We start from the raw sequence: 43,419 nt of genomic DNA, 5'->3' as shown, positions 1-43,419 counted from the left end.
CAGAACTCTCAAAGCAGAACTCTCAAAGCAGAACTCTCAAAGCAGAACTCTCAAAGCAGAACTCTCAAAGCAGAACTTCCAAAGCAGAACTTCCAAATCAGAACTTCCAAATCAGAACTTCCAAATCAGAACTTCCAAATCAGAACTTCCAAAGCAGAACTTCCAAAGCAGAACTTCCAAATCAGAACTTCCAAAGCAGAACTTCCAAAGCAGAACTTCCAAAGCAGAACTTCCAAAGCAGAACTTCCAAAGCAGAACTTCTAAAGCAGAACTTCCAAAGCAGAACTTTCAAAGCAGAACTTCTAAAGCAGAACTTTCAAAGCAGAACTTTCAAAGCAGAACTTTCAAAGCAGAACTTTCAAAGCAGAACTTCCAAACAGAACTTCCAAACAGAACTTCCAAACAGAACTTCCAAACAGAACTTCCAAAGCAGAACTTCCAAACAGAACTTCCAAACAGAACTTCCAAACAAAACTTCCAAACAAAACTTCCAAACAGAACTTCCAAACAGAACTTCCAAACAGAACTTCCAAACAGAACTTTCAAAGCAGAACTTTCAAAGCAGAACTTCTGAAAGAAATGTTTCACGTGAAACATTTCTAAACTTCCATTCTAAACTTCCATTCTAAACTTCCATTCTAAACTTCCAAAGAATATTTTTTAACCATGTTCCACGTGAAACATCTTCTTTATTCTCTTTAAAATTCAAACCTAAAAATCGTTCCACGTGGAACGATTTAATCTTTTATTCAACTTCTTTGCTTTAACGTTCCACGTGGAACGTTGTAAAATTCTTCTATTCTTCTTAAAATATGTTTCACGTGGAACGTTTTAAAAATCAAAAACCAAGAAAGTTCCACGTGAAACATATATATGAAAAGAGATTTAATTACTGTTCCACGTGAAACATCTTTATCTTCTCTTCCTCCTTTTGTCTCATTAATTGAGCTTCTTCCTCCAACTTATCTTTATATCCACAGTAGTGTAGTATACCATGAGATAGCACTCTTTTAAGTTCTTCAGCAAATGAAACATTGAAGTCTTTTGCATTATCTGCAACACGTTCTACAGAAACAAAAATATCTCCATTTAACTCGTTACCAACAGAATAATCAAAACTAATAATATCTGTAAGCGTGTCGTGATCTAGATATTCAACATTGATCTTATGTAGATATTCGTCATCACAAAATATATAGTTGATCTCTCCTTCATTCTTATTCTCAGAAACAATTACAGCGCTTAGCCAGTCACTAAAAGCCTGCTCGTCTCCTAAAGTAAAATCTGTTTCGTAATTAAAATTTATCATTTTGTATTAAAGTATTCTTGAACTTTTTGATTAAAATTCGAGCGCAAAGGTAGTGATTGTCTGTTTAATATCTCAACGCTGTTTAAATATTCCAATAATGAACTTGGCAAAGCATTTGAACGATTACTAAATTCAGCCTTATTAGTTTCAGATTGTCTTTGTGTATCTTGCCCTTGTTGCTGAACTGCGTTGTTCAATTTCCATAATTCTTGTTGGATATTTAATATACGTTGCAGGTTCTCATTCTTAAATCCTTTGTTCAAAATCTGCTTTTCAGATTGTTTCATTTGGTCCATTATAGATTTTCCTTGCGCATCCAAACCTTTCTTTGCTAACTCCTTTTGCAATGCTTCTCTAAGTTTAACTTGCTCCTTGTATATTTCCATAATAGCTTCTGCATCTCCTTCTCCATCTTCTCCTTCATTACCGTTCTTCTCTCCTTTTCCGCTCTTACCCTCTTTACCAGAAGAACCTTTATCTCCACTTTTGTTACCTTGTCCTTCTTTACCCTGACCTTCTTTTCCTTGTCCATTTTGCCCTTGTCCAGACTTTCCATCTTTACCTTCTCCAGGTTTATCTCCAGATTGCTGTCCAGGTTTCATACCTTCTTTCATCTTATCAGCAAGTCCTTTTTGTTTCTGAATAATATCAGGCAATTGCATTCCTTGTCCGTCACCTGGTTTAGGTTTTCCCGCTCCCGGTTTAGACATAGACATCTGCATATTATTCAATAAATCACTCAAGAAATCGGCTAATTTATTAGCAGATGAAACTGCATATTGTTGGTGTGAAACTCCTCTTGGAATTTGAACATCAGTTAAAGTTTCAATCGCCTTGTCCATGTTGTATTGTACATTTCCAATTTCTTTAGTTACGTCTTCTGCTACCTTTGGGTTACGTAATGAAAGTGCAAACAAACTATCATCTACATGTCTAAACTGCTGTTTCAAATTCTGCTGAATCTTGATGTTCTTTGTAAATGTAGAGGAACCCAATTTCATTGCTTTGAACTGTTTCATCACATCTTCTTGTGATAAAGAATAAGCCAAAAGATTATCTAGAATCTGACGAAGCATTGCTACATCTTCTTCCAATTGTTCTTGTTCTCCACCTTCCATTTCGCTCTGCATTTCTTGAGCCATAGACTTCATTTTCTTAGCCGCACTTTTCTGCTTTGGCTTAGCCGCAGAAGTATTCTTTTTGCTCAATTCTTCAGAAGCTTTATTAAGATCATTGTCTACATCTTTTTCTTTAGAAGCATCAGATGGAATATCCAAAGGTTTCTTCAAAGTCTTATTTTCCTCTTTCAAATCTTTTAAATCTTCCTGAATCTTATCAAAAGATTTATTGATTTCATCTTGCTTCTCTTTCGTATTTTCTTTCTCTTTATTAGATAACTGTTCCTGTTGTTCCGACAGTTTATTTAGTTTCTCAGCAACTTGTTCTGCTTTCTTAGAAACATAAAAACGCTTGGTCAACTCAACCAATTGCTCTAAATTACGAGATTGGTTTTTACTAATTTGTTTGAACTTTTCCATCTTATCAAACAGTTCTTCGCTGTTTAATTTATCATTCAAGTTCTTTAATTCGTCTAATAATTTCTGATTCTTCTCTAAATCTTTCTGTGCATTATCCAAACGCTTTTGCAAATCTTCAGCAGTTTTATCCTTCTTATCATCTTTGAATTTATCTAAATTCTGATTCATTTTTTCAGAGAATTGTTTCATCATTTCGTCTTGTTGTTTCTGACGTTTGATAAAATCATTGATCTTCTGCTGATCTTTAAACTCTAAATTATCTTTTTCTTTTCCGGTATTCTGAAGCTTATCCATTTCTGAAATCTGCTTTGTTTGGTTCTTCAAAGATTTAGATAAACTATTAATATTTTGATTTTGTTGCTGTAATTCCTGATCTTGAATTTCATCTGTTGTAGCTACACGATCTGAAAATGTAGAAGACTTTGTAGACTTAAATCCGTGTGGTGCATCGTTATCAAAAACTTCAAAATAGTATTCATATGAAACTCCTTCTTCTACTGGGAGATTGCTTGGAAAATTAAAAACAAACTGATCAAATATTCCAGCCTTTACAGGAATATTTCCGCGCTTAGCAGACTGAGGTTTGTTACGTTCATAGTATACAATTTGCAGTTTCGAAAGTCCATAATCATCACCCAATCTTCCTAGAATATAGTTCTTATCTAGCTTCAAACTGTCTGGCGCTGGCCCCACATTGATGGTTGGAAACTGATCTTTTATCACAGACAGCTGATAGTCTAATTTCTCGTAGTTTTTAACCTTATTATTAGACGTAAGAATTTGATATTCTGTATTTTGACTAATATTTTTTACTAATTTAAACTCATTTTCTACCTTATTAAACTTGAAAACTTCATTATCTCTTTTCCATGCTACTTCTTGTGTAGATTTGGTGTTCATTTTCCAAGTTACCGTTGTTCCTTCAGGTACAATTGCGTTTCCAGTTCCTTGAATTGTCTCTGATTTTTTCTTTAGATAAGAAGGAAAATTCAAAACCATTTCGAAGTTTGCAATTGACGGAACAGTGATAACTTTCAAATCATACTCTTCAGAAACTACCGAGTTTCCTTCAAAAGAAAAACGAATATCTTCTGCTGGTTTCTCCACTTTAAATTCAAACTTTCCAGTTTGAGAAGATTCCATAAAATAGCTTTCATTGCCAATATGAATCATAACATTTTCGGGAACTATATTTCCAACAGATTCCATTTTGATCACGAAATCTTTATTTTGTTCTGCTTGCAAATTTGAATTCAAAACCACAAACTTAAAAGGAGCTGGTGGTAAAAATGCAGAATTGAAATGTACTACTCTATTCAAACTTTGAGAAATTACATTACTATTTCCAGAAATATAAAATAATGCAAAAAGTAAAATTGGTATTAAAGCTAATGGCAAGTATTTTTTATTTGCTTTAAAATTGATTGCATTTCCAAAAGGAATTGGTTGCAATGAATTTGCTTTTTGCTCAATTGAAGCTAAAACCAATTCTGAACTTTCAGCATTATATTCAGAAGACAATTGTAAAAAGTTGGTAAGCTTATCGCTCACTTCTGTGAAATGATTTCCAATAATTTTAGAAGCTTGAGTATAATCTATTCCCTTTTGAAGTTTGAATAACTTGAACAATGGAAAAAGAATTAAACGAACTAAAAGGAAAACTTCAACTCCAATAAATAGCCAAAATAGAAAAGTTCTTCCAAGAGGTTTCAACCAAAGAAAGTACTCTACAAAAAGCGTAAACAAAAAATACAACAACCCAAAACCGGTAAAAAGTAATATCCCTTTTATCAGTTCGTTGGTATAATATTTCTTAATGAAAGCCTCTAGCTTTTGATATATTGCAGATGATGTTTTCAAAATAAATCTGTTTTAATTATAACCTATAAAAGTAGTAATTATAACTATTCTTATTTCAAAATTCAATCTTCAATTTAAATTAATACATTATCTAGATTTAAAAGCCTATAATATCATAAATAAAACTTTTACTAGTATTAAATTAATTCAGTTAGTCTCAGATTTACAAAAAAATTTAAGTACTTATGAAAAAATTAATTTATTCAGTTATTGCTTTAATAGCAATTACATCATGTAGTAATAATAGTGATACAGAAAACACTAAACCAATAGATCCTCCTGTAGAAAAACCAACAGAACCTACAAATAATAGTAAAGGAAAATTCACATTGGATAATGTCACCTACGATGTTACATTTGGGTTAATTACCACTTTAAAAATTCCAAACAATATATCTCACACAAGTATTGATCTACAAAATATAAATAATAATGCATCTGAAACTAATAATGTTTCATTAAGCATTTTTCATGACACATCTAAAAGTATTTCGGGTACATATAATTTAGGCGACTGGAGAAAAAATGATATAGGAATTTTAGATAGTTATCTAACATCATATACTTCTTCGGTAAATACACCTTCTGGACTTGAAATAATTTCTTCAAACACAAAAGATATATCTGGTGTAAAAGAAGGCTTTTTGATTATAAAAGAAAATGGAAACAAAAACTATACTATTAAATATGACCTTCTATTCGAAAATGGAAAAAGATCTTCAGCAGATACAACATTAGATTTAATAGAAAACAGAAAATAAAAGATTTTTATAATGACAAAGTTAAGAGCTAAAGAAATTTCTTTAGCTTTTTTTTATCAATAAAATCAACATTCTGAAATCTAAAATCATAAAACGTATCTTTGCAACAAAATTTTAAACAAATGTCAAAGCAAGTTCGTGTGCGTTTTGCACCAAGTCCGACTGGACCGTTACATATTGGCGGAGTTCGTACTGCCCTATTTAATTATTTATTTGCAAAAAAACATAATGGTGTTTTTTATCTGAGAATTGAAGATACAGATCAGACTCGTTTTGTTCCAGGTGCAGAAGCTTACATTATGGAAGCTCTTGAATGGTTAGGAATTGCTCCCGAAGAAACAGTTGGAAAAAATGAAAAATTTGGTCCATACAGACAAAGCGAACGTAAAGATTTATACCAGCAATATGCAGATCAATTAATCAATTCTGGTTGGGCATATTATGCTTTTGATACTCCGGAAGCTTTGGATGCACATAGAAAACAGCACGAAGCTGAAGGAAAAACATTTATTTACAATCACCATAATCGTGAAAAACTAGATACATCATTGGTAATTTCTGCAGAAGAAACTGCTAAAAGAATTGCAAATGGAGAACATTATGTAATTCGTTTTAAAACTCCGGTTGATGAAACTTTACATTTGAAAGATATCATTCGTGGAGATGTGAAGTTTGAAACTAATCTTTTGGATGATAAAGTTTTATTTAAAAGTGACGGAATGCCAACTTACCATTTAGCCAATATTGTCGATGATCATTTGATGGAAACATCACATGTAATTCGTGGAGAAGAATGGTTGCCATCTATGCCACTTCATGTTTTATTATACAAAGCATTTGGTTGGGAAGCTCCAGAATTTGCACATTTACCTTTGATTTTAAAACCAATTGGAAATGGTAAATTATCAAAAAGAGATGGAGACAAAATGGGATTCCCAGTATTTCCATTAGAATGGAAAACTGAAGAAGGCGTTTCATCTGGTTACAGAGAAAAAGGATTTTTCCCAGAAGCTGTTGTAAATTTCCTTGCTTTGCTAGGATGGAATGACGGAACAGATAAAGAATTATTCTCTTTAGAAGAATTGGCTCAATCTTTTGACTTGAACAGAGTTCACAAAGCTGGAGCAAAATTTGATCCAGAGAAAAACAAATGGTTCAATCACCAATATTTAGTAAAACAAAATGATGCTGATTTGGCCAAAACCTTCTCTCGTATTTTAGAAGAAAAAGGCTTCTCGACTCCGCTCGAAGTGACAACTCACATTATATCACTTATCAAAGAAAGAGCAAACTTTGTTTCAGAATTTTGGGATCTGACAGATTTCTTTTTCCAAGCGCCAACATCTTACGATGAGAAAGCAAGTAAAAATTGGAAAGAAGAAACTCCAACTTTAATGCAAGAATTGATTTCTGTTTTAGAAAATATCGAAGATTTTACTTCTGCAAATATTGAAGCAATCGTAAAAGATTGGTTAACTAAAAACGAAATCGGAATGGGTAAAGTAATGCAACCTTTCCGTCTAAGTTTGGTTGGAGCACTTAAAGGTCCTCACCTATTTGACATTGTTGAAATCATTGGAAAAGAAGAAACTATTTCTAGAATTCAGAAAGCAATTTCTTCTTTGTAAAAAATTTTACCATTAAGATATTAAGTTAATTAAGCATTTCTTGATGGTAAAAAACAGAACTTAAAAGTTCATAAAGCTAAGTTTAATTCTCTTGACAAAGCTTTGATCTTAATTTTCTTAATACCATAGTGGTTAAAAAAACAAACGCTAAGCAACATCTCAAAAATGTTCTTAGCGTTTTTTTAATGTTTTAAAATTTTAATTTAGAAGAATTTTCGTAATTTACCGAAATTCATAAATTAAACTAAATAACCATGAGTACAGCATTTATTATCTTTTTAGTATTGGCATTCTTCATTTTCATGTCGTCTTTCTTTACTGTAAAACAGCAATCGTCTGTTATTATCGAACGATTTGGAAAATTTCAAAGTGTTAGAAATTCTGGATTACAACTTAAAATTCCGTTGGTTGATAGATTAGCCGGAAGAGTAAATCTTAAAATTCAGCAGTTAGATGTTATCATCGAAACTAAAACTAGAGACAACGTTTTTATTAAAATGAAAGTTTCTGTTCAGTTCAAAGTAATTCAGGAAAAAGTATATGAAGCTTTTTATAAACTTGAATATCCACACGATCAAATTACTTCTTACGTATTTGATGTCGTTCGTGCCGAAGTTCCTAAACTAAAATTGGATGATGTTTTTGAAAGAAAGGATGATATTGCAGTTGCAGTAAAACGTGAATTGAACGAAGCAATGTCTACTTACGGATATGATATCATCAATACTTTAGTTACCGATATTGATCCAGACATTCAGGTAAAAAATGCAATGAATAGAATCAACGCTGCTGATAGAGAAAAAACTGCAGCTGAATTTGAAGCTGAAAGTTCAAGAATTAGAATCGTTGCAAAAGCAAAAGCCGAAGCAGAAAGTAAACGTTTACAAGGACAAGGTATTGCAGATCAGCGTCGTGAAATTGCAAGAGGTCTTGTAGAAAGTGTTGAAGTTTTGAACAATGTTGGAATTAATTCTCAAGAAGCTTCTGCCCTAATTGTAGTGACACAGCATTATGATACTTTGCAAGCAATTGGAGCTGATGCTAATTCTAATTTAATTTTACTTCCAAATTCTCCACAAGCTGGTAGTGACATGTTAAATAATATGGTTGCATCATTTACAGCATCAAATCAAGTTGGCGAAATGATGAAAAAACACAATAAAAAAGTAGAGAAACCAAAACCAATTCAGCCACAGTCTGGTTATGAAGATGACATTCAACCAGATGTTCAATAATAATTTTACAAAATAAAAAAGAGGCTTAATTGCCTCTTTTTTTATTTATAAACCAATTGATCACAAATGGTAAAATAGATTGTAAAATTTCTGGAAATGATTTTTTGACATAACCTGTGTAAGATGAAATAAAACCATTTACAATATTTTGCGGTGTTATGCTTTCCTTAGTTTTCTGAAAACTTAAAACCAATTTTTGATAATTGATTTCTTTTTCTAGTTTTAGAATTTCCAGATCTCTTTCAATCTCAGCATACGAAGAGTATTTTTTTCTTTCCATAATTAATCATTAAAAAAGATTTCTGAAAATTTCTCTAAAATTGGTCCTTCAACAAACTTATCCTTTAGAAAGAAAAGTAAAATGGTAAAGAAAAGATAGATCCCTCCTACTGCTAAAAATCCGAGAGCATTACTTTCAAACAAAGAACCAAAAGCATACGCTGCGGCAAAAGATCCAAAAATCATCACCATACTGAAACACAATAAAATCAAAGTAAACTTAAAGATTAAAGTTGTTGATTTCATTGCAACCTTAAAACCCCAAAGTTTGTAATAAGCTAAATGACTTTCAATGTATTCTTTAGCTTGATCCTGAACTTTTTCAGTGTTTTCTTTTAATTCTTCAAAAGCCATATTTAAAATTTTAGATAAAAAAAAAGCACATTACTTTCTTATAAAAATAAGCAAGTAATGTGCTTTATAAAAATATTATTTCTGAAGTTTAGCGTTTTGTGCTTTTAACTCAGCCAATTTAGTTTCTAAAAAAGTAATTACTTCTTCTGTTTTATGGCTGACATTAGAAAGTAACTCATTCAAAGTTCCGTCAAGATTATGAGTAGCACTCGTAAATTTTTCACGAAGAACTTCAGAGCTGGCATCAAAAGAATCTTTCAGATTATGTTTAGCATCATCGATACCTTCCTTAATTTTTGCTCTTGTTTTTGATCCTTTATCTGGAGCAAATAAAATTCCGATTGCCGCTCCTGCAGCCGCTGCAGCCAAAATTGCTGCTGCTGTATTTAAATTCTTAGACATGATAGTTACAATTTAAAATTATTAATAAAGATACTCTTTTTTAAAATGATAAAACTTTGATTAATTGCAATTTACAAAAAATTAACAATCTTATTAATACACATAAGCTACAGCTTCGTACTTACCATCTGCTTTTTCAACAATGCTAACAAAAGGATAACCATTTGAAGCAGATTTAGATTTGATTCTCATAGCAGTCTGGTTCTGATTTGCAATTGGCGGTTCACCTTTTGTCCTTGTTGAGACTCCAGTAAAACTTGCCACCTGTTTCAGTCCTATTGTTTTTTCTTGCGGAAGAACAGTTACCATTTTGTAATCGTCTTTTGAATCTACTATTATTTTATCAGAAACTTTTTGAGTTTGTTTTGTTTCCTTATTTGTAATAGATGAAACTGCATATTTACTGATTTTGATTTCTTCAGAACTTCCATTCAAAGAATAATAAACAAAACCATTTTCGTTTTTAATAAAATTTACATCAAGCTGTTCTCCGTTGTGTTTTGTAATTTGATGTGTTTGTGAAATTGCTACGTTTGCAAATAATAGTGCTACTGCGAAATATAAAATTTTCATGATAATTAGATTTAAATTAAAAATTGTCAGACCTGAAATTTAAAAACTAAACTTTCACTCAAATTCAACATTATGGTATTTTGTACATTATGACATAATTTGAAAAAATATTTTTTACGGGAAATATTATCAAAACTACATCATAATAAAAATGAGAACATAAAATTGTCTTTTTAGGAAATCAGTTTTGAAAATCTATTATTATAAAAATTACGAGTTTCTAAAAACAATAAATTTCAACTTAGATTCTTTACGGCAAATTTTAATTTTTTACAAAAATCATCTCTGACTTTTGGTATTGAGTTAAAAATAGCAGTTTTATAAACAATTGTATGTTAACAACCCGTTAAACTGACTAAAATAACAGTAAAAACTAAAATAAAGACCGTAAATAAACAATTATCTAAAAAATGAGTTATATATCAAACACGTTTAAAAAACGTCTTAAAATTAATTTATGAAGGTTAAAATCAATCTATAAAAACTATTATTCTTATATTTTTAATCATTTTTATAAATAATAATTAAAAACTAAAGTTTTAAAAAATCTATAATAAAAATTTATATAAATAAAATTAAAAGCAAATGCTTAAAAAATAATTAAAAACTATAGATTTAAATTCTATAGTAATTTTTATAAATAATAACTATAAACTAACTTTAAAACTATAACAATAATCAAAACTTATAATTACAAAAATTGAAGCCAAAAATTAAAAAAATAAGAAAAAACTTTAATTTTAGTTTTTTGAGAAGAAAAATAGAACTAAAATAGCAAAAAATAAAAATAAAGAGTTTTAAGAAACGAAAAACAAAAAAAGGTCTTCTCTACTCAACTATTTTTTATATTAGCTTAAATATAATTTATGAAAGTTACTTTTAATCTATAAAATAAATAAAAAAATTAAATTTAATAGATTTTATAAATAATAAACATACACAATTAAAAATATAAATTAAATCAATATAAACTATAAAATAAAGTTTGATAGGAAAAATTGGGAGTAAAAAAAGACTAAAATTAAAATAAAGCTTCCAAATAGAAGAAAATTAAAAAAATGAATTCCTTATCCAACATAATTTTATTTTCCGTTAAAATCAATTTATGAAAGTCACTTTTAATCTATAAAAATTATAAAATTATTAATTTTAATAGTTAATCTATATAATAAAAAAAAGCGCTTATAAAAGCGCTTTTCATAAATTTACTTGATATTACTTCTTCACCATTTCAGAAAGAATTTCAATTTCTCTTTCTGAAGCATTTTTTGATGGATTTGAATATAATTTCAAAATTTCGTCTGAAAACTGATCTCTCAAATCTTCACTTTCAATATCTCTTAAATTCAAAAGTGCTTTTGATCTAACATAAGTCGATTCACTTTTTAGAGACATTGAATATAATTTCTTAATATCTTCTTCTTCAAAATCTGTAGATTTCCAGTTTGAATATTTCAAAATAAACTGAGAAAACAACAGCGAAGCCTTATTATTGTTGATATTCTTCTTTAAAGAATTCTGTAAAAGTGAAAAAGTCGAGATATTTTTAATGTTCTCCCCTATTGCACTTTCAATTGCAATTCTTTCTGGTTTAGTCTCAACTTTAAAATATTTGTTGATATCTTTCAAAGAATTATTGATGCTATTTTCTTCTTTTTTACCCTTTTCTTCCCAAGCATCTTTCAATCCAACAGTTTTGTTAAATACTAATTTTGAAGCAGTTGAATCTTTATCAACAGTAAAATAACCTAAACGTTGAAACTGAAATTTATCTTCATTTTGCGCTGTTGATAAACTTGGTTCAACATATCCAGTTACAATTTCTAATGAATTTGGATTCACAAAATCTAAGAAATTCTTCTCTTTATAACTGTCTGGAGCTTCATCTGTAAACAAACGATCGTACAAACGAACTTCTGCTTCTAATGCATGCTGAATTGAAACCCAATGTAAGGTTCCAGATACTTTTCTTTGGCTTGCTTCAGTTCCGCTTCCGCTTAAAGAATCTGTATCATACGTTACATGAATTTCTGTAATATTTCCGTTTTCATCTTTTACAACTGATTCACCTTTAATGATATAAGCATTTTTAAGACGAACTTCTTTTCCTAATGTCAAACGGAAAAATTTAGCTGGAGCTTCTTCTAAAAAGTCTTCTCTTTCAATGTATAATTCACGAGAAAAAGGTACTTTTCTAAAACCTGCATTTTCATCTTCCTGATTGTTTTCAGCTTCCAACCACTCTTCTTTTCCTTCTGGATAATTGGTAATTACCAGTTTTACAGGATCTAAAACAGCCATTACACGAGGTGCAATTTTGTTCAAATCTTCACGAATACAGAATTCTAAAACCGATACATTGATCAAATTATCACGTTTTGCAATACCAATTGTATTAGCAAAATTACGTAATGAAGCAGCTGTATAACCACGTCGTCGCAATCCAGAAATGGTTGACATTCTTGGATCATCCCAACCGTTAACATGCTTTTCTTTAACTAGTTGCTGTAATTTTCTTTTACTAACAACAGTATGTGATAAGTTACGTCTAGCAAATTCTCTTTGTTTTGGACGCAGTTTATTTTCATCTAAAATCTGATCTAAAAACCAATCGTATAATTCACGGTGAGGCAAGAATTCTAGTGTACAAAATGAGTGCGAAATTTGTTCTAAATAATCACTTTGTCCGTGTGCCCAATCGTACATTGGATAGATTTTCCAGGCATCTCCAGTTCTATGGTGATGTTTGTGTAAAATTCTGTACATGATCGGATCACGCATTAACATGTTTGTTGATTTCATGTCAATTTTTGCACGAAGAATATGTGTACCAGCCTCAAATTCACCATTTTTCATTCTTTCGAATAAATCTAAATTTTCTTCAACAGAACGATTTCTGTACGGACTATCAGTTCCTGGAGTAGTTGGAGTTCCTTTTTGGATCGCCATTTCTTCAGAAGTCTGACTGTCAACATAAGCTTTATCTTTCTTAATTAAGAAAACTGCCCAATCGTATAATTGTTGGAAATAATCTGATGCATAACATTCTTCAGCCCAAGTATATCCTAACCATTCCACATCTTTTTTAATAGCATCAACAAATTCCTGTTCTTCTTTTTCAGGGTTTGTATCATCAAAACGTAAATTCACAGGAGATTGATAATCAATTCCTAAACCAAAATTTAACGCAATAGAACTCGCGTGCCCAATGTGTAAATAACCATTAGGTTCTGGTGGAAAACGAAAGCGAAGTTTAGTATTTGAAAGACCTGATTTTACGTCTTCCTCTATGATTTGTTCAATAAAATTGAGTGATTTCTCTTCTGATGCCATTATTTTATAGTAATTTTAGCAAAGATAAAAAAGTTTATAGTTTATAGTTTATGGTTTATGGTTTTCTTTGGAAACTTACTGAAAACATGAAACGTTAAACTCAAAATCTTTAATTAATTTATTTAGTATTTTTGTATAAATATTCAGAATTATGAGACAATTAACTGTTACAATTCCAGACGATTTTTACGAAACTTTTATTAGTTTTTTCAAACATGTTCCAGATGTTTCTATAAATGAAAATGTTGAGAATGAAATTCCACTATGGCAACAAGAAATGGTTTTAGAACGTATGAAGAATGCTAAGCCAGAGGATTTTATTGATGCAAATGTTGCTTTAGAAAATTTGAAAAAGAAATATGGTTTTTAAAGTTCTAATAGTAAAAAGAGCCGATTTAGAAATTGAAGAGGCTTTTTTATACTATGAAAATATTAGAAAAGGTTTGGGAGAAAAATTTATCTTAGACTACCAAGACCATTTGAAAACACTTTATAAATTTCCTCTTTTTGAGGAAAAATACAATGTTGTGCGTACTTTACCATTAAAGAAATTTCCTTATACCATTCACTTTACAGTTGATGAAATAGAAAAAATTGTTTCTATTCTAGCTGTAACTTGCAATTATCAAGATCCAAACACTACAAGAATAAAATTATAAAAATGGGAGTTATTAAACTTAAAAACATTCGTACTTTTTCTTACCACGGATGTTTAATTGAAGAAGGAAAAATTGGATCTGATTACAAAGTAGATCTAAAAATTAAAACCAATTTACAGAAATCAGCAGAAACAGATCATCTTTTAGACACTGTAGATTATGTTCATTTGAACAAAATTGTAGCCGAAGAAATGGCAATTCGTTCGCATTTATTAGAGCATGTTGCCAAAAGAATCAATATTCGTGTATTGGCAGAGATAGAAATGGTAGAAAAAACAACAGTTTGGGTTTCTAAAATAAATCCACCTATTGGTGGTGATGTTGAGTCAGTTACTATAAAAATGACGGAAATTAGAAAGTAATCTTTTAAATTAAAATCCTAAAATTTTAAAATAGTTACTATGAAACTTTTGAAATTTAAAGATTTTAGTTACTTTTGCCAACCGTTCAAGTAATGGCGTCGTGGCCGAGCGGCTAGGCTGGGCTCTGCAAAAGCTCCTACTCCGGTTCGAATCCGGACGATGCCTCAAAACCTTCAAAGCAATTTGAAGGTTTTTTTTTGCTTAATTTTTAGAAAAAATTAGATAAAGATTTATGTTCGAATCCGGACAATACCTCAAACCTTCAAAGCAAATTGAAGTTTTTTTTTTATATTTAATTTTTAGAAAAAATTAGATAAAGATTTATGCTCGAATCCGGACGATCCTCAAACCTTCAAAGCAAATTGAAGGTTTTTTTTATGTTTAATTTTTATAAAAAATTAATTATTAAAGTTTGTACATAAACCCGACAGGTTTTAAAAACCTGTCGGGTTTCTCATTTTTGCACAATTTTGTAATTTCGACGAAGGGGAAATCTTCACAAGTAACTCCGCTACTAATAGACCAATCTTTGTAGAGCTTCTAGCGGAGATTTCTCCTTCGTCGAAATGACAAGATTGCGAAATCCACGGAATTACTTCATTAGTCACTATGACTTATAAACACAAAAAAACCTCTGAAATTCAGAGGTTTGATTTTATATTTTTGAGTTATTAACAACTACTTTTTCTCTATTCTTTCGAAAGCATTTTTAACCATTTCTTTTTCTTTTGGAAACCAGCCTTGAATAACTAAAGCAAATCCGAAAACCATTAAAACAATGCTTATTCCTTTTTTAATTTTAAGAATATTAGTCGGAGTCATTTTTGATTTTAACTGTTTGGCTAATAAAATTTTAGCACAATCAATTAATAAATAAGTGATAATTACGGCAGCAAAAAAGGTCATCATTCTTGAAGTCTGCATATCTAACTTTGGTCCTACAGAGATAATTACTGCTAACCAAAAGCCTAAAACTCCAATGTTAATAACGTTCAATAAAAAGCCTTTTGCAAACAAACTGCCATAGTTTCTTTTCAGAATGTCACGATCAATTTCTTCATCGTTTATTTTTTCCTCTTTCTTTAGTTTTACAAACGAAATAATACCGTAGGAAAGCATAATTATTCCTCCAAAGATAAAAAGTGCTGGATCGTCTTTTAAACTCGAAATCAAGCGGTAACTTCCTAGGTAAGCAATAGCAATAAAAAAAATATCACCTAGTACTACTCCAAGATCAAAAACCATTGCAGCTCTAAATCCTTTTGTAATACTGGTTTCTAATAAAACAAAAAATACAGGACCTACCATAAAACTAAGAACAAGTCCCCAGGGAAGTCCCGCTAGAATATCATTAATCATCAATTGCTACTTGTTATTTTACTTCTTCTATTTTACCGCCAAAAACAGTCTTTTGGTTTATTTGCTTTGGTTTTCCATAAATGTAAATAGAGCCTCCTGCGCTCACTTTTGCATCGACAAGGGTAGAAGCATTAACATCGGCTTTTCCTCCCGCAGAAACGCTTACAGTAGTCTGAGACGTACTTAATTTACTTGCTAACAAATAACCGCCAGCTCCTAAACTTGCAACTTGATTTTCTGCTTTTCCTGTCAAAGTGATAGAACCTCCTGAAACAGAGCTTACTTTGAGTTTATCAACATTCAAATCAACATTAATAACACCTCCTTCTTGAGCACTTACTTTAAAAGAAGTTGCTTTGATAGCTTCACTGCTTTTTACCTCTGCTCCTTCATTAACATCAATAAGTTCTAAATGTTTGTAGTATAATGTAATATCGAGATCATTTCCAGACAAAAGTTTTGGAAAAGGCATTCTTAATTTTAAAATACCATTTTTGTTAACCGCTTCAACCTCTGCTTCTCTTGCTCCTTTGATAACAATTTTATTTTCAGATGACTGAACTAATTTTACACTTAATTTATCAAATACTTTTACGCTATCAAAATCACCTAACTCTTTGGTAACCTGACCAAAAGACATTTGTACAAATAAAATTGCTGCTCCAATAATTAGCTTTCTCATACTTTTATTTTTAAATTAATTATTTATTCTGCTCTTCTTAAAAAATGAAAATCAAGTTGTTTTTTAACTAAATCGGCATTTTTTACTTTCACATAAATTTCGTCTCCTAACTGCAGTAAACGGTTTGAAGTTGCTCCAACCAATGCATATTGTCTCTCATCAAAAGTATAGTAATCCTCTTTTATTTCTCTGATTCTTACCATTCCTTCACATTTATTAGAAACGATTTCAACATAAATTCCCCATTCGGTAACACCAGAAATAACCCCAAGGAATTCTTCATCTTGATGATCTTGCATGTATTTAACCTGCATGTATTTAATACTATCTCGCTCAGCATTAGTAGCTAAACTTTCCATGTTTGAACAATGCAGACATTTGGTTTCGTAAGTTTCCTCATCTACAGAAGCCCCTCCATCCAAATAGTATTGTAACAAACGGTGTACCATAACGTCTGGATAACGACGTATTGGCGATGTAAAATGGCTATAATAATCAAAAGCTAAACCATAATGACCAATATTATCAGTCGAATATTTGGCTTTGCTCATACTTCTAATGGCAAGAGTATCAATAAGATTTTGTTCTTTCTTACCATTTACTTCTTCCATCAAAGCATTTATTGATTTTGCTATATCGCCTTTTGTCCTAAAATCAATTTTATAACCAAACTTAGCAATTACGGTTTGCATGGCAACCAGTTTATCTTCGTTTGGTTCATCGTGAATACGGTAAACAAAGGTTTTCTTTTGTTTTCCAATATATTCTGCTACTTTTCTATTAGCCAAAAGCATAAATTCTTCAATCAAATGATTGGCATCTTTTGATACTTTAAAATATACTCCTTCTGGTTCTCCTTCTTCATTAAGATTAAATTTCACTTCTACTTTATCAAAAGAAATAGCGCCTTGCTGCATTCTTTTCTTTCTTAAAATCTTAGCTAATTCATCCAATTTTAAAGTGGCTTCAACAATTTCATCTGAAACTACATACGATTCTCCGGTAATAGAAATATCAACTGGAATGGTATTATTTCCTTTTGTTTCAATAATATGCTGAGCCTCTTCGTAAGCAAAACGCTGATCAGAATAAATTACTGTTCTTCCAAACCATTGGTTAATAACTTGCGAAGTTGGCGAAATTTCAAATACAGCAGAGAATGTATATTTCTCTTCATTTGGACGAAGTGAACAAGCAAAGTTAGACAATACTTCTGGAAGCATTGGCACTACTCTATCGACCAAATAAACCGAAGTAGCTCTTTGATACGCTTCATCATCCAAGATTGTTCCTTCTTCTAAATAATACGAAACATCGGCAATATGAATTCCAATTTCAAAGTTTCCATTCTCTAACTTTTTGAAAGACAAGGCATCATCAAAATCTTTTGCATCTTTTGGGTCAATCGTAAACGTAAGTGTATCACGCATATCACGACGTTTTGCAATTTCAGATTCCTGAATCGAAGTGTCCAGTTTTTGTGCAAACACCTCTACTTCAACAGGAAAATCTGCTGGCAAGCCATATTCAGCTAAAATAGCATGGATTTCAGTATTATGTTCTCCAGGTTTACCTAAAACTCTAATTACAGATCCAAACGGACTATCGGCTCTTTTTGGCCAGTCTTCAATCTTAACTAAAACAACATCACCATTTTCTGCTTCACCAATTTTATCTTTAGGGATAAAAATATCGGTATACATTTTAGGATTTGCAGTAGAAACAAAAGCAAAATTTGGCTGCATATCAATTACACCAACAAATTCTGTTTTATCTCTTTCGACCACTTCAATTACTTCACCTTCAGGTCTTTTTCCTTTTCTACGGTTATAAACGTAAACTTTTACTTTGTCTTTATCTAATGCACGATTCAAATTATTGGACGGAATAAAAACATCTTCTTCAAATTCATCACAAATAAAATATGCCGTTTTTCTGCTTGTCATATCTATTGTTCCTTCGTAGTAATCCTGGCTTACTGCTTTAATCAAGTATTTTCCAGGTTCTGTTTCTATAATTTTCTTTTGAGCAGCAAGAATCTTTAGTTCTTTTATAATTTGATTTCTACTATTTGTATCATCTAATTCTAGCTTTGCTCCTATCTGTTTGTAATTGAATGGCTTATTGGCATTTTGCGATAAAATCTTCAGGATCTTCCCAGAGAAATCTTTCTCTTTTTTTATCGGCTTTCTAATTTTCTTACTCATATATCTTTTCTAATAAGGTTTAAAATTACGAATAAGAAATCAGATTACAGATTTTAACAAATAGAATTATTAAAATTATAACTTTTCGTACATTTACAAAAAGACCTAAAATGGAAAGCTTCAAAACGATTGCCGTATTCAATTATCTGCACGAAACCGTAGTTCTCAAACACTTACTAGAGCAAGAAGGAATTCCTTATTTTTTCGAAAACGAAATGACACTCTCTGTCATGCCGTTTTACTCCAACGCACTCGGTGGCATCAAACTCAAAGTTCATCCAAACGATTTCGAAGAAGTCCAACAAATTCTGGACAATCTCAACAATCCTCTCAAAATTGTCTGAAACAAATTCAAACAAACTCAAAAAAAGAGTAAAATTCAATTCATCAAAAATTTTTTTTCCTTTTCAACTTTTTTAGTTTTCAACATATATTAAATACAACAAAAAAGATTTTTAAAAATTTAAAAAAATTTGTTGGTTATTATAGTGTGTTAATATGTCGAATAAATTTATTTTTAAAAGTATTGAAATGAAGTTTCTCTTAGTTATTTTGAGTTATCAACATAGTTATTTTTAGTTAAATGATTAATTTATAAGACTTTTTGTATTTTAATTAACAACGGTTGACAACCAAATTTGAATTGATTTTGTAGATAAGTTGATATGTTGATTTCTGTTGAAAATGGTATTTTTGATATTGATAACTTTTCCAAAAATTCACGAAACTTTTCTTGCATATTAAAATCAAGTTTTGGATTAGGTATTTTTTTGAAACAACCAAAAAAAACTTCTAATTTTCTTTTCGAACTTATTAACATTTTCTGTTAACTTAAAGTTAATTGAATATCAAGCAATTACAAACTCCTATTAACACCTCAAAATTTTAACAAATATTCTGTTTATTCTTCATTGATTATGAGATAGTTATAGAGTTATCAAAATTGTTAATAACCTATAAGGTTTTGACAGTAAGATAGTTGTGATTCTTGTTTTTTTGAAACGAATTACACGAAAGTGCAGGAACTTATATTGGAATGTTTATATAGTATTGAAAAAGAAAATAATTTGTGAAAATTGGTGTAATTCGTAGCAACCATTTATTAATTGAGTAAATTTGCATAACACAACTTAATAGTATAGAAAAATGAAAATTTCGATAGGAAACGACCACGCAGGACCAGAATATAAAAAAGCAATTGTTGAAATGCTGAATGCTAGAGGATATGAAGTAACTAACTATGGTACAGATACTGATGCTTCTGTTGATTATCCTGATTTTGGACATCCGGTGGCAAATGATGTATCTGAAGGAAAAGCTGATTTTGGAATCGTTATCTGCGGAAGCGGGAACGGAATTGCAATGACTGTTAATAAACACCCTAAAGTAAGAGCTGGTTTATGCTGGACTAAAGAAATTGCCTATTTAACTCGTTTACATAATGATGCAAATATTGTGAGTATTCCAGCAAGATTTACTTCAATTCATCAGGCTGTTGAAATCGTTGAAACTTTCCTTGATACCGCTTTTGAAGGTGGCAGACACCAAAATAGAGTGAATAAAATTGCTTGTGCATAAAAAGTCAAAAAAAATTCGGTGCTTCGCACCTAGTAATAAACACACCGGGCCGATTTTTTAATTTGCCCGGTTTTTTATTTAAGTAATTATAATTCAGTTATTTAAACTTTTGTAAAAAGACTATTTTTTGAGTTATCAACAATGTTAATATCTACTTTTTGTAATTCAGAAAGGCAATTATAAGTGATGCTTGAATTACTAAAATCAAAACAAACTTCACAATAAAAGAAGTTTTACTCGTTTTATGTCTAAATAGTAACATTGCTGTTAATAATCCGGGTGAACCTCCAATTAAAGCCATCAGAAACAAGGTTTTTTCAGGAATTCTTCGGTTGTTTTTTCGAGCTTGAGATTTGTCATATCCAGCGAAAATAAAAACAAGAACATTTATAAATAAAAAATATAGTAATAAAACTTCCATTGGTTTAAAATTAGAAACAAAGATATTATTTTAGCCAAATGATTTACTATTTTGCAGAAATGTTTTAACAAGTAAATTACACTATTTTAAGTAAGAAAATCATTTCATTAAAAGTATGACTAATATTCAATTCATTGCCAAGTCTGTGCAGGCGCCAGCAGTTAGTATTCAAAACACAGTAAAATTATTAGAAGAAGACTGTACGATTCCGTTTATTTCGCGTTACCGAAAAGATGCTACCGGAAATCTTGATGAAACTGTAATTGAGCAGATTGCAAAACTTCAAAAAGATTATGACACACTTATAAAACGTAAAGAAGCCGTTTTAAAATCTATTGAAGAACAAAAAGCACTTACACCAGATTTGAAGAAAAAAATTGAAGACAGTTTTGATTTGCAAGAAATCGAAGATTTTTACCTTCCATACAAAAAGAAGAAAAAAACAAAAGCCGATGTTGCGCGCGAATTCGGTTTGGAACCTTTGGCGAAATTGATTATATCTGAAAGTGATGCTGATATTGATTTTATTTCAACACAGTACATTAATGAAAATGTTATTAACGAAGAGGCCGCTATTCAAGGTGCAAGAGATATTGTAGCCGAATGGATCAACGAGAACATCTACGTTCGTAAACAGCTTCGTAGATTATTTCAGCGAAAAGCTACGATTACTACAAAAGTGGTTAAAAAGAAAGCGGAAGAAGAAGGAGCACAGAAATTCAACCAATATTTTGATTGGGAAGAACCTTTGACAAAAGCTCCAGCTCACCGATTATTAGCAATGCTTCGTGCAGAAAATGAAGGTTTTATCAAAATGAAAATTGATGTAGATATTGACGATGCGTACGATGTTATTGACGAAATCATCATTAAAAAACAAAATAATTCAACAGCTCATTTGCAATTAGCAATTGAGGATAGTTATAAACGTTTATTGAATCCGGCAATTGGAAATGAAACCCTGCAAGAAGCAAAAGCAAAAGCCGATGCCAACTCAATTCAGGTTTTTGCCAACAATTTAGGACAGTTATTATTGGCTCCACCGTTGGGAGAAAAACGTATTCTGGCAATCGATCCTGGATTTAGAAGCGGTTGTAAAGTCGTTTGTCTGGATGAAAAAGGAGATTTATTGTACAATGAAACCATTTATCCGCATGCGCCTCAAAATGAGGAATCGATGGCAATAAAAAAAATCCGTTCGATGGTTAATGCGTATCAAATTGATGCGATTTCTATTGGAAATGGAACGGCTTCGAGAGAAACTGAATTTTTCATCAAAAAAATCGCGTTCGACAAACCAGTTCAGGTATTTATAGTTTCTGAGGCTGGAGCTTCAGTATATTCGGCTTCCAAAATTGCGAGAGAAGAATTTCCTAATTATGATGTAACGGTACGTGGATCAGTTTCCATCGGAAGAAGGCTTTCAGATCCGTTGGCCGAATTGGTAAAAATCGACCCGAAAGCGATTGGAGTAGGACAGTATCAGCACGATGTTGACCAAACTAAATTAAAAGAAGAATTAGATAATACGGTTATTCGTTGTGTAAACTCGGTTGGAATTAACATCAACACGGCAAGTAAACACTTATTAAGTTATGTGAGTGGAATCGGGGAGAAGCTGGCTGAAAACATTGTACAATATCGTTCTGAAAACGGACCTTTTGAAGATAGAAAACAGTTGAAAAAAGTGCCACGTTTGGGAGATAAAGCCTATCAGCAAGGAGCAGCGTTTATTAGAATTACAAATGCTAAAAATCCGCTGGATAATTCGGCGGTGCATCCAGAAGCTTATCCGGTTGTTGAAAAGATGGCGAAGGATTTGAATATTTCCTTGAATGAATTAATTGCAAATAAAGAGAAAACAGCGCTTATTAAGCCTGAAAAGTATGTAACACCAGAAATAGGTTTACTTACACTGAAAGATATCATAAAAGAGCTTGAAAAGCCGGGATTGGATCCAAGAAAGTCGGCTAAGGTTTTTGAATTTGATGCCAACGTAAAATCGATCAAAGATGTGAAAACAGGGATGATTCTTCCAGGAATTGTTAATAACATCACCAACTTCGGATGTTTTGTTGATATCGGAATCAAAGAAAGCGGATTGGTTCATATTTCGCAGTTAAAAGCGGGGTTTGTAAGCGATGTAAATGAAGTGGTGAAACTGCATCAGCATGTCGATGTAAAAGTTACTGAGGTTGATGAAGATAGAAAACGTATTCAGCTGACGATGATTTTATAAAATTCTATTTTTTAATTAGGAAACAAAATAATACGCTCAAACTTTTTGAAGTTTGGGCGTTTTTAGTTTAAATCAGTTTCAGTTTAAATTTTGTAAGTCATTTTTATATGTTTTAAAATCTTTGATAATGAGTAAACTAAGCTTGATTTAAGATTGAATATTAGTGGTTAGGCTTATTTTTTAAAATAATTCTTACCTATACTACTATATTTGCCCGAAATTAAAACCCCAAAAATACTTATGAAAAAAAACTTTTTAATTCTAATAGCTTTATTATGTTCTACTGTAGGACAAGCAAAATTTCTTAAAGCAGTTTTGTATTTAGCAGATGGAACTCAAAAAACAGGTCTAGCAAAACTAGTTGATGATGATGATTCTAAAGTAACTTTTAAAGCGAATGAAGATTCAGATACTGAAAAAATACCAAGCAAAGAGCTTACTAAAATAGTATACACTGGTGAATCAGGCGGTATATTTACAATGGAATATCTTTATTTAACCAGTGCCAATATTTTTTCAGGAAAATTTTCTAATTCAAAAAAGAAACATTGGTTTGAAATTGTGTATGTCAAAGAATTTAAAATAGGTAAAATTTTTGATAAGGGAGATGCCAGAAGAAATACTTTCAGGTCACCTAGTTCGTCTTATTTTTTTGGAAAAAAAGAAACAGACCATTTGGTTTTTGGCTATAACACAATGGGAAATGTAGTAAAATCATACGGAACAGATGCGACCATGAAAAAAATGGCCAAGCAGGAATTTGCAGATTGTACCAAAATAAGCAAAGCAATTGAAAAGGAAACATTTGAGCTAGACAAAGTATTAAACCAGATTACATCTATTTTTGATAAAAATAAGTGTAAATAAAAAATAGTATTACCTTTTAAAAAAAACGCCCAAATTACAATTCGTAATTTGGGCATTTTTATTTAGAAATCAATCGATTATATTTTTATGAACTTTTGCGAAGCTTCTCCGTTTTCGGCTTTAATTTTAATTAAATACAAACCTGATGTAAAAGAACTTACGTCTATTGAAGTATTTACATTTTCTTTTGTGTAAATCAATCTTCCTAACAAATCATAAATTTTTACGGAGTAATTAGATTCGTTTAATGAATTGATATTTAATGTATTTTTTACTGGATTTGGCCATACAGAAAAAAATTTGTTTTCTTTAATGAAATCTTCGTTTGATAAAACAACCTCAGTTCCTTTTAAACGAATTAAATTTGAAGAAAGCTGGTCTTTATAAGATAAAAACCATCCTCCCAGTAATATTTTTCCATCTGAGTATAATGCTATAGTCTCGATAGGAGCGTTAAATCCCGTCCCTATATCAAAGGAATTATCTTTACTTCCATCAGTATTTAAAAGAATTAAGCGATTTTGAACACTTTCTTTATAAGATTGAAATTCTCCTCCAACAATTATCTTTTTATCTTTTTGTAAAACTATTGATTTAACACCCAAGCTGTAACTTGATCTGGGTAAATGTCCAAAACCAATTCCCAAATCAAATGATTCATCTTTACTTCCATCTTTATTTAATCGGATCAAATTTACTTGAGGAATCTCTTTAAAATTGTCAAAATCACCGCCAACTAAAATTTTTCCATCATCTTGTAAAGTTATACATCTAACGCTGGCATCAAATCCTGTTCCTATATTAAACGAATTATCTTTACTTCCATCAGTATTTAAACGAATTAAACGATTTTGAGTAGTTCCTTGAAAAGAAGTAAATTGACCTCCTACAAGTATTTTTCCATCTGACTGTTCAACAATACTATAGGCTACATTGTTAAAATCTGTCCCTGTTAAGAAAGATTGATCTTGAGTTCCATCTTGATTTAATCGATATAATTTGTTTTTTGGGAGGTTAGGAAAATTATCTTGATATGTATGAACTAATATTTTTCCATCAGCTTGTAAAGCTATTGCGCTAACTTCATAATCAAATCTCTTAGCAAAAGAAGTGTCTAATGATCCATTAGGATTTAAACGTATGAGATACTGTTTAGAGGTATTATAGTTATTGTTATCATAGTACGTGAATGAACCCATTACTAATATTTTCCCATCTGGTTGTAAGATTATAGAAGTAATTGAATTATTGAATTTATATTGCAAATTAAAAGAATTATCAATACTTCCATCAGAATTTAAACGAATCAAATTTCTTTGTAGAATTCCTTTATAATTATTGAAATAACCACCAACCAAAATTTTACCATCTTTTTGCAAAGCAGAACATAATATTATACCGTCAAAACCAGTTTCTTTATTGAATGTCATATCTTTGGTTGCATCAGCATTTAAACAAACCATATAATATTGAATATTATAGTACTGAATATTGTTTCGCCAACCTCTAAATTTACCTCCAACCAATATTTTTCCATCATTTAAAATAGCTACAGAATAAATATCATGGTTGAATCTAGTTCCAATAAAATTTTGATCTTTCGTTCCATCTGGGTTTAAATATTGCAAAACTGCTGATTTATCGGAGTTACCACTACCCCCGTAGCCAACAACTATTTTGCCATTTGACTGTAGCGCCAAAGAAGTTACACCTGTAGAATCGTTTACATCTCTATAATTATCAACAACAAAAGAGGAATCTTTACTTCCATTTGTATTTAGGCGAATCAAACGATTTTGAGAACTTCCTTGATAAGTGCCAAAACGACCTCCTACTATTATTCTTCCATCTGGTTGAATAATAATAGTATTAACGAAACCAGTGAATCCAGTTCCAATATCAAATGTACTATCTTTACTTCCATCCGAATTTAGACGAATTAAATAATTTTGATTAATTCCTTTAAATTTATTAAACGATCCTCCTGCAACTATTTTTCCATCTTGTTGTAGAGCTATAGATGAAATTTTGTTATCAAAACCAGTTCCTAAATTAAAAGAGGCATCATTACTTCCATCCGAATTTAAACGTGCTATTAAATAATCACCAGCTGCTAGTATTTTACCATCTGGTTGTATGCTTATAGAACTTACCCTATTTTTTACAATAAAATTAGATCCTACGTCAAAAGTGTTATCTTTACTGCCATCAACATTTAAACGAATTAATCGTTTTTCTGCGAGATAATTTGTACCTCCCACAAGTATCTTTCCATCAGATTGTAATGCAATAGACAATATTTCATAATATTCACCCTCTCTAATATAATTAAAAGAATAATCAATACTTCCATCAGGATTTAAACGAACTATTTGTTTGATGTTGGAGTTTCCGTTATAGCTAGAAAATTTTCCAGCCATAATTATTTTTCCATCAGATTGAATTAGTATACATTTTACTTCGTCATCAAATCCAGGAATTGTTCCGAAATTGTGTTCAATTTCAGCTGGATTTTGAGCGGATAAAGAAATAAACCTTAAAAAGAAAAGTAAAAAAAGTAGAGTTTTTTTCATATAAAAAAATTTTAATCAAATATATAGAAATTTTCTCTCAAGAATATTTAACGAAATTTATAAATAAAAAAACTCCCAAATTGCAATCGTAATTTGGGAGTTTTTGATTTAGAGTTATTTCAAAATCACTTTTTTGGTAATGCTTTTAAAATCTGCATTTGATATTTTTACAAAATAAACACCTCTTGATTGGTTAGCTAAATTTATTTCTGTCAATTCTGAAGTTGTTTTTTGCTGATGAATGATACTTCCAGAAGAAGAAATTATCGAGATAGTAGATTGCCCAGGCGCGTTAATTGTGATTCGATCAGCACTCGGATTGGGGTAAAGCGTAACTGTAGATTTTTCAAGATCGAAAGTATCATTAGATAATGTGGCGTTTAGTGGTAAATAGAAATTACCTGTTAGTAATAGGGAATATAATGTTTTAAGGGTATGATTGAAATAACTATTTGGCTCGTTGAGGTTTTTAAGATCATTATAAGAAGCATTTAAATGCGCCTGATCTTCACCAGCCATGGCCGCGCAGGCAAAAGCGCCCACAAACGTAGCATTATGCCATTGTCCGATTACGTTTCCATTTTGATTGTAACCGTCTTTGATGTTTGCAGAACCTCCTAGATTAACGCGAACAAAGTCGGATGATTTTTTAGAATAGGTTTTGGCATCTGGAGTTCCATACCAAAGATAATCAACGGCAATTCTCCAAGGAGTTCTAGCGGCATCATAAGTATAGGTTTTTCCTTCTCGATTATAACGATTAATTACAGCAACATAAGAATATGCCCCAGAAGCTTCGCACCAATCAGATACTAAACCGCCAACGGCGTTATTTTGCGTCAAATTATTGTTGATAACCGTATAAGCTTTAGCAGCAACCTGATTCCAAAAAACTACATCGTTTGTAAAAACACCAAAAGCTCGGTAATAAGCAGGAGAGAAGTAGGATATGTTGGTAATTTGGCTTCCGCCGAATTGATCTCCAGGTTTTAAAACAAAAGTATTGGCTTCAATTTCATAATTTTTAATTGCTGCAATAAGCGCTTTTGCATCACTTTTGTAATTGATGCTTCCAGAACTTGCCCATTGATAATCGGCAACAATTAAAGCAAATGCTGCATCTAGTTCGGCATCTGTAGCTCCGTTTGCACCTGCTGTTCCTGAGCATCCGTTTATTTTCCAATTCATAACGCCATTTCCATTCACATGGTCTTTGTAGTAAAGCCAGAAACCGTCAAAGAGTATTTTATCGGCCATATAAGCAGAAAGGAGCATTCCGTATGCAATACCTTCAGAAACGGTTTCACCTGGATTGTCAAATTTTACCCTGTACCGGCCATTGTTACAGGTTTCGACAAAATTGATTTTCCAAGTGTCGTAACTTTCTTGTGCATCCTGACTGTTTTTGGATACTGCCATAATTCCGTTTCCGTACACCTTATTGGCGGGAAAGGGTTGAGTTTGCGACCAACTTTCTGCTGTGAGCAGAAAAGCCATCACTAAAATTAAGTTTTTCATATGTAAAAATTTGGGACTCTAAAAGTAAGAATTTTTAGATATAAAAAAAATCCCAAACTACATTTGTAATTTGGGATTTAATAATTTTTTCGAATTTATTATTTCGTTTCTTCTTCTTGTTTTTTAGAAGCAGCAGGTTGATCGTCTTTAGCAGCGTTTTTAAATTCCTTAATTCCACTTCCTAAACCTTTCATTAATTCTGGAATTTTTTTACCTCCAAAAAGTAATATCACAATACCTACGATAACAAGGATTTCTGTAAGACCTAATCTTCCCATGACTAATATATTTAATGCCGAAGCAAATTGTTTATCTTAATTATTCCGCAAAGGTATATAGAAATATACGAAATAGAAGTATTTTTAGTTTAAAATATTTCGATTAGACCGCGTTAAATATTTTATAAAATCGTAAATTATAGCTCTTCATGAAATTTTTAGAACAAATATCATGACGATTAATTACTATATTTGCTAGCATAAAGAAGCAGAATGACTAAGAATAAGAAAAAGAATTTTAGGAAAAAACTATTCATTAAAAACCGATTAGTAATTTTAAATGAAGACACTTTTGAAGAGATCTTTTCTTTTAAGCTTACTTTAATGAATGTGTTTGTAACGTTTACTTTAGGCGGAATATTTCTAATTTTGGTTACAACTTTCATTATTGCATTTACCCCACTTCGTGAATTTATTCCTGGATATTCTTCGACAGAATTAAAACGAAATGCTACGAAACTGGCTATTAAATCAGATTCTTTAGAAACGGCTTTAAAACAAAATGAGGCTTATATAAAAGGGATTCAGAAAGTTTTAAAAGGGGAATTAGATTATTCAAAATTTAATAAAGATTCTATCTTAGCAGAATCTGTTGAAGATGCTTCAGATTTAAATATGAAAGCATCTGATGCAGAAATAAAACTAAGAGAAGACGTAGCCGAAACAGAAAAAGAGCTAAAGACAAAATCTCAAGACAAAAAGAAAAGTGACAAAAAATAATACCACTGAAAATGTTAATTAAGTCAATTGCGGCAAAAATTTTTGCTCGAAAAATATATAAACAAACGCTTAAATGGACTGAAAAACCAGTTGAAACCCAACAAAGGGTTTTTAAAAGTTTGATAGAGAATGCAAAAAGTACTGCATTTGGAAAAGATCATCATTTTGATCAGATAAAAAACTTTGAGGATTTTCAGAAACGCGTTCCTGTAAGAGATTATGAAGATTTAAAACCCTATGTTGAAAAGGTTGTAAAAGGCGAATCGGATATTTTATGGAAAGGAAAACCATTGTATTTTGCTAAAACTTCGGGAACAACTTCGGGAGCAAAATTTATTCCGCTAACCAAAGAATCGATGCCTTATCATATAGAAGCGGCTCGAAATGCGATTCTGCATTATATTCATGAAACTGGAAATGCTGATTTTATTGACGGAAAAATGATTTTTTTGCAGGGAAGCCCAATTCTAACCGAAAAATACGGAATCAAATTTGGAAGACTTTCTGGAATTGTAGCACACTTTGTTCCTAAATATTTACAGAAAAACAGAATGCCATCTTGGGAAACCAATTGTATTGAAGATTGGGAAACCAAAGTAAATGCAATTGCCGATGAAACAATCAAAGAAAATATGTCGGTGATTTCTGGAATTCCGTCTTGGGTGCAGATGTATTTTGAACGTTTACAGCAAAAAAGCGGGGGAAAAAAGATTGGCGAGATCTTCAAAAACTTTAATCTGTTTATTTACGGAGGCGTAAATTACGAACCTTATCGTGCCAAATTTGAAAACATGATTGGCCGAAAAGTTGATAGTATCGAATTGTTTCCTGCTTCTGAAGGATTTTTTGCCTATCAAGATTCTCAGAAAGAAAAAGGAATGTTGCTGCTTTTGAATTCTGGTATTTTTTACGAGTTTATAAAAGCAGACGAATTCTTTAACGAAAATCCGAAAGTATATACAATTGGTGAAGTTGAGGTAGGAGTAAACTACGTTTTGATTATTTCGACCAATGCAGGACTTTGGCGTTATAATATTGGAGATACTATTCAATTTACCTCTTTGGCTCCGCATCGTGTTATAGTTTCTGGACGTATTAAACATTATATTTCGGCTTTTGGTGAACACGTAATTGCCAATGAGGTCGAAAATGCGATGAAAGAAGCCGTAAATTCTACTAATATTGTGATTAACGAATTTACCGTTGCACCACAAATAACGCCTGCAAGCGGATTACCTTATCATGAATGGCTAATAGAATTTGAAAAAGAGCCCGAAGACATGGAAATTTTTGCAGAAACGATTGACAATTCAATGCGTAAGCAAAACATTTATTACGATGATTTAATTACCGGAAACGTTTTACGAAAAGTAGTGATCACAAAAGTTTCTAAAAATGGATTTCAAGATTACATGAAATCGCAAGGAAAACTGGGCGGGCAAAATAAACTTCCTAGATTATCAAATAATAGAGATATTGCTGATAATTTGAAGTAATATAAAAATTTATAATGAAATATGAATATAAATTTAGACCAGGGTATAAATCTAAAAATTTATTAATTGAGATTTTTAGAGGTGCAGAATATGAAACCTTTTTGGTTGAATTATTAGATGCAATTGCAGTAATTAATCCAAAAGTTAATAATAAAATTAATGATCTTTGGATGAATGATGAAATTTTAATGGAAGTCAATTCAGACATTGGTTCATTTTCCATTTCAAAAGATATTTGGGATTTTGCTTTTATAATGGCAGATGACAATCAGGAATGTATCATTAAAATAGATTTACTTTTAGATACAAATGAACACTTTCAAAAAGTAGAGGTTGATTTTGAAAAATATAAATAATGGATGTTCATATACCTTACGAACAAATTAAAAATCGAGAATGTGATTTTATAGTTACCTATAGATTTTTTACACCAGATGAAGGAGGTCGAAAAACAGGAAATCCAATACAAGGGTATCGTTCTGATTTTATGTATTCTGAAGATGAAAAAGCAAAAAAATTATGGATGATTTGGCCTGAATTTTTAGATAATGACGATAATATTATTTTAGATAAATCATTACGAGTTTCGACTTCTGGAAAAGCAAAAATGTGGATTATAAACGAAGCAAATCAAGTTTTACATAAAGAACAAATTAAAATTGGTTTAAAAGGTTTTTTTATGGAAGGACCGCATAAAGTAGCAGAATGTGAAGTTGTCCAAATTGTAAATCTCAGTTTAAAATAAACGTTATAATTAAATCACATTTTTAGATTTAAATTGGAATAATATTAATATTTCCTACTTTCGTTTATCGAAATACTTGAATTATCTTCTCAAGAAGATCATTCTAAAATAAAAAAGCATGAAAGAAACTAAACATATATCAAGATCTAGAGCGCAGGAATCTTCTGCGGCGATAGAAAAAATGTACATTACAATGCGCCATTTATTCAACCGTGGTTTTTACAAACCAATGGGAGTTTCGGGCGATAGTTTAAGAGAATCATTATTAGCATTACGTCCTGAGATTTACGGGAATATTGCCGAAGAAAAAGTAGAACTTAACGGACTTCTGTACGTTATTGAGCGTCTTCCGATAGGAATTGAGCAATGCCGTTTTATCAATTTGACTTCAGACGAAGGATACTCTAAATCACATTTCCAGGCAATTGTTCCTCCAAAAAGAAGAAGAAACTGCTATAGAATCGATGAAGAGCAAATGAATGTTGAAATCACGCGCGGACGTTCAGATATTTACGATATTCTAACCCACTTGACTTTCATTTTCATTGAATCTCATAAAATTAAAAATAGAGTTTTAATAGACGATGGAGGAGAGGTTTCTCGCGATTGGCAGAAACTGGAACAAGCTGTTATGCAGACCAAAAAGCTTACTTTGGTAGAAAAAGAAAAAGCGATTTCTCATGTTGCGAATATTTTGGCGAGAACTTTTGAGGAGGTTTTAGACATTTACGACGCATTTGGTTCAGAAACTGCGCCAGATCGCTTCTTGCACGTTATTTATTGGTTAGGAAAATTAGCAATCGAAGAAATTGTTGAAAATAATAAACGTACAATTACTTTTAGCCCCGTTTTACGTGAGCGTCTGGGACACCATATTCACGGAGAAATTTGGGCAACAAATATCAAAGAAGTTCTTAAAGCAAATGATTTGCTAAAAAGACCAATTCACGTCATTAGCGCTAACATGCACAGTGTAATGAATTCGATTTTTGCAACGCCATTGTTAAAAACAAAATACAAAGGAAAAACAGATTTCTTTATTTATGAAGAATTAAGCGGTTCTGGTTCAAAAGAAATTAGATCTCAAGTAGAAGATTTGGCTTTAAAAAACGGAATGATTTCATTGCCAGATTGCTCAGGAACCAATATCGATGTTCAAATTTTTGATACCGCTAAAATTGACTGGTCAAAAACAGCCTTTTCTCACGCTAATGTTGGGGAAGATAAACCAGTAATTATCGTAATGGATTATGCTTTTGGCGAACAAGCTTACGAGACTATCGACGAACTTTTAAAACCATATAAAAAAGAAACTTTACTAAATGTAAAATCGGTTTCTATCATGGGTAAAGCTGGAATTTTGGAAGGTGGAAAAGGAGACATCATGATTCCATCTGCACATATTAACGAAGGAACGGCTGATAATTATTTCTTTGAAAATGAACTTACTGGAGCAATGTTCGAAGGAAATGATATTGATATTTATGAAGGAGCGATGGTTACCGTTTTAGGAACATCATTGCAAAATAGAGATTTATTGAAATTTTTCCACGAATCGACTTGGGGCGTAATTGGTCTAGAAATGGAAGGTTCTTACTACCAAAAAGCAATTCAGTCGGCATCAAAAATTAGAAAAAGTGTACCGCACGATATTAAAGTTCGTTATGCGTATTATGCTTCAGATAATCCTTTAGAAACAGGAAGCACGTTGGCTTCAGGCGGATTAGGAACAACAGGTGTAAAACCAACTTATTTGATTACCATTAAAATTTTAGAACAGATTTTCAATTTATAATAGCGCTTTTAAATGAGTACAAAAGTACCGCAAAATGCAGAAGATCAAGAGATTGATTTAGTTCTGATTTCAAAGAAGGTTAATAGTTTTTTTGCTAGAATTAATACTTCTATTTTTAAAGGAATTCAGTTTTTTATAAAAAATTGGGTAATTGTTTTGGTTTTAGTTTTGCTAGGATTCGGTATAGGACTATTTCTAGACATTACTCAAAGAAAATATACGCATGAAATTATTGTAGCTCCAAATTTTGAGAGTACTGATTATTTATATTCAAAAATTAATTTAATTGACTCTAAAATTAATGAAGGCGATACGCTATTTTTAAAAAATACTGTTGGAATTCAATATCCTAAAAACCTTAAATCTATTGAAATAAAGCCTATAACCGATATCTATAAATTAATTGAAAATAAACCCGAGAATTTTGAATTAATAAAATTGATGTCAGATAATGGCGATGTCAAAAAAATTATAGAGGATAATCTAACCAGTAAAAATTACCGATATCACAGAATTTCAATTATGACAGATGGATTACTTGATGATAAAAAAGGGACAGAACCATTTTTGAGTTTTTTAAATCAAACAGAGTTTTATAAAAAAATTCAGGAGGTGCAATTAGCTAATGTTAAAGCGAAAATGGAGCAAAATGATGTGACAATTTCTCAGATTGAAGGCATATTGAATGAATTTTCTAGCAAAGCAAATAACTCTCAAAAAAGTGACAAACTAGTTTATTATAATGAGAATAGCCAGCTTAACGATGTTATTAAAACAAAAGGGGATTTAGTTAGAGAACAAGGAAATCATAGAATTGAATTAATAGGCTACGATAAAATTATAAAAGATATTAGTACAACATTAAACATTGAAAAAGAAGGTATCCTTTACGGAAAAAAGAAACTGTTTTTTCCTTTCTTATTTGTTTTTATTTATATTTTGCTACAATTTTTTAAGGCTTTTTATAGAAAGCAGAAGTTATTAATTGTAGATAAAATAGCATAGAAGAAATATTAATACAGATAAAGCATTTTTAAACTTTAAAAACTAAATTAGCCCAAAAATTTAAAATGAGAACAAAACTATTTTTTGCAAGTTTGATTTTATTCGTCACATTTACTTCATGTAAGAAAGAAGTTAGTAAAGAAGAGGTTAAACCCGCTGAAGTTGAAACAAAAAATAATAATTTTCAAGTGACTTTAACAGCAACAGTAAAAACGGACGATAATTTTCAGTTGTATTATAGCCAGGATGCTTATGAGGCTCCTTATAAAGAAGAAAATTCAGTTTGGACAGCTGTAAAAGGTAATGATAATCCGCAAGACATTGTTTTTAATCTTCCAGAAGATGCAATTCCGAATTATATCCGAATTGATTTTGGAACAAATGAAGACCAAAAAGAAATCATTATCAAAAATTTTAAAATGAAGTATTACAGTAAAAGTTTTGAAGCTAAAGATTCATTATTTTTTAACTATTTCATTCCAAATGATTGTATAAAAATTGTAGATAAGAAAAATGCTGTTATACAAAACTTCAAAACTAAGGAAGGAAAATATGATCCGTTGTTTTATTCAGAAAAAGCACTTTATGATCAAATACAATTAATCGTAAAATAACGATATTTTATAAATATTTAGGAGCCACATTTTGTGGCTCTTTTTATCTGGTTTCGATACAAAATATTTTTTAACTTTTTTATAATGAATTTCGTAGCTTTTAAAATTAACCAAAAGCTTTATTCTAATTTCTAAACAAATCCTATATCTTGTTTAAATTAAATTACCAAAATATATTGCAAAATAGCCGAATCAGGAATTTTGTTATTTACGGAATTGGTCAGATTGTTAATCTGGTGAGTCCGCTTTTGGTAATGCCATATTTGGTAACTATTTGTGGAAAAGAAGGATTAGGTAAGATTGGAGTAGGATTTTCGTTTGCTTTAGTATTAAATGTTTTGGTCGATTACGGTTCTTATATTAACGGAACTAAAGAAATATCAATTAACAGAAATAATGCTGAAATTATAAGAAAGAAAATAGTTTCAATTTATGTAATGAAGTTATTTTTGATTGTAATTTTATTATTTATAGCTCTTTTCCTGGTTTATTTTATACCCTTTTTTAAAAAAGAACAGGCTGTATTCTTTTTCAGTTTTTTATATGTGGCTGGTCAATTAATAAATCCCACTTGGATTTTTCAGGGTCTAGAAAATTATAAATGGATTTCTTTCATCAATATTATTTCTAAAGCAATATATGTAGTTGGGATCTTTATTTTTATTAATAAAAAGGAAGACTACATTTTTGCCAATGCTTATTTAGGATTGGGATTAATTATTTCGAGTTTGATAGGATTAATTAGTCTGATCGAAAAATATAATTTACGATTCTACCGCAATGTTACTAAAGACGCTGTGATGTTGTTAAAAGAAGAGTTTTCTCTGACTTTTTCTCAATTGTTTCTTTCATTTTATCAGTATCTGCCAATAATGATTATTAGTTATGTCGGAGGAAATAACATGGCCGGACAATATAGAATTATAGAGCAGATTGTTATGACTTTCAGGACTTATTTGCAAATGTTTTTCAATTTCGTATATGCTGATGTTTGTCTGCAGATACATACTAGTTTAAAAAACGGAATTTCTAATTGGTTGAAGTATAATGGTCTAAATTATTTGTTTATCCTATTATTAGTAGTTGTTGCATTTGTATTGACAGATCAGATTTTAATGTATTTCAATATTTCTTCAAATGAATTAGATTCTATGGCATTCTTTTTCAGACTAGGTCTGATTATTCCTCTGTTTATGGCAATTTCCTTTGCTTTAAAACAATTGCTTTTTGCATTAGACAAGAATAAAATGTACATAAATATTACGATTAGCTCTTCTATTTTTAGTTTGTTCGTAATTTACTTGTTCGTAAAAAACATTGGACTCCAAGGTGCTTTTTTGGCTACAATTGTTATAGAAATAATGGTAATACTTTTATATTGTACTGTTTTAAAACCAATAATTAGATTGAACAAGGAATAATGAATATCAAGATTTATAAAAGTTTTCCGTATCAAATTTTATTTTTGCTATGCATTGTAGTTTCCTTGTTTGCTAATTACGAACTTACTTTTGCAGTTTGGTCTTTAACTTTATTGGTAACCGTTAAAAGAAAATACTCTTTTACCATAATTCAATACAATGCCATTTTTCTCCTAATTCTTTTAATTGCAATTGTTTCTACTTTTTTCAATAATACAACACCATTTTTATTCATAAGAGATTTTACTTATCTCGTTAAACCGATTTTAGGATTATTTATAGGTTATCAACTATGCAGATTTAGTAGTAAACTAGGATTAAAAGTCATGGTTTATACAGGATTAGCGATTGCTATTATGCACTTGGTAATGATACTTTTTGCTGTAATTGAATTTAGAACTTTAAGTGTAAATCTTTTAAGAGAACATGGAGGATATTTTAGTGATTATGAAATCTATATACTAATTATTCTTATTTTTTATAAAAACCTGAAATTAGAAATTTCAAAGAATCAAAGATTACTTTTAATAGTCATAATTGGTTTATCAAGCTTTTTATATCTCGCTCGTACAAATTTGATTCAATTTATAATTCTATATGTTGGTTTAAAAGGATATTTAACTTTTAATAAAAGATCTTTAAAAGTAATTTTATTGGTTCTAGTGGCTGTAATTGTAGGTTATACAGCCATTGTTTATATTAATCCAAAAAGAGAAGGAAAAGGAATTCAAGCTTTTTTGTATAAAATAAAAATTGCTCCTCAGGAAGCTTTTAAAACAAAAATAGACAAGGATGACTGGAAAGATTTTAATGACAATTATAGATCATTTGAAAATATAATTACTGTAAAACAAGTTTCAGCTAACGGAAATAGGGCTATAATTTTTGGCGAAGGCTTAGGATCGACTCTGAATTTGGGTAGAAAAATTTGGACAAACGACCACGAATATGTTCAGTATATTCCAATTGTACACAATGGATACATGACTGTGTTTTTAAAATCGGGATTATTGGGTGTTTCATTGCTACTGATTTTTTTGATTTTTTTATTCAGACAAAAAAAATCTGATGTAGAGAACGTGCAGACAATAAATTATTTATTAATAGGCTCTAGTGTTTTTCTGATAGTTTCAAATTGGGTATTTTTAGGATTGTATTTAAAATTAGACAACAAATCGATAATAATTGGATTCTTGATTGCTCTTAGAGAATTAATGATTAGAGAGCATAATAGCCAAAAAAGAATAAAAGATGAATATTAAAAACACAACCAGTATTTTTGTTGACTGTCATGTTTTTGATAGTGGTTTTCAAGGAACTAGAACATATATACAAGGTTTATATTCTGAGTTGATTATAAAAAAAGATCTTCATTTCTTTTTAGTGTCTTCTAATCCAGATAATTTAGCATCTATTTTTGGCAATCATTCAAATGTTACCTATTTGAAATATAAATACGAAAACAAATATTTGAGATTGCTTATTGATATACCGAAAATTATAAAAAAACATAAAATAGATTTTGCTCATTTTCAATATACAGTTTCACCGTTTAAAAGGTGTAAATACATTGTTACAACACACGATATATTGTTTATTGATTTTCCAGAATATTTCTCTTTTTTTAGCAAAACCATCAATACGTTTTTATATAAACAAAGTGCCAAATGGTCAGAAATTAGATTAACAGTTTCAGAATTTTCTAAACAAAAAATCCATCAGCATTTTGGTTTTTCAAATTATGAAATAACGCCAAACGCAATTGACAATGTGTTTTTTGAAGATTATGATAAAGTGTTAATTAAGAATGAAGTAGCCCAAAAATTTTCACTAAAAAAATATATTATTTATGTAAGCCGATGGGAGCCAAGAAAAAATCACGAAATGGTTTTAAAGGCTTTTTTAGACTTGGAGTTGTATAAAGAATACGAGCTTCTTTTTTTAGGAAATGATACGTTATTTAATCCTCAATACAATGAAATTTTTAGCCAAGTAGATTCTGAAATAAAAAAGAAGATAATTACTTTAAAAAACATCGATTTTAAGACCATGTTATTACTACTAAGAGGGGCAGATGTATCTGTTTACCCTTCTATGGCTGAAGGTTTTGGAATTCCTCCATTAGAATCAGTAGCGGCAAAAATTCCGACAATTTGCTCAGATAAAACGGCTATGTCAGATTTTAGCTTTTTTGAAGACTATTATTTCGACCCTCATAATCAGATTGATTTTAATGATAAACTTCAAAAAATCTTAAAAGAAAACTTAGGCGCAGATTTTAAAATAATGGCGCAAAAGATTAAAGAAAAGTATAGCTGGAAAAAATCAGCAGAAATAGTATACCGTCTTATAAAACAGAATTAGTAATTAGATAATTTAATTACTGATTTTTAGCAGTATTGCTTCCAAACAGCTTATTTTTCGTTTGCACTAAAAAGTTATAATTTTTTGCAAATTGTTTTTTTAAAAAAGAAGCATCTTCTTTTGGAAACCAATCTGTTGTTCGCGGTTTTTCAATTTGTCTCTTATGAATTTGATAGGCGTACGTTGCGATTGATGTTCTATAACTTCCTTCTGGAAAATAAGTCATATCATATCCATGAAGTGTGTAAGGAGCACATTGTTGGATAATTAAGCGATTAAAAGGAACATCAAGTTCAGCTTCTTCTCGAGTTCTTAAATCACATATTTTTAAACCTCCTTTATATTCTGGTTTCCAATCTTTATTTAGATATAAAAGCAGATTCAATTCTCGGTACCAATCTTTGTTAATAGGATGATAATTAAAATCTAAATGCATATCTAAAAAACTATTTTTCTTGCCCTGATGTAATCCTCCACCGTGATTTTTCGGGTCAACAAAAATTGATTTTGATGTTATATAAGATATGATTTTATTGAATCTTTCAGATGAGAGGTCATCATATAGTTCATGAAGTTCAGGGCCTAATTCTCTATAATTTGATTTTTCAAATTTATTATTTGCAAAAGAATAATCGCGACTCTTGTTGTTGAGTTCAGGGATACTTTTATGAGCTTTAAGTAATTTTTCTTCTTCACAAAAGTTATCAATTATTAAATGCGGAAAAGGGTTTGCTGTTAAATACTTTAAGCGAAGATCATCTAAGTGGTTTTCGAGATATTCAAAATTTATCATAAATATTGCTATAAGCTGCTTTCAAACAAAAATAGGAATTTAATTATGTATTCATAATTTAAAATAGAATTTGTTATAACTAAATTTTAATTTTTAAAATCATTATTTTTGGCTTCTGATTGATAAAAAAATAGATGAAAATAGCCATTCTTGGTACTAGAGGAATCCCTAACAATTATGGCGGATTTGAGCAATTTGCAGAATGTTTTGCAGTGTATTTAGCGCAGCAAAAACATGAAGTTTATGTATATAATTCACATAATCATGTTTTTCAGGAAAAACAGTATAGGGGAGTACATATTATTCATCAATATGATCCCGAAGATAAAATGGGTTCTGCAGGACAATTTATTTATGATTTGAATTGTATTCTAGATTCAAGAAAAAGAAATTTTGACATTATCTTACAATTAGGATACACAAGCAGTTCTGTTTGGTCTTTTCTTTTCCCTAAAAAATCGATTATTATTACCAATATGGATGGATTGGAATGGAAGAGAACAAAATATTCTAAAACCACCCAAAAGTTTTTAAAATTTGCAGAACAAAAAGCAGTGAAAAGCAGCAATTATCTGATTGCCGATTCACTTGGAATTAAACAATATTTGCAAGAGAAATACAATGTAGAAGCAACTTACATTGCGTATGGAGCTGAGCCGTTCCTTAAACAAAATGAAGAATTACTTTCAATCTATAATGTAGAAAAAAACAACTACAACCTATTGATCGCTCGATTTGAACCGGAGAATAATATCGAAGTAATTTTAGACGGAATTGTCGATAGTAAAGATGATAAGGTTGTATTGGTTGTAGGAAATAATAATAATGGTTTTGGAAATCATCTTAAAAATAAATTTAGCAGTTATCAAAATATATGTTTTACAGGCGGAATTTATAATAAAGAGCATTTAGATAATTTGAGATATTTTTCTAACCTCTATTTTCATGGGCATTCAGTAGGAGGGACAAATCCATCTTTACTGGAAGCGATGGCGGCAAAAGGATTAATTGTAGCGCATAATAATGAGTTTAACCGTGCTATTTTACAAGAAAATGCATTTTACTTCTCAGATGCAGCAGATATTAAGCGTCTCATAGAAACGGTAAAAAGAAAAGATTATGACCAAATGGTTCAAGATAACTTCGATACTATAATTCAAGAATTTAATTGGAATAAAATAAATGAATCGTACCTCAGATTATTTGAAAAAAGTCTTCAGTAAAATTGATGAATTATGGCAGAATAAAACATTGCTCATTTTTCTTTTAGCCGTAATGTTGATAGCCCTTCCATTGAAACATTCAATAGGAAGTTTAACCTGTATTGTTTTTTTACTGGTTTCTTTAGTCAAATCAAAAAAAGCAAATTTTTCAATTCCGAAATTTTTACTATTTCCAATTCTATTGTATGGTTTAATGCTTTTATCACTTATCTGGACCATAGAAAGTAAGCAAACAATTAAGGGGTTACAAAAAGAAGTTTTATTTTTATTAATTCCTCTAGCATTTTGCAGCTTGCCAAAAATAAATCGAAATGATGTAAACAAGGTTTTCAGTTGGTATAGTTTTGCAATGGTAGGTTTTACGGTTTTCTATATTTTAAAGGCAATTGTAAGATTTATAAATTCAGGAAATAAAGAAGTCTTTTTCTACCATGAACTCGTTACTTTAGAATTGAATGCTATATATATGGCTGTCTTTGTTTCATTGGCCATGTTTTTTTTTCTAGCCAAAAAAGAAAAGTCAATTATCGATAAAATAGCATTTATAATCCTTATTGTTTTTATTTTTTTATTATCATCAAAGAATATCATTATAGTCGATTTAATAATGATAATAATATATTACTCGTTTTTTTCTGATGTTTCTAGAAAAACGAAGAAAGAGATATTGTTGGCAGTCATTATATTATCTGTAAGTTCTATACTTTTTATTAAACCCGTTAGAGATCGATTTATGATTGAATTTGAAACTGTATTTGTTGATGGATCTTTGAATGAAACTACAGGAAAAAATCAAGGGCCAATTTATAATATTAGTCTAAAACAAGCTTGGAACCAAGATCAATTTCAACAAAATGATTTTTTTCCAGGAACAGCTTTTCGACTTTTTCAAATTAGGATTTTTAAAGAAATGCTTGTGGAAGAGAATATCTTTTTCACAGGATTTGGATTAGATGCTTCTCAAAATAAAATAAAAGAAAAAGTAAAAGAACATAATTTATACCCCAATTATGGCGAGTTTAATTTCCATAATGAATATGTTCAAATATTTTCAGAATTAGGAATATTTGGATTTTTGACAGTCGTAATGATGTTGTTTACCACCATCAGAAAAGGAATAGCTACTAAAGATTTTGTACATATTGCTTTCGCAGTAACAATGATAGTCTTATTTTTGACCGAATCTTTTTTGAGTCGACAAAGAGGAATAATTTTCTTTATAATTTTTTACTGTATGCTTAATTTGGTAAACAATTGTAATGAACAGAAAATATTGAAATGAAAAGAATACTTATTACAGGAGCGGCAGGTTTTTTAGGATCGCATTTATGTGACCGATTTATCAAAGAAGGTTATTTTGTAATCGGAATGGATAATCTGATTACGGGAGATCTTAAAAATATTGAGCATTTATTCAAATTAGAAAACTTTGAATTTTATCATCATGATATTACTAAGTTTGTTCATGTTCCTGGAGATTTAGACTATATATTGCATTTTGCTTCGCCGGCAAGCCCAATTGATTATTTAAAAATTCCGATTCAGACTTTGAAAGTAGGATCTTTAGGAACGCATAATCTACTTGGATTGGCGAGAGTAAAAAAGGCTAGAATTTTGATTGCATCAACATCAGAAGTTTACGGAGATCCTTTAGTACATCCACAAACTGAGGAATATTATGGAAACGTAAATACAATTGGCCCACGTGGTGTTTATGATGAGGCAAAACGTTTTCAGGAATCTATAACAATGGCTTACCATACTTTTCATGGCGTAGAAACCAGAATCGTTCGTATTTTTAATACTTACGGTCCAAGAATGCGATTAAACGACGGACGTGTAATTCCTGCTTTTATCGGACAAGCACTCCGAGGAGAAGATTTAACTATTTTTGGTGATGGAATGCAGACTCGTTCTTTCTGCTACGTAGACGATCAGGTTGAAGGTATATTCAGATTATTACATTCAGATTATGTGTATCCTGTAAATATTGGAAACCCAGATGAGATTACGATTAAAGATTTTGCAGAAGAGATCATTAAACTAACAGGAACGGACCAAAAGGTAGTCTATCATCCATTGCCAGTAAACGATCCTTTACAGCGTCAGCCAGATACGACAAAAGCAAAAGAATTGTTAGGTTGGGAAGCAAAAGTAAGTCGTGCAGAAGGAATGAAGATTACTTACGATTATTTTAGATCGTTATCTCCAGAAGAACTTTCTAAAGAAGAACATAAAGACTTTTCAAGCTATATCAAATAATATTTTTAAAGAATACAAATTCTAATGAACGATTTAGTATCTATTTTAACTCCAACGTATAATACTGAAAAGTTCATTAGGTCAACAATAGAATCAGCTCAAAATCAAACCTATACTAATTGGGAAATGATTTTGGTTGATGATGCTTCTACAGATAATACAATTACTATAATTGAAGAATTTGTAAAAAAAGACAGTCGAATAAAGCTTTTCAAATTACCACAAAATCGCGGAAATGGTTTTGCCAGAAACGCCGCTTTAGAAAAATCCACAGGAAAATATATTACCTATTTAGACGCTGATGATTTATGGTTTCCTGAGAAATTAGAAAAACAAATTCAGTTTTTAAAAGCAAATAATTTACATTTTACTTTTAGCTTTTACGATTCTATTGATGAAGAAGGAAATGATTTGAATAGGAGAGTTGAATCCCCAAATCCGTTGACTTATAAACAATTGTTTTTCTGCAATTATGTAGGCAATCTAACAGCTATTTATGACTCGGATTATTTTGGGAAAATTATCTTGGAGACGTCGCAAAAAAGACAAGATTGGAGAATATGGCTTACAATTTTAAAACAAATTAAAATAGCAAAACCAGTTCCGGAACCATTAGCTTTTTACAGAATTAGAAAAGATTCTGTTTCCTCTTCAAAATTTAAATTGATCAAACATAATTTTGGAGTTTATAGAGAATTCCACAGATATAATTTTGTGTTTTCTGTTTTATTAATGATGAGGTTTTTGTTTACCCAATTGATAATCAAATCAAAGTATATAAAGAAGATTTAAAATCCTTCAAGGTCGCAATTTGCGATCTTAGAGAATTATTTTTTATATCCAATTTTCACTCTTTCAGACTCATTTTCTTTCTTTTCAGTCAATTCATCCAAATAAGAAAAAACCAACTCTATGTTTTTATCATGATTCTCTAATTTCTTCTGAATTTGAAGAATATCAACTTTA

41 protein-coding genes and 1 tRNA gene (1 of these 42 only partly in view) are annotated in these 43,419 nt (G+C 30.6%); 26 read left to right on the top strand and 16 right to left on the bottom strand.

Annotation, left to right across the window (positions count from 1 at the left end):
• Window positions 1-629: hypothetical protein (locus AC3Y25_RS03470; RefSeq protein WP_489901741.1), on the top strand; the 629-nt coding region annotated here is incomplete at its 5' end.
• A gap of 260 nt (window positions 630-889) precedes the next feature.
• On the opposite strand, the gene ybeY is transcribed toward AC3Y25_RS03470, so the two are convergent.
• Both ybeY and AC3Y25_RS03460 read right to left on the bottom strand, forming a co-directional pair.
• Window positions 890-1,309 (bottom strand): rRNA maturation RNase YbeY, encoded by a 420-nt coding sequence (ybeY, locus tag AC3Y25_RS03465; protein WP_489901740.1) that lies wholly within the window; start codon window positions 1,307-1,309, stop codon window positions 890-892.
• Window positions 1,306-4,707 (bottom strand): coiled-coil domain-containing protein, encoded by a 3,402-nt coding sequence (locus AC3Y25_RS03460; RefSeq protein ID WP_489901739.1) that lies wholly within the window; start codon window positions 4,705-4,707, stop codon window positions 1,306-1,308. The genes ybeY and AC3Y25_RS03460 overlap by 4 nt, the downstream gene beginning before the upstream one ends.
• Before the next feature lie 185 nt (window positions 4,708-4,892).
• Between AC3Y25_RS03460 and AC3Y25_RS03455 the strand changes: the two genes are divergently transcribed.
• From AC3Y25_RS03455 to AC3Y25_RS03445, 3 genes are all read left to right on the top strand, one after another.
• On the top strand, window positions 4,893-5,468 hold the full coding sequence (locus AC3Y25_RS03455) for a hypothetical protein (RefSeq protein ID WP_489901738.1): 576 nt from the start codon (window positions 4,893-4,895) through the stop codon (window positions 5,466-5,468).
• A gap of 122 nt (window positions 5,469-5,590) precedes the next feature.
• The gene (gene gltX, locus AC3Y25_RS03450; RefSeq protein WP_489901737.1) at window positions 5,591-7,096 is read left to right on the top strand and encodes a glutamate--tRNA ligase; all 1,506 of its coding nucleotides are present in this window, start codon (window positions 5,591-5,593) and stop codon (window positions 7,094-7,096) included.
• A 254-nt stretch (window positions 7,097-7,350) separates the two neighbouring features.
• Window positions 7,351-8,331, top strand: coding sequence for an SPFH domain-containing protein (locus tag AC3Y25_RS03445; protein WP_095930167.1), 981 nt, complete (start codon window positions 7,351-7,353; stop codon window positions 8,329-8,331).
• Window positions 8,332-8,356: 25 nt separating this feature from the next.
• On the opposite strand, the gene AC3Y25_RS03440 is transcribed toward AC3Y25_RS03445, so the two are convergent.
• The 5 genes from AC3Y25_RS03440 to AC3Y25_RS03420 all read right to left on the bottom strand — a co-directional run bounded on the left by AC3Y25_RS03440 (window position 8,357) and on the right by AC3Y25_RS03420 (window position 13,272).
• Window positions 8,357-8,611, bottom strand: coding sequence for a DUF6327 family protein (locus AC3Y25_RS03440; RefSeq protein WP_427875683.1), 255 nt, complete (start codon window positions 8,609-8,611; stop codon window positions 8,357-8,359).
• 2 nt (window positions 8,612-8,613) lie between these two features.
• Entirely contained in the window at window positions 8,614-8,964 is a 351-nt protein-coding gene (locus AC3Y25_RS03435; protein WP_489901736.1) for a competence protein, read from the bottom strand.
• 75 nt (window positions 8,965-9,039) lie between these two features.
• On the bottom strand, window positions 9,040-9,366 hold the full coding sequence (locus AC3Y25_RS03430) for a YtxH domain-containing protein (RefSeq protein ID WP_111378726.1): 327 nt from the start codon (window positions 9,364-9,366) through the stop codon (window positions 9,040-9,042).
• 93 nt (window positions 9,367-9,459) lie between these two features.
• On the bottom strand, window positions 9,460-9,939 hold the full coding sequence (locus tag AC3Y25_RS03425) for a hypothetical protein (RefSeq protein ID WP_489901735.1): 480 nt from the start codon (window positions 9,937-9,939) through the stop codon (window positions 9,460-9,462).
• Between the two features lie 1,215 nt (window positions 9,940-11,154).
• Window positions 11,155-13,272: a glutamine--tRNA ligase/YqeY domain fusion protein gene (locus AC3Y25_RS03420; RefSeq protein ID WP_489901734.1), complete on the bottom strand. Its 2,118-nt coding sequence runs from the start codon at window positions 13,270-13,272 to the stop codon at window positions 11,155-11,157.
• Between the two features lie 151 nt (window positions 13,273-13,423).
• On the opposite strand from AC3Y25_RS03420, the gene AC3Y25_RS03415 reads away from it, so the two are divergent.
• The 4 genes from AC3Y25_RS03415 to AC3Y25_RS03400 all read left to right on the top strand — a co-directional run bounded on the left by AC3Y25_RS03415 (window position 13,424) and on the right by AC3Y25_RS03400 (window position 14,458).
• The gene (locus AC3Y25_RS03415) at window positions 13,424-13,642 is read left to right on the top strand and encodes a hypothetical protein (protein WP_489901733.1); all 219 of its coding nucleotides are present in this window, start codon (window positions 13,424-13,426) and stop codon (window positions 13,640-13,642) included.
• Window positions 13,632-13,931, top strand: coding sequence for a hypothetical protein (locus AC3Y25_RS03410; protein ID WP_489901732.1), 300 nt, complete (start codon window positions 13,632-13,634; stop codon window positions 13,929-13,931). The genes AC3Y25_RS03415 and AC3Y25_RS03410 overlap by 11 nt, the downstream gene beginning before the upstream one ends.
• Window positions 13,932-13,933: 2 nt before the next feature.
• Window positions 13,934-14,293, top strand: a complete 360-nt coding sequence (folB, locus tag AC3Y25_RS03405) for a dihydroneopterin aldolase (RefSeq protein WP_111422890.1) — start codon at window positions 13,934-13,936, stop codon at window positions 14,291-14,293.
• Window positions 14,294-14,387: 94 nt separating this feature from the next.
• Window positions 14,388-14,458: transfer RNA gene (locus tag AC3Y25_RS03400), tRNA-Cys, on the top strand.
• A 513-nt stretch (window positions 14,459-14,971) separates the two neighbouring features.
• Here AC3Y25_RS03400 and AC3Y25_RS03395 read toward each other — a convergent pair.
• Genes AC3Y25_RS03395 through rnr form a run of 3 tightly spaced genes read right to left on the bottom strand, consistent with a single transcriptional unit; the run spans window position 14,972 to window position 18,541 of the window.
• Window positions 14,972-15,652 carry a LysE family translocator gene (locus tag AC3Y25_RS03395; RefSeq protein WP_489901731.1) on the bottom strand — a complete coding sequence of 227 codons (681 nt, stop codon included), beginning with the start codon at window positions 15,650-15,652 and terminating at the stop codon, window positions 14,972-14,974.
• 13 nt (window positions 15,653-15,665) lie between these two features.
• Window positions 15,666-16,334, bottom strand: coding sequence for a head GIN domain-containing protein (locus AC3Y25_RS03390; RefSeq protein WP_379795086.1), 669 nt, complete (start codon window positions 16,332-16,334; stop codon window positions 15,666-15,668).
• A gap of 23 nt (window positions 16,335-16,357) precedes the next feature.
• Complete coding sequence (gene rnr / locus AC3Y25_RS03385) at window positions 16,358-18,541, bottom strand: ribonuclease R (RefSeq protein WP_427875688.1); 2,184 nt, start codon at window positions 18,539-18,541, stop codon at window positions 16,358-16,360.
• A gap of 110 nt (window positions 18,542-18,651) precedes the next feature.
• On the opposite strand from rnr, the gene AC3Y25_RS03380 reads away from it, so the two are divergent.
• Together AC3Y25_RS03380 and rpiB are read left to right on the top strand one after the other, a co-directional pair.
• Entirely contained in the window at window positions 18,652-18,885 is a 234-nt protein-coding gene (locus AC3Y25_RS03380) for a putative signal transducing protein (RefSeq protein ID WP_111368335.1), read from the top strand.
• A gap of 802 nt (window positions 18,886-19,687) precedes the next feature.
• Window positions 19,688-20,119: a ribose 5-phosphate isomerase B gene (gene rpiB, locus AC3Y25_RS03375; protein WP_427875689.1), complete on the top strand. Its 432-nt coding sequence runs from the start codon at window positions 19,688-19,690 to the stop codon at window positions 20,117-20,119.
• Window positions 20,120-20,270: 151 nt separating this feature from the next.
• On the opposite strand, the gene AC3Y25_RS03370 is transcribed toward rpiB, so the two are convergent.
• Window positions 20,271-20,540, bottom strand: a complete 270-nt coding sequence (locus AC3Y25_RS03370) for a DUF1294 domain-containing protein (protein WP_427875690.1) — start codon at window positions 20,538-20,540, stop codon at window positions 20,271-20,273.
• A gap of 115 nt (window positions 20,541-20,655) precedes the next feature.
• On the opposite strand from AC3Y25_RS03370, the gene AC3Y25_RS03365 reads away from it, so the two are divergent.
• Window positions 20,656-22,779, top strand: a complete 2,124-nt coding sequence (locus AC3Y25_RS03365) for a Tex family protein (RefSeq protein WP_489901730.1) — start codon at window positions 20,656-20,658, stop codon at window positions 22,777-22,779.
• Window positions 22,780-23,019: 240 nt separating this feature from the next.
• Window positions 23,020-23,646: a hypothetical protein gene (locus AC3Y25_RS03360; RefSeq protein ID WP_250834641.1), complete on the top strand. Its 627-nt coding sequence runs from the start codon at window positions 23,020-23,022 to the stop codon at window positions 23,644-23,646.
• A 77-nt stretch (window positions 23,647-23,723) separates the two neighbouring features.
• Here the strand turns inward: AC3Y25_RS03360 and AC3Y25_RS03355 are convergent, their stop codons facing one another.
• The 3 genes from AC3Y25_RS03355 to AC3Y25_RS03345 all read right to left on the bottom strand — a co-directional run bounded on the left by AC3Y25_RS03355 (window position 23,724) and on the right by AC3Y25_RS03345 (window position 28,015).
• On the bottom strand, window positions 23,724-26,219 hold the full coding sequence (locus tag AC3Y25_RS03355) for a T9SS type A sorting domain-containing protein (protein WP_489901729.1): 2,496 nt from the start codon (window positions 26,217-26,219) through the stop codon (window positions 23,724-23,726).
• Between the two features lie 114 nt (window positions 26,220-26,333).
• Window positions 26,334-27,737, bottom strand: coding sequence for a glycosyl hydrolase family 8 (locus AC3Y25_RS03350; RefSeq protein ID WP_489901728.1), 1,404 nt, complete (start codon window positions 27,735-27,737; stop codon window positions 26,334-26,336).
• A gap of 98 nt (window positions 27,738-27,835) precedes the next feature.
• A complete protein-coding gene (locus AC3Y25_RS03345; protein WP_008465789.1) occupies window positions 27,836-28,015 on the bottom strand; it encodes a Sec-independent protein translocase subunit TatA/TatB in 180 nt (59 codons plus the stop codon).
• 213 nt (window positions 28,016-28,228) lie between these two features.
• On the opposite strand from AC3Y25_RS03345, the gene AC3Y25_RS03340 reads away from it, so the two are divergent.
• The 10 genes from AC3Y25_RS03340 to AC3Y25_RS03295 all read left to right on the top strand — a co-directional run bounded on the left by AC3Y25_RS03340 (window position 28,229) and on the right by AC3Y25_RS03295 (window position 38,175).
• Window positions 28,229-28,735 (top strand): peptidase, encoded by a 507-nt coding sequence (locus tag AC3Y25_RS03340; RefSeq protein ID WP_427875693.1) that lies wholly within the window; start codon window positions 28,229-28,231, stop codon window positions 28,733-28,735.
• Window positions 28,736-28,746: 11 nt separating this feature from the next.
• Window positions 28,747-30,231, top strand: coding sequence for a GH3 auxin-responsive promoter family protein (locus AC3Y25_RS03335; protein ID WP_489901727.1), 1,485 nt, complete (start codon window positions 28,747-28,749; stop codon window positions 30,229-30,231).
• A gap of 14 nt (window positions 30,232-30,245) precedes the next feature.
• Window positions 30,246-30,587 (top strand): hypothetical protein, encoded by a 342-nt coding sequence (locus tag AC3Y25_RS03330; protein ID WP_489901726.1) that lies wholly within the window; start codon window positions 30,246-30,248, stop codon window positions 30,585-30,587.
• Window positions 30,587-30,976: a hypothetical protein gene (locus AC3Y25_RS03325; protein WP_489901725.1), complete on the top strand. Its 390-nt coding sequence runs from the start codon at window positions 30,587-30,589 to the stop codon at window positions 30,974-30,976. The genes AC3Y25_RS03330 and AC3Y25_RS03325 overlap by 1 nt, the downstream gene beginning before the upstream one ends.
• 118 nt (window positions 30,977-31,094) lie before the next feature.
• Window positions 31,095-32,771, top strand: a complete 1,677-nt coding sequence (locus tag AC3Y25_RS03320) for a DUF6909 family protein (RefSeq protein ID WP_427875695.1) — start codon at window positions 31,095-31,097, stop codon at window positions 32,769-32,771.
• Between the two features lie 12 nt (window positions 32,772-32,783).
• Entirely contained in the window at window positions 32,784-33,776 is a 993-nt protein-coding gene (locus AC3Y25_RS03315) for a hypothetical protein (RefSeq protein WP_489901724.1), read from the top strand.
• 65 nt (window positions 33,777-33,841) lie between these two features.
• Entirely contained in the window at window positions 33,842-34,390 is a 549-nt protein-coding gene (locus AC3Y25_RS03310) for a hypothetical protein (protein ID WP_095930579.1), read from the top strand.
• Between the two features lie 149 nt (window positions 34,391-34,539).
• Window positions 34,540-35,811: an oligosaccharide flippase family protein gene (locus tag AC3Y25_RS03305; RefSeq protein WP_427875698.1), complete on the top strand. Its 1,272-nt coding sequence runs from the start codon at window positions 34,540-34,542 to the stop codon at window positions 35,809-35,811.
• Window positions 35,811-37,073: a hypothetical protein gene (locus AC3Y25_RS03300; protein WP_489901723.1), complete on the top strand. Its 1,263-nt coding sequence runs from the start codon at window positions 35,811-35,813 to the stop codon at window positions 37,071-37,073. Before AC3Y25_RS03305 ends, AC3Y25_RS03300 begins: the two co-directional genes overlap by 1 nt.
• Window positions 37,063-38,175, top strand: a complete 1,113-nt coding sequence (locus AC3Y25_RS03295) for a glycosyltransferase family 4 protein (protein ID WP_489901722.1) — start codon at window positions 37,063-37,065, stop codon at window positions 38,173-38,175. The genes AC3Y25_RS03300 and AC3Y25_RS03295 overlap by 11 nt, the downstream gene beginning before the upstream one ends.
• Before the next feature lie 16 nt (window positions 38,176-38,191).
• Here the strand turns inward: AC3Y25_RS03295 and AC3Y25_RS03290 are convergent, their stop codons facing one another.
• Window positions 38,192-38,968: a 2OG-Fe(II) oxygenase gene (locus tag AC3Y25_RS03290; RefSeq protein WP_489901721.1), complete on the bottom strand. Its 777-nt coding sequence runs from the start codon at window positions 38,966-38,968 to the stop codon at window positions 38,192-38,194.
• 134 nt (window positions 38,969-39,102) lie between these two features.
• Between AC3Y25_RS03290 and AC3Y25_RS03285 the strand changes: the two genes are divergently transcribed.
• Genes AC3Y25_RS03285 through AC3Y25_RS03270 form a run of 4 tightly spaced genes read left to right on the top strand, consistent with a single transcriptional unit; the run spans window position 39,103 to window position 43,245 of the window.
• Window positions 39,103-40,191 (top strand): DUF1972 domain-containing protein, encoded by a 1,089-nt coding sequence (locus tag AC3Y25_RS03285; RefSeq protein ID WP_489901720.1) that lies wholly within the window; start codon window positions 39,103-39,105, stop codon window positions 40,189-40,191.
• Complete coding sequence (locus tag AC3Y25_RS03280) at window positions 40,172-41,473, top strand: O-antigen ligase family protein (protein WP_489901719.1); 1,302 nt, start codon at window positions 40,172-40,174, stop codon at window positions 41,471-41,473. Before AC3Y25_RS03285 ends, AC3Y25_RS03280 begins: the two co-directional genes overlap by 20 nt.
• Entirely contained in the window at window positions 41,470-42,453 is a 984-nt protein-coding gene (locus AC3Y25_RS03275) for a UDP-glucuronic acid decarboxylase family protein (protein WP_489901718.1), read from the top strand. The genes AC3Y25_RS03280 and AC3Y25_RS03275 overlap by 4 nt, the downstream gene beginning before the upstream one ends.
• 24 nt (window positions 42,454-42,477) lie before the next feature.
• Window positions 42,478-43,245 (top strand): glycosyltransferase family 2 protein, encoded by a 768-nt coding sequence (locus tag AC3Y25_RS03270; RefSeq protein WP_489901717.1) that lies wholly within the window; start codon window positions 42,478-42,480, stop codon window positions 43,243-43,245.
• A gap of 35 nt (window positions 43,246-43,280) precedes the next feature.
• Here the strand turns inward: AC3Y25_RS03270 and AC3Y25_RS03265 are convergent, their stop codons facing one another.
• On the bottom strand, window positions 43,281-43,419 hold the 3' end of the coding sequence (locus tag AC3Y25_RS03265) for an ORF6N domain-containing protein (protein ID WP_489901716.1). 392 nt of this gene lie beyond the right edge of the window; only the last 139 of its 531 coding nucleotides appear in the window; its start codon lies beyond the right edge, outside the window; the stop codon is at window positions 43,281-43,283.

The organism is Flavobacterium sp. LK-23, assembly GCF_058135255.1.
Note: the sequence above shows the minus strand (reverse complement) of the source record. Positions and strands in the feature narration are given on the sequence as shown.

What these genes read in the sequence shown, in the direction of transcription:
- AC3Y25_RS03300 (WP_489901723.1), top strand. Translation starts at nt 35,811, where the DNA reads ATGAATATCAAGATTTATAAAAGTTTTCCGTATCAAATTTTATTTTTG.
- AC3Y25_RS03350 (WP_489901728.1), bottom strand. Translation starts at nt 27,737, where the DNA reads ATGAAAAACTTAATTTTAGTGATGGCTTTTCTGCTCACAGCAGAAAGT.
- AC3Y25_RS03290 (WP_489901721.1), bottom strand. Translation starts at nt 38,968, where the DNA reads ATGATAAATTTTGAATATCTCGAAAACCACTTAGATGATCTTCGCTTA.
- ybeY (WP_489901740.1), bottom strand. Translation starts at nt 1,309, where the DNA reads ATGATAAATTTTAATTACGAAACAGATTTTACTTTAGGAGACGAGCAG.
- AC3Y25_RS03340 (WP_427875693.1), top strand. Translation starts at nt 28,229, where the DNA reads ATGACTAAGAATAAGAAAAAGAATTTTAGGAAAAAACTATTCATTAAA.
- AC3Y25_RS03390 (WP_379795086.1), bottom strand. Translation starts at nt 16,334, where the DNA reads ATGAGAAAGCTAATTATTGGAGCAGCAATTTTATTTGTACAAATGTCT.
- AC3Y25_RS03410 (WP_489901732.1), top strand. Translation starts at nt 13,632, where the DNA reads ATGGTTTTTAAAGTTCTAATAGTAAAAAGAGCCGATTTAGAAATTGAA.
- AC3Y25_RS03445 (WP_095930167.1), top strand. Translation starts at nt 7,351, where the DNA reads ATGAGTACAGCATTTATTATCTTTTTAGTATTGGCATTCTTCATTTTC.
- AC3Y25_RS03430 (WP_111378726.1), bottom strand. Translation starts at nt 9,366, where the DNA reads ATGTCTAAGAATTTAAATACAGCAGCAGCAATTTTGGCTGCAGCGGCT.
- AC3Y25_RS03330 (WP_489901726.1), top strand. Translation starts at nt 30,246, where the DNA reads ATGAAATATGAATATAAATTTAGACCAGGGTATAAATCTAAAAATTTA.
- folB (WP_111422890.1), top strand. Translation starts at nt 13,934, where the DNA reads ATGGGAGTTATTAAACTTAAAAACATTCGTACTTTTTCTTACCACGGA.
- AC3Y25_RS03315 (WP_489901724.1), top strand. Translation starts at nt 32,784, where the DNA reads ATGAGTACAAAAGTACCGCAAAATGCAGAAGATCAAGAGATTGATTTA.
- rnr (WP_427875688.1), bottom strand. Translation starts at nt 18,541, where the DNA reads ATGAGTAAGAAAATTAGAAAGCCGATAAAAAAAGAGAAAGATTTCTCT.
- AC3Y25_RS03275 (WP_489901718.1), top strand. Translation starts at nt 41,470, where the DNA reads ATGAAAAGAATACTTATTACAGGAGCGGCAGGTTTTTTAGGATCGCAT.
- AC3Y25_RS03345 (WP_008465789.1), bottom strand. Translation starts at nt 28,015, where the DNA reads ATGGGAAGATTAGGTCTTACAGAAATCCTTGTTATCGTAGGTATTGTG.
- AC3Y25_RS03380 (WP_111368335.1), top strand. Translation starts at nt 18,652, where the DNA reads ATGGAAAGCTTCAAAACGATTGCCGTATTCAATTATCTGCACGAAACC.
- AC3Y25_RS03420 (WP_489901734.1), bottom strand. Translation starts at nt 13,272, where the DNA reads ATGGCATCAGAAGAGAAATCACTCAATTTTATTGAACAAATCATAGAG.
- AC3Y25_RS03415 (WP_489901733.1), top strand. Translation starts at nt 13,424, where the DNA reads ATGAGACAATTAACTGTTACAATTCCAGACGATTTTTACGAAACTTTT.
- gltX (WP_489901737.1), top strand. Translation starts at nt 5,591, where the DNA reads ATGTCAAAGCAAGTTCGTGTGCGTTTTGCACCAAGTCCGACTGGACCG.
- AC3Y25_RS03455 (WP_489901738.1), top strand. Translation starts at nt 4,893, where the DNA reads ATGAAAAAATTAATTTATTCAGTTATTGCTTTAATAGCAATTACATCA.
- AC3Y25_RS03310 (WP_095930579.1), top strand. Translation starts at nt 33,842, where the DNA reads ATGAGAACAAAACTATTTTTTGCAAGTTTGATTTTATTCGTCACATTT.
- AC3Y25_RS03320 (WP_427875695.1), top strand. Translation starts at nt 31,095, where the DNA reads ATGAAAGAAACTAAACATATATCAAGATCTAGAGCGCAGGAATCTTCT.
- rpiB (WP_427875689.1), top strand. Translation starts at nt 19,688, where the DNA reads ATGAAAATTTCGATAGGAAACGACCACGCAGGACCAGAATATAAAAAA.
- AC3Y25_RS03435 (WP_489901736.1), bottom strand. Translation starts at nt 8,964, where the DNA reads ATGGCTTTTGAAGAATTAAAAGAAAACACTGAAAAAGTTCAGGATCAA.
- AC3Y25_RS03365 (WP_489901730.1), top strand. Translation starts at nt 20,656, where the DNA reads ATGACTAATATTCAATTCATTGCCAAGTCTGTGCAGGCGCCAGCAGTT.
- AC3Y25_RS03335 (WP_489901727.1), top strand. Translation starts at nt 28,747, where the DNA reads ATGTTAATTAAGTCAATTGCGGCAAAAATTTTTGCTCGAAAAATATAT.
- AC3Y25_RS03440 (WP_427875683.1), bottom strand. Translation starts at nt 8,611, where the DNA reads ATGGAAAGAAAAAAATACTCTTCGTATGCTGAGATTGAAAGAGATCTG.
- AC3Y25_RS03325 (WP_489901725.1), top strand. Translation starts at nt 30,587, where the DNA reads ATGGATGTTCATATACCTTACGAACAAATTAAAAATCGAGAATGTGAT.
- AC3Y25_RS03295 (WP_489901722.1), top strand. Translation starts at nt 37,063, where the DNA reads ATGAATATTAAAAACACAACCAGTATTTTTGTTGACTGTCATGTTTTT.
- AC3Y25_RS03395 (WP_489901731.1), bottom strand. Translation starts at nt 15,652, where the DNA reads ATGATTAATGATATTCTAGCGGGACTTCCCTGGGGACTTGTTCTTAGT.
- AC3Y25_RS03285 (WP_489901720.1), top strand. Translation starts at nt 39,103, where the DNA reads ATGAAAATAGCCATTCTTGGTACTAGAGGAATCCCTAACAATTATGGC.
- AC3Y25_RS03355 (WP_489901729.1), bottom strand. Translation starts at nt 26,219, where the DNA reads ATGAAAAAAACTCTACTTTTTTTACTTTTCTTTTTAAGGTTTATTTCT.
- AC3Y25_RS03370 (WP_427875690.1), bottom strand. Translation starts at nt 20,540, where the DNA reads ATGGAAGTTTTATTACTATATTTTTTATTTATAAATGTTCTTGTTTTT.
- AC3Y25_RS03425 (WP_489901735.1), bottom strand. Translation starts at nt 9,939, where the DNA reads ATGAAAATTTTATATTTCGCAGTAGCACTATTATTTGCAAACGTAGCA.
- AC3Y25_RS03360 (WP_250834641.1), top strand. Translation starts at nt 23,020, where the DNA reads ATGAAAAAAAACTTTTTAATTCTAATAGCTTTATTATGTTCTACTGTA.
- AC3Y25_RS03270 (WP_489901717.1), top strand. Translation starts at nt 42,478, where the DNA reads ATGAACGATTTAGTATCTATTTTAACTCCAACGTATAATACTGAAAAG.